58 protein-coding genes (2 of these 58 cut by a window edge) are annotated in these 55,853 nt (G+C 56.5%); 30 read left to right on the top strand and 28 right to left on the bottom strand.

The genetic code is table 11. The features are described 5' to 3' along the window. Positions 1 to 279, bottom strand: the 5' portion of a protein-coding gene (locus tag J1C54_RS07115; protein WP_229146092.1) for a hypothetical protein. It extends 150 nt beyond the left edge of the window; 279 of the gene's 429 nt are visible here — the first part of the coding sequence; the start codon lies at positions 277 to 279; its stop codon lies beyond the left edge, outside the window. Positions 280 to 512: 233 nt separating this feature from the next. On the opposite strand from J1C54_RS07115, the gene J1C54_RS07110 reads away from it, so the two are divergent. Then, complete coding sequence (locus J1C54_RS07110) at positions 513 to 893, top strand: hypothetical protein (RefSeq protein ID WP_229146091.1); 381 nt, start codon at positions 513 to 515, stop codon at positions 891 to 893. A 1-nt stretch (position 894) separates the two neighbouring features. On the opposite strand, the gene J1C54_RS07105 is transcribed toward J1C54_RS07110, so the two are convergent. The 3 genes from J1C54_RS07105 to J1C54_RS07095 all read right to left on the bottom strand — a co-directional run bounded on the left by J1C54_RS07105 (position 895) and on the right by J1C54_RS07095 (position 3,010). Further along, the gene (locus J1C54_RS07105) at positions 895 to 1,083 is read right to left on the bottom strand and encodes a hypothetical protein (RefSeq protein WP_229146090.1); all 189 of its coding nucleotides are present in this window, start codon (positions 1,081 to 1,083) and stop codon (positions 895 to 897) included. 168 nt (positions 1,084 to 1,251) lie between these two features. Further along, a complete protein-coding gene (locus J1C54_RS07100; protein ID WP_229146089.1) occupies positions 1,252 to 2,079 on the bottom strand; it encodes an NAD(P)-dependent oxidoreductase in 828 nt (275 codons plus the stop codon). A gap of 91 nt (positions 2,080 to 2,170) precedes the next feature. Further along, complete coding sequence (locus J1C54_RS07095) at positions 2,171 to 3,010, bottom strand: metal-dependent hydrolase (protein WP_229146088.1); 840 nt, start codon at positions 3,008 to 3,010, stop codon at positions 2,171 to 2,173. A gap of 128 nt (positions 3,011 to 3,138) precedes the next feature. Here J1C54_RS07095 and J1C54_RS07090 point away from each other — a divergent pair, with 128 nt between their 5' ends. From J1C54_RS07090 to J1C54_RS07070, 5 genes are read left to right on the top strand one after another with little or no spacing between them, the layout of a single operon-like run. Continuing rightward, a complete protein-coding gene (locus J1C54_RS07090; RefSeq protein WP_229146087.1) occupies positions 3,139 to 4,152 on the top strand; it encodes an AraC family transcriptional regulator in 1,014 nt (337 codons plus the stop codon). Positions 4,153 to 4,205: 53 nt separating this feature from the next. Next, positions 4,206 to 5,006: an SDR family oxidoreductase gene (locus J1C54_RS07085; protein WP_229146086.1), complete on the top strand. Its 801-nt coding sequence runs from the start codon at positions 4,206 to 4,208 to the stop codon at positions 5,004 to 5,006. Next, positions 4,999 to 5,412, top strand: coding sequence for an HIT family protein (locus J1C54_RS07080; RefSeq protein ID WP_229146085.1), 414 nt, complete (start codon positions 4,999 to 5,001; stop codon positions 5,410 to 5,412). The genes J1C54_RS07085 and J1C54_RS07080 overlap by 8 nt, the downstream gene beginning before the upstream one ends. Continuing rightward, positions 5,405 to 5,590, top strand: coding sequence for a CPXCG motif-containing cysteine-rich protein (locus J1C54_RS07075; protein ID WP_229146084.1), 186 nt, complete (start codon positions 5,405 to 5,407; stop codon positions 5,588 to 5,590). Before J1C54_RS07080 ends, J1C54_RS07075 begins: the two co-directional genes overlap by 8 nt. Before the next feature lie 9 nt (positions 5,591 to 5,599). Beyond that, positions 5,600 to 6,376: an enoyl-CoA hydratase gene (locus J1C54_RS07070; protein WP_229146083.1), complete on the top strand. Its 777-nt coding sequence runs from the start codon at positions 5,600 to 5,602 to the stop codon at positions 6,374 to 6,376. On the opposite strand, the gene J1C54_RS07065 is transcribed toward J1C54_RS07070, so the two are convergent. Then, entirely contained in the window at positions 6,360 to 7,538 is a 1,179-nt protein-coding gene (locus tag J1C54_RS07065; RefSeq protein WP_229146082.1) for a sulfotransferase, read from the bottom strand. The two genes, J1C54_RS07070 and J1C54_RS07065, sit on opposite strands and share 17 nt — an antisense overlap. A gap of 52 nt (positions 7,539 to 7,590) precedes the next feature. Continuing rightward, positions 7,591 to 8,472, bottom strand: a complete 882-nt coding sequence (locus J1C54_RS07060) for a fatty acid desaturase (RefSeq protein WP_229146081.1) — start codon at positions 8,470 to 8,472, stop codon at positions 7,591 to 7,593. Between the two features lie 54 nt (positions 8,473 to 8,526). Here J1C54_RS07060 and J1C54_RS07055 point away from each other — a divergent pair, with 54 nt between their 5' ends. The 3 genes from J1C54_RS07055 (at position 8,527) to J1C54_RS07045 (ending at position 11,120) form a co-directional block, all read left to right on the top strand. Next, positions 8,527 to 9,144 (top strand): TetR/AcrR family transcriptional regulator, encoded by a 618-nt coding sequence (locus J1C54_RS07055; RefSeq protein WP_229146080.1) that lies wholly within the window; start codon positions 8,527 to 8,529, stop codon positions 9,142 to 9,144. Between the two features lie 69 nt (positions 9,145 to 9,213). Beyond that, positions 9,214 to 10,383, top strand: a complete 1,170-nt coding sequence (locus tag J1C54_RS07050) for a glycosyltransferase (protein ID WP_229146079.1) — start codon at positions 9,214 to 9,216, stop codon at positions 10,381 to 10,383. Then, positions 10,383 to 11,120, top strand: a complete 738-nt coding sequence (locus J1C54_RS07045; protein ID WP_229146078.1) for a DUF2334 domain-containing protein — start codon at positions 10,383 to 10,385, stop codon at positions 11,118 to 11,120. Before J1C54_RS07050 ends, J1C54_RS07045 begins: the two co-directional genes overlap by 1 nt. Before the next feature lie 37 nt (positions 11,121 to 11,157). On the opposite strand, the gene J1C54_RS07040 is transcribed toward J1C54_RS07045, so the two are convergent. The 3 genes from J1C54_RS07040 to J1C54_RS07030 are packed head-to-tail and all read right to left on the bottom strand — an operon-like array spanning position 11,158 to position 13,338. Continuing rightward, complete coding sequence (locus tag J1C54_RS07040; RefSeq protein WP_229146077.1) at positions 11,158 to 11,748, bottom strand: DUF2238 domain-containing protein; 591 nt, start codon at positions 11,746 to 11,748, stop codon at positions 11,158 to 11,160. Beyond that, positions 11,745 to 12,332: a YajG family lipoprotein gene (locus tag J1C54_RS07035; protein WP_229146076.1), complete on the bottom strand. Its 588-nt coding sequence runs from the start codon at positions 12,330 to 12,332 to the stop codon at positions 11,745 to 11,747. Before J1C54_RS07035 ends, J1C54_RS07040 begins: the two co-directional genes overlap by 4 nt. Positions 12,333 to 12,363: 31 nt before the next feature. After that, positions 12,364 to 13,338, bottom strand: coding sequence for a polyprenyl synthetase family protein (locus J1C54_RS07030; RefSeq protein ID WP_229146075.1), 975 nt, complete (start codon positions 13,336 to 13,338; stop codon positions 12,364 to 12,366). Between the two features lie 185 nt (positions 13,339 to 13,523). Between J1C54_RS07030 and rplU the strand changes: the two genes are divergently transcribed. From rplU to proB, 4 genes are all read left to right on the top strand, one after another. Next, a complete protein-coding gene (gene rplU, locus J1C54_RS07025) occupies positions 13,524 to 13,835 on the top strand; it encodes a 50S ribosomal protein L21 (RefSeq protein WP_229146074.1) in 312 nt (103 codons plus the stop codon). Between the two features lie 27 nt (positions 13,836 to 13,862). Next, positions 13,863 to 14,123: a 50S ribosomal protein L27 gene (rpmA, locus tag J1C54_RS07020; RefSeq protein WP_229146073.1), complete on the top strand. Its 261-nt coding sequence runs from the start codon at positions 13,863 to 13,865 to the stop codon at positions 14,121 to 14,123. Between the two features lie 88 nt (positions 14,124 to 14,211). Continuing rightward, a complete protein-coding gene (gene cgtA / locus J1C54_RS07015; RefSeq protein ID WP_229146072.1) occupies positions 14,212 to 15,390 on the top strand; it encodes an Obg family GTPase CgtA in 1,179 nt (392 codons plus the stop codon). Positions 15,391 to 15,404: 14 nt separating this feature from the next. Beyond that, entirely contained in the window at positions 15,405 to 16,511 is a 1,107-nt protein-coding gene (proB, locus tag J1C54_RS07010; protein ID WP_229146071.1) for a glutamate 5-kinase, read from the top strand. A gap of 137 nt (positions 16,512 to 16,648) precedes the next feature. On the opposite strand, the gene rpsT is transcribed toward proB, so the two are convergent. After that, positions 16,649 to 16,924, bottom strand: a complete 276-nt coding sequence (gene rpsT, locus J1C54_RS07005) for a 30S ribosomal protein S20 (protein ID WP_229146070.1) — start codon at positions 16,922 to 16,924, stop codon at positions 16,649 to 16,651. Positions 16,925 to 17,127: 203 nt separating this feature from the next. Between rpsT and murJ the strand changes: the two genes are divergently transcribed. From murJ to J1C54_RS06950, 11 genes are all read left to right on the top strand, one after another. Then, positions 17,128 to 18,702, top strand: a complete 1,575-nt coding sequence (gene murJ / locus J1C54_RS07000; protein WP_229146069.1) for a murein biosynthesis integral membrane protein MurJ — start codon at positions 17,128 to 17,130, stop codon at positions 18,700 to 18,702. A gap of 28 nt (positions 18,703 to 18,730) precedes the next feature. Beyond that, the gene (gene ribF, locus J1C54_RS06995; protein WP_229146068.1) at positions 18,731 to 19,660 is read left to right on the top strand and encodes a bifunctional riboflavin kinase/FAD synthetase; all 930 of its coding nucleotides are present in this window, start codon (positions 18,731 to 18,733) and stop codon (positions 19,658 to 19,660) included. Positions 19,661 to 19,673: 13 nt separating this feature from the next. Beyond that, the gene (ileS, locus tag J1C54_RS06990) at positions 19,674 to 22,487 is read left to right on the top strand and encodes an isoleucine--tRNA ligase (protein ID WP_229146067.1); all 2,814 of its coding nucleotides are present in this window, start codon (positions 19,674 to 19,676) and stop codon (positions 22,485 to 22,487) included. Further along, on the top strand, positions 22,480 to 22,998 hold the full coding sequence (lspA, locus tag J1C54_RS06985) for a signal peptidase II (RefSeq protein WP_229146066.1): 519 nt from the start codon (positions 22,480 to 22,482) through the stop codon (positions 22,996 to 22,998). Before ileS ends, lspA begins: the two co-directional genes overlap by 8 nt. Continuing rightward, positions 22,995 to 23,468, top strand: a complete 474-nt coding sequence (fkpB, locus tag J1C54_RS06980) for an FKBP-type peptidyl-prolyl cis-trans isomerase (protein ID WP_229146065.1) — start codon at positions 22,995 to 22,997, stop codon at positions 23,466 to 23,468. Before lspA ends, fkpB begins: the two co-directional genes overlap by 4 nt. 13 nt (positions 23,469 to 23,481) lie before the next feature. Further along, complete coding sequence (ispH, locus tag J1C54_RS06975) at positions 23,482 to 24,429, top strand: 4-hydroxy-3-methylbut-2-enyl diphosphate reductase (RefSeq protein ID WP_229146064.1); 948 nt, start codon at positions 23,482 to 23,484, stop codon at positions 24,427 to 24,429. 217 nt (positions 24,430 to 24,646) lie between these two features. After that, positions 24,647 to 25,141: a GspH/FimT family pseudopilin gene (locus J1C54_RS06970; RefSeq protein WP_229146063.1), complete on the top strand. Its 495-nt coding sequence runs from the start codon at positions 24,647 to 24,649 to the stop codon at positions 25,139 to 25,141. Continuing rightward, complete coding sequence (gene pilV, locus J1C54_RS06965; protein WP_229146062.1) at positions 25,141 to 25,674, top strand: type IV pilus modification protein PilV; 534 nt, start codon at positions 25,141 to 25,143, stop codon at positions 25,672 to 25,674. Before J1C54_RS06970 ends, pilV begins: the two co-directional genes overlap by 1 nt. After that, positions 25,671 to 26,381 carry a PilW family protein gene (locus tag J1C54_RS06960; RefSeq protein ID WP_229146061.1) on the top strand — a complete coding sequence of 237 codons (711 nt, stop codon included), beginning with the start codon at positions 25,671 to 25,673 and terminating at the stop codon, positions 26,379 to 26,381. Before pilV ends, J1C54_RS06960 begins: the two co-directional genes overlap by 4 nt. Beyond that, a complete protein-coding gene (locus J1C54_RS06955; RefSeq protein WP_229146060.1) occupies positions 26,378 to 26,923 on the top strand; it encodes a pilus assembly PilX N-terminal domain-containing protein in 546 nt (181 codons plus the stop codon). Before J1C54_RS06960 ends, J1C54_RS06955 begins: the two co-directional genes overlap by 4 nt. Positions 26,924 to 26,931: 8 nt before the next feature. After that, positions 26,932 to 30,420 (top strand): PilC/PilY family type IV pilus protein, encoded by a 3,489-nt coding sequence (locus J1C54_RS06950; protein WP_229146059.1) that lies wholly within the window; start codon positions 26,932 to 26,934, stop codon positions 30,418 to 30,420. 57 nt (positions 30,421 to 30,477) lie between these two features. Here the strand turns inward: J1C54_RS06950 and J1C54_RS06945 are convergent, their stop codons facing one another. Next, the gene (locus tag J1C54_RS06945; protein WP_229146058.1) at positions 30,478 to 30,966 is read right to left on the bottom strand and encodes a GspH/FimT family pseudopilin; all 489 of its coding nucleotides are present in this window, start codon (positions 30,964 to 30,966) and stop codon (positions 30,478 to 30,480) included. 182 nt (positions 30,967 to 31,148) lie between these two features. On the opposite strand from J1C54_RS06945, the gene J1C54_RS06935 reads away from it, so the two are divergent. Beyond that, positions 31,149 to 31,565: a type IV pilin protein gene (locus J1C54_RS06935; protein WP_304504403.1), complete on the top strand. Its 417-nt coding sequence runs from the start codon at positions 31,149 to 31,151 to the stop codon at positions 31,563 to 31,565. Between the two features lie 52 nt (positions 31,566 to 31,617). Continuing rightward, positions 31,618 to 32,694, top strand: coding sequence for an FAD-dependent oxidoreductase (locus J1C54_RS06930; RefSeq protein WP_229146057.1), 1,077 nt, complete (start codon positions 31,618 to 31,620; stop codon positions 32,692 to 32,694). On the opposite strand, the gene J1C54_RS06925 is transcribed toward J1C54_RS06930, so the two are convergent. Genes J1C54_RS06925 through J1C54_RS06915 form a run of 3 tightly spaced genes read right to left on the bottom strand, consistent with a single transcriptional unit; the run spans position 32,658 to position 35,862 of the window. After that, positions 32,658 to 34,043: a sigma-54 dependent transcriptional regulator gene (locus J1C54_RS06925; protein ID WP_229146056.1), complete on the bottom strand. Its 1,386-nt coding sequence runs from the start codon at positions 34,041 to 34,043 to the stop codon at positions 32,658 to 32,660. The genes J1C54_RS06930 and J1C54_RS06925 overlap by 37 nt on opposite strands. Positions 34,044 to 34,052: 9 nt before the next feature. Then, positions 34,053 to 35,621 carry a nitrogen regulation protein NR(II) gene (locus J1C54_RS06920; RefSeq protein WP_229146055.1) on the bottom strand — a complete coding sequence of 523 codons (1,569 nt, stop codon included), beginning with the start codon at positions 35,619 to 35,621 and terminating at the stop codon, positions 34,053 to 34,055. Continuing rightward, positions 35,614 to 35,862, bottom strand: coding sequence for a PP0621 family protein (locus tag J1C54_RS06915; RefSeq protein ID WP_229146054.1), 249 nt, complete (start codon positions 35,860 to 35,862; stop codon positions 35,614 to 35,616). Before J1C54_RS06915 ends, J1C54_RS06920 begins: the two co-directional genes overlap by 8 nt. A gap of 86 nt (positions 35,863 to 35,948) precedes the next feature. Here J1C54_RS06915 and J1C54_RS06910 point away from each other — a divergent pair, with 86 nt between their 5' ends. Beyond that, positions 35,949 to 37,574, top strand: coding sequence for an NAD+ synthase (locus J1C54_RS06910; RefSeq protein WP_229146053.1), 1,626 nt, complete (start codon positions 35,949 to 35,951; stop codon positions 37,572 to 37,574). Here the strand turns inward: J1C54_RS06910 and J1C54_RS06905 are convergent, their stop codons facing one another. The 5 genes from J1C54_RS06905 to leuS form a co-directional block, all read right to left on the bottom strand. Further along, positions 37,575 to 38,429 carry a class I SAM-dependent methyltransferase gene (locus tag J1C54_RS06905; protein WP_229146052.1) on the bottom strand — a complete coding sequence of 285 codons (855 nt, stop codon included), beginning with the start codon at positions 38,427 to 38,429 and terminating at the stop codon, positions 37,575 to 37,577. It lies immediately after the preceding gene. 79 nt (positions 38,430 to 38,508) lie between these two features. After that, a complete protein-coding gene (locus J1C54_RS06900) occupies positions 38,509 to 39,333 on the bottom strand; it encodes a hypothetical protein (RefSeq protein ID WP_229146051.1) in 825 nt (274 codons plus the stop codon). Between the two features lie 49 nt (positions 39,334 to 39,382). Further along, the gene (gene holA, locus J1C54_RS06895; RefSeq protein WP_229146050.1) at positions 39,383 to 40,387 is read right to left on the bottom strand and encodes a DNA polymerase III subunit delta; all 1,005 of its coding nucleotides are present in this window, start codon (positions 40,385 to 40,387) and stop codon (positions 39,383 to 39,385) included. A 5-nt stretch (positions 40,388 to 40,392) separates the two neighbouring features. Continuing rightward, positions 40,393 to 40,890, bottom strand: coding sequence for an LPS assembly lipoprotein LptE (gene lptE, locus J1C54_RS06890; RefSeq protein WP_229146049.1), 498 nt, complete (start codon positions 40,888 to 40,890; stop codon positions 40,393 to 40,395). Further along, positions 40,890 to 43,337, bottom strand: coding sequence for a leucine--tRNA ligase (leuS, locus tag J1C54_RS06885; RefSeq protein ID WP_229146206.1), 2,448 nt, complete (start codon positions 43,335 to 43,337; stop codon positions 40,890 to 40,892). Before leuS ends, lptE begins: the two co-directional genes overlap by 1 nt. 93 nt (positions 43,338 to 43,430) lie before the next feature. Here leuS and J1C54_RS06880 point away from each other — a divergent pair, with 93 nt between their 5' ends. Then, entirely contained in the window at positions 43,431 to 44,033 is a 603-nt protein-coding gene (locus J1C54_RS06880) for a YdcF family protein (RefSeq protein ID WP_229146048.1), read from the top strand. On the opposite strand, the gene J1C54_RS06875 is transcribed toward J1C54_RS06880, so the two are convergent. The 4 genes from J1C54_RS06875 to lnt all read right to left on the bottom strand — a co-directional run bounded on the left by J1C54_RS06875 (position 44,030) and on the right by lnt (position 48,679). Further along, on the bottom strand, positions 44,030 to 45,757 hold the full coding sequence (locus J1C54_RS06875) for a SulP family inorganic anion transporter (protein WP_229146047.1): 1,728 nt from the start codon (positions 45,755 to 45,757) through the stop codon (positions 44,030 to 44,032). The two genes, J1C54_RS06880 and J1C54_RS06875, sit on opposite strands and share 4 nt — an antisense overlap. Beyond that, the gene (locus J1C54_RS06870) at positions 45,750 to 46,184 is read right to left on the bottom strand and encodes a TIGR01244 family sulfur transferase (protein WP_229146046.1); all 435 of its coding nucleotides are present in this window, start codon (positions 46,182 to 46,184) and stop codon (positions 45,750 to 45,752) included. Before J1C54_RS06870 ends, J1C54_RS06875 begins: the two co-directional genes overlap by 8 nt. Positions 46,185 to 46,216: 32 nt before the next feature. Further along, complete coding sequence (locus J1C54_RS06865; protein WP_229146045.1) at positions 46,217 to 47,092, bottom strand: MBL fold metallo-hydrolase; 876 nt, start codon at positions 47,090 to 47,092, stop codon at positions 46,217 to 46,219. A 123-nt stretch (positions 47,093 to 47,215) separates the two neighbouring features. Further along, a complete protein-coding gene (gene lnt / locus J1C54_RS06860; protein WP_229146044.1) occupies positions 47,216 to 48,679 on the bottom strand; it encodes an apolipoprotein N-acyltransferase in 1,464 nt (487 codons plus the stop codon). Between the two features lie 101 nt (positions 48,680 to 48,780). Between lnt and J1C54_RS06855 the strand changes: the two genes are divergently transcribed. Beyond that, positions 48,781 to 50,205, top strand: coding sequence for a lipopolysaccharide assembly protein LapB (locus J1C54_RS06855; RefSeq protein WP_229146043.1), 1,425 nt, complete (start codon positions 48,781 to 48,783; stop codon positions 50,203 to 50,205). Positions 50,206 to 50,225: 20 nt separating this feature from the next. On the opposite strand, the gene J1C54_RS06850 is transcribed toward J1C54_RS06855, so the two are convergent. The 5 genes from J1C54_RS06850 to miaB all read right to left on the bottom strand — a co-directional run bounded on the left by J1C54_RS06850 (position 50,226) and on the right by miaB (position 55,444). Beyond that, positions 50,226 to 51,671 carry a rhomboid family intramembrane serine protease gene (locus tag J1C54_RS06850; protein WP_229146042.1) on the bottom strand — a complete coding sequence of 482 codons (1,446 nt, stop codon included), beginning with the start codon at positions 51,669 to 51,671 and terminating at the stop codon, positions 50,226 to 50,228. Further along, entirely contained in the window at positions 51,634 to 52,521 is an 888-nt protein-coding gene (locus tag J1C54_RS06845; RefSeq protein ID WP_229146041.1) for an HlyC/CorC family transporter, read from the bottom strand. Before J1C54_RS06845 ends, J1C54_RS06850 begins: the two co-directional genes overlap by 38 nt. 25 nt (positions 52,522 to 52,546) lie before the next feature. Continuing rightward, on the bottom strand, positions 52,547 to 53,032 hold the full coding sequence (gene ybeY / locus J1C54_RS06840; RefSeq protein WP_229146040.1) for an rRNA maturation RNase YbeY: 486 nt from the start codon (positions 53,030 to 53,032) through the stop codon (positions 52,547 to 52,549). Next, positions 53,010 to 53,990 (bottom strand): PhoH family protein, encoded by a 981-nt coding sequence (locus J1C54_RS06835; RefSeq protein ID WP_229146039.1) that lies wholly within the window; start codon positions 53,988 to 53,990, stop codon positions 53,010 to 53,012. The genes ybeY and J1C54_RS06835 overlap by 23 nt, the downstream gene beginning before the upstream one ends. 86 nt (positions 53,991 to 54,076) lie before the next feature. Next, positions 54,077 to 55,444, bottom strand: a complete 1,368-nt coding sequence (miaB, locus tag J1C54_RS06830) for a tRNA (N6-isopentenyl adenosine(37)-C2)-methylthiotransferase MiaB (protein WP_229146038.1) — start codon at positions 55,442 to 55,444, stop codon at positions 54,077 to 54,079. A 113-nt stretch (positions 55,445 to 55,557) separates the two neighbouring features. Here miaB and J1C54_RS06825 point away from each other — a divergent pair, with 113 nt between their 5' ends. Next, positions 55,558 to 55,853, top strand: the 5' portion of a protein-coding gene (locus tag J1C54_RS06825) for an SCO family protein (RefSeq protein WP_229146037.1). The gene runs 295 nt beyond the window's last position; 296 of the gene's 591 nt are visible here — the first part of the coding sequence; its start codon is at positions 55,558 to 55,560; the stop codon falls past the right edge of the window.

Genomic DNA, 55,853 nt, shown 5'->3' with positions numbered 1-55,853 from the left:
GCGCTCATACAGAGCCTTGCGCTTCTCAGGAGCAGCTTCGAGCAGCTCGCGAGCGGCAGCCAGAGCGCCACGGCTAGCCAGCACGGCCTTGGGCTTGCTGTCTGCAGCTTCGCCGAACTCAGCGGTGCCACGGGCAACATATTCTTCAAGAAGCTCGTTCGAGGTGGCTTCGGCCTTGGTCACTGCGCCCAGACCGGCCAGGTAAAGCTTGTTGCCCAGTTCGCGGGCTCGGTTGACCAGGTTTTCCTGCTGTGCGCGGATATCTTTCAGTTCGCCCATGATGGCTCCCTCGTAAACGGTTGAAAAAATTGGCTGCGGTTGCAGTGCAGGCAGAATAGGGGCGATAGCGGCGTGGGCCGGCTTTGCCTGTCAGACAATTGGGCACGCCAGAAAAAATGTTAAAGGGCTCACTAGTGTGAAGCGGGTCAACTTTACCAGGTCGGCTAGTGCACGGTATGGGGGTTGGCTAATGATTTATGCTTACCCCAAGCTTGGCCTAAGGTGGTGCTGCGATGATTGATAAACATATTTCTGATGTGCCCGCGCGAATCTGGGAAGAGGGGCGTCCACCAAAGCTGCGGATTTGGGAGGCGGAGTTCAATGTGGCCAGCTGGATCAAGGTGATGGGCGCCACAGGCGAGGTGAGCCTGCTGATGCGTTATGACGACGAGTCCGGTGAGCATGATTGCCTGATCGATCGATCTTCGGTCACAGGCGAGTCCAGCAACCTTATGTCTGGACTTGTGCGGATGCGCTTTACCGGCAAAGTAGGCAGGGTTCAGGTGTTGGTACGCCTGTCAGACCCGTCCATGCGTTTTCAGGTCGATGAGCTGTTTGTGCAGCGTCGGGGCAATGCCCTGCGACGTGAGGATAAGCTGATTTCCAACTACTGAATCAAACGCTGGCGCTACGTCGGGCCAGCTTCAACACCGTGCCTTTATCGTGCTGGCGCTCAGGCTCATCCTGAGGGGTCAGACCGATTAGCGACTCAGGCCAGTGATCGAACACCAACCCGGTCATACGATTTAGTGCTTCTACGGCGCGCTGCGGTGACTTGCTGCCTAGCTTGATAACATTGCTCATGCGCTTCACCTGCTCAGATTCGTTTGTCTGAACAAGTGAAGCGAGATCCGTGCCAAAGCCTGCCTGGTAAATTATTGTTTTAAAACAATTGGTTGGCAGGCCATTGTGCTACCCTGAGCAATTCGGCTGGCGGTGTGGGGCGCAGCCTGACATTTTTTGTCAGGCGAATTACAGGAAGAAGTCTGGCATCAGCTGGTCTTCCCGTAGACTGGAATCGACCTGATAGGCGCGGAAATCCGTTACCCCTTCACTGCGTAGCAGGTCCTCATCAATAAAAAAGTTGCCCGAGCAACTGCGGGCGTCCCGGCACAGGATGGCATGGGCAGCATCCGCCATGATGGTCGGCTGGCGGGCATGGGTGACTTCTGCGATGCCACCAAGCTGGTTCTTCACCGCTGCAGTATTGATTACGGTTTTCGGCCACAGGGCATTGAAGGCTACTTTGCCTTTGAACTCTTCCGCCATGCCCAGCACACACAGGCTCATGCCGTACTTGGCCATGGTGTAGGCCACATGGCGGCCGAACCACATCGGGCTCATATTCAGAGGCGGTGCCAGATTCAGTACATGGGGATTAGCTGCTTTTTTCAGATGTGGCAGGCATAGCCGGCTGGTCATGAAGGTGCCGCGGGTATTGATCTGGTGCATCAGATCGTATTTTTTCATGTCCGTGCTTTCGGTGCCTGTCAGGGAAATGGCGCTGGCATTGTTGATCAGAATATCGATGCCGCCGAAGGTTGCCACGGCGCTCTCCACTGCCGCAGCCACCTGGCTCTCTTCGCGCACGTCGCCGACGCACACCAATGCCTTGCCACCTGCCTTCTCAATATCCTCAGCGGCGCTGTACAGAGTGCCGGGCAGCTTAGGGTGTGGTTCGGTGGTTTTCGCAAACAGCACGATGTTGGCGCCGTCGCGGGCGGCGCGTTCACCGATGGCCTTGCCAATGCCGCGACTGGCGCCGGTGATAAACAGTGTTTTGCCGGACAGATTAGTCATTGGGAAGTCCTCTCTCGGGGCGGGAGAGGCAACGCTATCAAGGTGATTGGCGAACGGCACTGACGAAAAAGATCAGTGCCGTTCACGGATGTCAGTTACGAGCGATAACTCGATCCTGCAGTTCATCTTGAAATGGCGCGATCAATGCCCGGTTGTCGTGCTGCCAGGGGTGGAAGCCAGGGCGGAAATAGTCCAGATACTCAGGGATCAGTCGGCGCAGCGGCCCCGGGTTGCCGACCAACCACCAGCCACCGCGCAGCATGCGCATCAGGCCGCCATTGCCTTCGCTTTTCAGGTAGGCATGGGTGATTGCGGTGATACGCATCCAGAACAGCATGGTGATCTGAACCATCATCAATACCCGGTTCCAGTAGCCACCGCCGGTGGCCTGATAGACATCATAGGCCACCGCCTTGTGCTCGGTTTCCTCCACCGCATGCCAGCTGAACAGGGCGCGGATCTCCGGGTGCAAAGCTTCAGAGATTTCTGGCCGGGTAAGGAACTGATTGGCCATGATTGCAGTGAAGTGCTCCAAAGCCAGCGTCATTGCCAGCTGCTGACGCGGCCCGAGGCGCTGGCGGGCCATGTTAAGGCCTTCCTGAACGCGCTTTAGCACCGGGGCGATGGGGTAACCCTTTTCCTCTAACCATTCATTGAAAGCTTCGTGTTCCTGACCGTGATGGGCCTCCTGACCGATAAACTTACGCACCTCGCTGATCAGGTTAGGGTCGGAGAGCTCTTTCTGGTAGTGCCGCACCGAGTCAATGAAAAAGCGCTCGCCATCTGGAAATACGGTGGACATGGCCGCGTAGAAGGCACTTAGAAAGGGGTCGTCCGCAAAAAAATGCTTTGGCACGCTGGCGCTGATTTTCAGGCCAAGTCGACGCACCTGTATGGCCGGCCGGGAAAGCACTGCAGCATGAGCGGTCATAAGAAATCTCCCTGATATGTGACATTAGGGCCAGTTTGCCTTGCAGGAGGCAATGGGCCGAGGTTATCTTGTGTCATTAGCCGGTCATTTTGCGCCATGTGTTGGCGCCGACTTAGAGAGTTCATCGCATGACCATTCTGAAAATGAATCCGGACGAGTACTCCGTCTCCACTGAGTACGCGCCGTTATTGTTAGCCACGGTTGAGCGTTACGGGGTGAAGGCGGCGGACCTGTTGCCCGATGATGCCAGCGAGTCGGATTTTCGTGATCCGTCTGCACGACTTCCATTACAGGATTTTGTTGATGTAATAAGGCGCGCCATGAAGCTGACCGGAGCGCCCTGGCTTGGTTGGGATTTTGGCGCCACTCTGACGCTGTCATCCCATGGCTTTCTTGGCTACGCCGCAATGAGTAGTGAAACACTGCGTGATGCGGTGGAGCTGGCAGTAAAGTTTTTCCGCACTCGTACCACTATCGTTGACCTGCAGCTTAAGGTGGAGGGGGATACGGCGATACTGGAGCTGGATGAGCTGGTGGCACTGAATGACCTGCAGCCATTTGTGGTGGAGAGCCTGTTCAGTAGTTTTCACTTTATGGGGCTGAAGCTACTGGGTGAAGTGCCCATGGACGGCGAGCTACGTTTTGCTTTTCCTGAGCCGGATTATTATGCGCGCATGAAGCCGCTGATCCCGGTGCCAGTGCTATTTGACTGTGCATATAACCAAATGCGTTTTCCCGCATCGCGGTTGGAGCAGAGGCTACGTTTCGCCGACCCTCGTCTGGCAAGAATGGCGGAGGCTCAGTGCGAACAAGAGATGGCGAATATCAAGTCGCCACCAAAGCTGCTCAACCAGGTGCGACGGATAATTCTGGCGCAGTCAGGTCGCTTTCCTTCCGTGGATGAGGCCGCTTCCGACCTGCACATGTCATCGCGGACCTTGAAGCGCAAGCTGCAGCAGTTGGGTACCAGCTATCAGAAAATTCTCGACGACCTGCGCAAGGGGCTGGCCGTTGAATACCTGACGCAGACGGAAATCACCGTCGACGATATTGCAGTACAGCTGGGTTATTCCGATGCATCCAATTTTGCCCGTGCGTTTCGCCGCTGGACCGGTCGTAGTCCTTCCGACTATCGCCGTTGAATTGGCATCACTGAACGGACAGTGCCACCAGGGTGCTGGCAAGGAGATAGATAATGCATAGTTTGTATCTTCCCCGGGACATGCTGGCCGGCGAAACGGCCTTGGTCACCGGTGCCGGTAGTGGAATTAATCAGGGTATTGCCCGCATGCTTGCCGCTCATGGTGCTCGCGTGGTGATGGTCGGTCGGCGGCTTGAGAAGCTTGATGAAACCCGGGAGATGATTGAAAAGGCCGGTGGAGAGGCAATCGGCTTTTCTGCAGATGTTCGCGATGCAGAGGCGATGAATGAAGCTGCGCAACAAGGTGCTGACCATTTTGGTGCATACGAAATAGTAGTTGCCGGCGCCGCTGGTAATTTTCTCGCCCCGGCGGAGGCCATTAGTAGTAACGGTTTTAGTGCGGTGGTGGATATTGATTTGAAGGGAACATTTCACACCTTCAAGGCAGCCTTCCCGCACCTGGCTGGCAGCAACGTAAAGATGCTCGCCATTACGGCGCCGCAGTCGCAGATGCCCATGCCTTATCAGGCTCATGTCTGTGCTGCAAAAGCCGCCGTTGACATGCTGGTAAAGACCCTTGCTATCGAGTGGGGCAAGCGCGGTGTGCGAGTTAATGCGCTGTCACCGGGTTATGTCGCCGGCACGGTTGGCGGCGACCTGCTGGCAGCAGACAAGGGCGATGAGATTCGCACCCGGCTGCCGCTTGGCCGGTTCTCCATGGTGGACGAAATGGCCCAGATGGCCATGCTGATGGTTAGCCCGTTAACGGGATATATGACCGGGCAGGTGGTTGCTCTGGATGGTGGTGTGTCATTGCTGGGTGGGTCCGCAATGCTGGATATCGTTAGTGGCTGAGTTGCATCCACGCCTGCTGGCGGATACCCGGTCCCTTGGTGAGACGACGTTTTGCTGGATTCGTTGGATGAACGACCAGCGCTTTGCCTGGCTGGTGTTGGTGCCAAAGCACGATAATATTCGCGAGTGGTATGAACTTGATGCTGACGAGCAGCATGAGTTGCTTGATCTGGTGAATCGCTGTGCGCTGCACCTGCAGTCCCTGACCGGTGCGCTGAAAATGAATATCGGTGCTCTTGGCAACCTGGTGCCGCAGTTACACATTCATATCATCGCCCGGCAGCAAGGTGATCCCTGCTGGCCTGGTCCCGTGTGGGGCAATGGAGCGGTTGTGCCGTGGCCTGAGAGTGGCCAGCCACACTGGATTAAACCATTGCGCGAACGGTTGAGTTACCGCTGTGCTTGAGAGCATATTTTGTGGCTGCCCCTACTGTGGCGAGTCGATCGAATTGTTAATCGATTGCTCCGTATCAGAGCAGTGCTATATCGAAGACTGCAGTGTCTGCTGTAGTCCCATTAACGTCAGTGTCTGTGTCGGGGATGACGGGATGCCGCAGGTATTTGTGGGCACTGATCGAGACTGAGAGAGAGTAATGACAGAGTGTAAAGAAATCGTTGTCAGTGAGAGTGGTGGCGTGTTGGAAGTTTCCATCCAGCGGCCCGATCGCAAGAATGCACTGACCCACGCTATGTATACCGCAATCAACAAGGCATTTGACCGTGCTGAGGCTGATCCTTTAATCCGCGCACTGCTGATTACCGGTACTCAGGAGTGTTTTACCGCCGGTAACGATATGGTGGATTTTTTACAGAACCCGCCACTTGGTGAAGATGCGCCAGTAATGATTTTGCTGGCTAAGCTGGCGGTTTTCCCCAAGCCGTTAATTGCTGCCGTTAATGGTCCTGCAGTGGGTGTTGGTACCACACTGCTGTTGCACTGTGACCTGGTTTATGTGGGCGAATCCGCCAGGTTGCAGATGCCGTTTACTTCGCTGGGCCTGTGCCCGGAGGCGGGCTCCAGTTACCTTTTGCCGTTATTGATTGGGCATCAGCGCGCTGCCGAGCTGCTCATGCTGGGTGAAACTATTGATGCTGACCGTGCTTGTCAGTTGGGCATTGCTAATGCCCGTTTATCCGATGACGAGTATTTTCCACATGCTCGCCAGCAAGCTGCGAGGATTGCTGCGCAGCCGGCAGCAGCAGTGCGTTTAACCAAGCAGCTGATGCGTGCGCCATTTGACGAGCGGTTGCGCAGCCATATGGCCATTGAGGGGGATGCTTTTGCCAAGCGTTTGGTATCGCCGGAGGCTCGAGAAGCGATGCAGGCATTTATGCAAAAGCGTAAGCCTGACTTTAGTCAGTTCGACTGAAACCATTTTGACAAGGGCGGTCGGCTAGCTGAAAGTAATCCATCGGTTGATGAAATCTTCTCTCGATGTCAGCGGCATCAATTCCCAGTTTTTTTGCTGTATATTGATGCCCGCTGCGATGGCTTCCGGCTTTATCATCCTCACTTTCAAGCCAGCGTCGATATGGCTCGCCCATGTGCCAGCCAAAATTCTTGTATAGCCAGCCGATTGATGTCATCGGCGCGCTGGCAAGTTGATTCATCCTGATGATCTGAATTTCCTTCTCGGTCCACTGTTGATGGCGCTGCATTAGTATGTCGTAGTAATGCAGCAGCATGTCGGTTAACCCATCTCGCCACCAGTTCAGGTCTGGCTTCCCGGAAAATATTTTTGTACCGGGCAGTATGGAGCTGATCTGTGAGGGTAAGGCCTGCTGGGGAGAACGAATGCAAGCGATAAAGCGGCTGTCGGGGAACTCGTCCTTCAGGCTTTCCATCCAGGGAGTAAAAGAGGGATTCTTTGACAGGAAAGTTTTGTCCGCGCCATGAACATAAAGATGTCGCTGGATCAGTTGACGGTACACGCTGGTTAAGTGTCTGCGCTGTTTTTGATCTACGGCTGTGTCCAGATGGGCCAGTTTCCACAGGGACGCGTCACCCAAAGGCAGGATCAGTAAGAAGCAGCCCAAATGGGGAGCCATCGCTAAATAGTCCTCCTCTGGGTCAAGTAGTCCGGTTTTGTGAATGCCATCCAGGCCACCAAGTGCTGCACGTTCGAGAAAATGCAGCAGACGGGAAAATGGCCTGCCTAATTTACCATCGAGGTGAGCAAAAGCGATCCAGAAACGGCGTTGCAAAATGGAAGGGGCGAATATCAGCTCCCATAGTGCGGTGGTGGTAAATCGTTCGTCGTCCGCTGCCAGTAATCGATGTAGAAATGTTGTGCCGCTGCGTGGGATGCCAACAACAAATACGGGCTGATAAATCTCAATATTTTCGAACTCAGGAAATAGCAGGGTGTCGAGCCACAGGGACAGGCGGTTGATCAGGGCTATTGTCAGAAATGCCGGCCAGAACAGTAGCATTATTGCTACACGCTGCAGAGAGAACTGTCGGTAGGCGCTGTGTCTATCGGGGAAGAAACTGCGCCAGAACAGGTGCCAGAACGAGAGCCTGTTGGTCACGATATAGTCCCATGCCGATCATCAAGGATGACAAGCATGGGACTAAAACAAGTCAAGCAGATGACACTTCGTTTTTGATCCGATCCGGCTGCAGGGACAGGGACCCCACCGTGGACGGGTTATGACTTTCATGGAATTTCTGCCGGGCATTCCACAGGCGACGGTAACGATAGAACGGCACCGTCGGGTAAAGGTGGTGAACCAGATGGTAGTTCTGCCATGCCATCAGTGGGGTCATCAGCCAGTCCAGGCCGCGACGCATATGAGTAGCCTGATAGGGGGCATCATTGTGGGCGATGTCATGGGGATAATGGGGCAGGTACATAAACACGAGCGCGATTGTCCACGCCATCATCCTTGACGGGATCAGCCACAGGAAGATTACTTCCATCGGATAGAACCAGCCGACAGCCAAGGCAAGGGTCCACACCATGATGGTGTCACGTAACGGATGGCCAACGTACATCTTGGCGAACCGCTCCTTGTTGCGCAGGTAGTAGATTAGATAGTTAAAGTCCCAGAAGAACCAGATCCACAGCGCGGGCAGGGGGGCGGTCATGGTGAAGTGATCCGGATCCTTCTCCGGTTCATTGGCAAAGCGATGGTGCATCATGTGTCCGACACGGAGCATCTGGCCATCAGAGAAGGGCACGATCGGCAGCAGGATCAAGTAGACGAAGAACTGGTTGATCTTGTCGTTGGTGCTCATTGCATGATGGATTGCGTCATGGATGGGGCTGAACAGGAAGTACATGGCGATACTGTTGGCCACACAGCCCGCCCACAGTGGCATCTGCTCCGTCAGCACCAGTGCCCAGCTGGAAAAAATCACCGTATGGCAGGCCAGCAGAAGGATCACCGTTGGCCAGGCGATGTAAGGGCGCTTCTTCAGAGCATTGAATAGCTCCATATTGTCGGTTGGCAGGCTTGCCATTGGGGTCGCTCCGGGACAAAGTAAACACCCTATTTATGGCAAAGAGTGGCGGCTGTGACACGCGACACCAATGGCGAACTGTCAAGTAGTCCTGCCCAAAACGCGGATGAGCGTACTCGCATGCTGATCCGGCAGGGCTTTATCCGGCTGGCCGCAGCCCACGGCTACCGTGGGGTGAAGATGGCGGAGGTGGCGGCAGAGGCGGGTATGTCGAGGCAAAACCTGTACCGCTACTACCGTAATCGGGAAGAGCTTTACCGGGCCACGCTGGACGAGCTGTTCGACGGTTTCTGGCAGCAGGCGGAGCCGCTTTTCCAGAATTTCGACGATAGTCTGTCCGAGCAAATCAATCTGATGGCCATGGTGGTGGCCAGGCAGCACCCGGATATCCTGCGCCTGCTGGCAGACCCGGCCCAATCGGATCTGAGCCTGTCCCTGCTGCGTCGTTATTTTGCTCGCGTGCTGGGAGCGCTGCTGCGCCAGCGAGGTGTTCAGCCGGTGGATCGTCAGCAGGTGGAGATTGTTGTCAGCATGGTGTCTGGAGCTTCCCTGGCGGGGCTGCGCCAGTGGATTGCCGGCGACATGCAGGTGGCGGCACCGGAGATGGCCAGAATCATGAGTCATGTATTTAATGGTCGTCTGGTGGAGTTGGTTGATGGCTCATTGCGGTGAGTATAGCTGCTAACAATTTGACCCATCGCTGTCATATTTTCGGAACATGGCCGGGCCACACTGGCGGCCATGAAAACCAGCGAACTTCGAATTCTGTTTGTTGTGGATGCCATTCAGGGACGCAATGGTGTCGGCACCTATTTTCAGGACCTGGTGGCCCATCTTGAGACGCGGGTTGCGCAGGTTGAACTGGTGTCGCCGCGACTGGATGAGCCGCATCCATGTCAGGGTTTGTCCCTGCCGATGCCTGGCGATCCCACGCAACGTTTATTCTTGCCAAGAATGCGCTGGTTGACCCAGCGGATCATGACCATGAAGCCCCACGTTATTGTCATTCCTGGCCCAGGAGTTTTTTCTTTCGCAGCCAGCTGGATTGCAGCCCGTCTTGGTATTCCTGTGTGCGTAACCCATCAGACCGATTATCACAGTCTGGTCAATCTTTACTGGCGTGGCTGGTTCGCTGGTGTCGCCCGCCGTGCTCTCGGATGGCTTAATCGCTGGATGTTTCGGCGTGCAGCATCGGTGGCAACGATTAGCGAGCCGATGATGAGTCAGCTGCGTGAACTGGGTATTTTCAGTCCTCATCTGGTTGGCACGCCGCTAGCGCCGCAGTTTATTCAAACGCCGATAACTGAGCCCGCTGGACAGGTTAGGCATGTGCTGTTTGTCGGCCGGTTGGCGGCGGAGAAAAATCTGGATCAGTTTCTGGCATTGTCGAAGGCACGGCCGGACCTGCAGTTTTCTATAGTTGGTGATGGGCCCTTGCGGGCCATGGTTGAGCGTCATGTGCGCCAGCAAAGCAATCTCAGCTTCCATGGTTGGTGCTCGCGCGAAACTGTGGTCCAGCAAGTGGATAAACATGATTTGCTAATCTTGCCATCTTCCGTAGAGGCTTTCGGCACGGTTGCGCTGGAGGCTATGGCGCGGCGTCGATTGGTAATGGTGACGCCGGCCTGCGGCATTAACGATTGGCCGGAACTGGCTGGCGGTCTTTTCGTGATGCATGCCCATGAGTCACCATTGCTGGCGTTGCGGCGGCTTGAGCAGATGCCGCGGGAAGCACGGCGGCAGATGATGCTGGAAGGAGAGCGGGCGGCGCGGGAAATAAACGAGCAGAGCCTTGGCCAATGGTCGCAGGTGCTGCGAATTGCTGCCCGTCAGGCGGCCCATTTGCCTCGTCCTCTGCCATCGCCAACCTTTGCCTTGTTGCGCCGTCTGGCGGCCACTGCTGAGATCTGATGCGCGCTCTATTGTCTATCCATGATGTGATGCCGGAGACACGGCCTGCGATCAGCGCCATGTTGACTCAGCTTTTTGTGTCCGTGCCTGAGTTGCAGCCGCAACATATCACCCTGCTGGTAGTGCCCGGTCGGCATTGGTGTGTGGATGATTTGGCATGGTTGCGGCGCCTGGCTGCGGCGGGTCACCCATTGGCGGGCCATGGTTGGGATCATCGGGCAAGAAAAAGCCGCTCTTTATTTCATCACTTGCACAGTTTGATGCTGTCCCGCGATGCGGCGGAGCACCTGTCCCGTCCCTCCCATGAGCTGATGTCACTGATACTGCGCTGTCATGCCTGGTTTGCCGAGCATGATTTACCGCTGGGGCCGCTGTATGTGCCTCCGGCCTGGGCGGTTGGTCGGCTCAACAGGACGGCGCAGCAGGCACTACCGTTTGCCTTGATGGAAACGCTAAGCGGTGTGGTTCGTTTGACCGATCAATTTCATCAGCGCTTGCCTTTGACGGGCTACGAAGCGGATAACGCCATGCGAACGATGTTTCTTTCTGCAAGCAATCAGTTCAATTTGGCGTTGGCCAGGCGCACGGGCAGCGTGTTGCGAGTCGGCTTGCACCCGTTTGATCTGCAAAACCATCTTGCCGAGAGATTGATATGCCATCTGCAGCAGGTGACGCAGTTCTGCGACTATTCCCAGCTGCTTCAAGTCGAAGCTGGAACGTCCACGATCCCGGCATAATCAGCGGTTGCTTTCAGAGCCGTAATCCATGGCCAGCTTAAAGGTGGGCAATCTGTCGGTCATGCCACTTTCCCAGCGCCAGCAGTGCTGCAATGGCGCCGAGCAGGGCCATGAACATATCCGACTGGGTGTCCCAGACATAACCCTGTGTGCCGAGGAAAGATTCGGCGGCTTCTTCGCTAAGCAAAGCAACCCACCATTCAATCAGTTCATAGGCAGCGCTGATGCCGAGCACGCTGAGCACGATCAAGGCGAAGCGCCAGCCAGCACTGCTAACTATTTTCAGGCGAATAAATAGCTCTCTGGCTACCATGGCTGGTACAAAGCCCTGAGCCAGATGGCCGAGCTTGTCGTAGTTATTGCGTGACCAACCGAACAGGTCGGATAGCCAGTCCCCGGCAGGCACCAGCGCATAGGTATATTTGCCACCTATCATCAAAATGATGCAGTGAATCAATATCAGGGTGTAAATCATTGGGGTGAAGGCAAAGCGCCTGCCAGTGCCAACTAAAATGGCCCAAGCCATCAGCGCCGGTGCGACCTCCAGTGCCCAGGTGGTCTGGTCAAAGGGCTGCCAGCCAGACCAGATAAGGGTCAGCCAGAACAGCCCTTGCCAGGTCAGGGTCATGGGGCGGTAACGCTGCCGCTAAGGAAAGTCAGCAGTTTGTCATCCGCCAGTAGCTGGCGCAGGGCGCGATCAAGCACTTCGTTGAGCATCATCATGTTGCGCTTGGCGGATGGTGTCAGTGGTTGTTCGTAGGTGTTGCCGGCACGATATACGCCACGGAATTCATCACCCTGATTGTTGCGTGCTACGGCATGTATTTCGGCCTTTACGTCTACCCGGTTGACCACCGATCCTTCCTCCGGGATATAGCTGAACTCAACAACGCGAACTTCCAGTGCGCTGGCGCCGTCAGCCGGGTTATAAGCATTGAAGCCCTGCTGTTGCAGGCCCTGACGAACCGCCAGGGTGATCGCCCCGGTCATGTCATTGCTGGCGCGCAGCAGGCTGGTTTCACCATATACGCCACCGCGGGTACCGAATTCCGGGCTGCTGCGCTGGTCCGAGGTGGACACGCTGACGGCCTGATTGTTGCCGGCATTGCGGGTTACCACCTCGGGCTTCGGCACGATATCGATCATCTGCGGGCTCAGGGCGCAGGCGGACAGGGTGCTGGCGAGCAGGGCGGCACTGATCAGGCGAATCATGGGTGGGGCTCCTTGGTCATTCGGGTGGTCATCAGAAATGACGGTTAACGGCCTCGCGGGCCAGTGCTTCAAGCGACTCACGGTAGGCAGAGGCGGGAAGTCTGACAAGTGCGGCCAAGGCTAGTTCGGTTTGCTCGCGGGCTTTGGCCATGGTGTATTCAAGACTGCCGCTGTCGCGCACCACGGCAAGAATTTCGTCGAGTTTATCGAGGCCACCTTTGAGAATGGCGTCACGGATCATTGATGCCTGCGCCGGGGTGCCCTGACGCATGGCATGAATTAATGGCAGGGTCGGCTTGCCCTCGGCAAGATCATCGCCCACATTTTTGCCCAGCTCGTCCGCATCACCCACATAATCAAGGACATCGTCCACCAGCTGGAAAGCAATGCCCAGATGGCGGCCGTAGGCTGCCAGATTGTCGCGTAGCTCCGGCTGCTGCTTGCCGAGCGCCAGTACCGCGCCAGTTTCCGCGGCGGATTCGAACATTTTCGCGGTTTTATGGTGGATCACGCGCATATAGCGCTCTTCGCTGGTTGCCGGGTCGCGGCAGTTGATCAGTTGCAGCACTTCGCCTTCGGAAATGATGTTGGTGCTGTCGGCAAGGATGTCCATCAGGGTCAGGTCGCCGACCTCAACCACCAGCTGGAAGGCCCGTGAGATCAGGAAGTCGCCCACTAATACGCTGGCAGCATTACCCCACACCGCGTTTACCGTTGGTCGGCCGCGGCGCAGGCTGGATTCATCCACCACATCGTCATGTAGCAGGGTGGCGGTATGCAGAAACTCGATGATAGCCGCCACGTGGATATGCTTGTCAGCGGTGTAACCACAGGCGCGGGCTGACAGTATGGCCACCAGTGGCCGCAGACGCTTGCCGCCGGAGCCAACGATATACTCGCCGACTTCCCTGATCATCGGCACATTAGTGTTCAGGCGATCGCTGATAAAGCGGTTAACCGAGGCGAAATCGTCGGCTACAACGGCGTAGATATCTTTGAATTCCATGGGGGCATCCGGATTAAGTGCGGCAATGCTAGCAGGGGTGGGAGGCGCGTCAAGGTGAAAGGGCGCTACCGTTGCCTTTCGGGGTGCAGATGGCCTACAATCCGCGCCCCTGAACTCAATCCGTCGCCGTGGCTCGTCAAGTGACCCGTAAGGTCCGCCGCCGGGGGCTATGTAAGGAAAGTGTTATGTACGCAGTAATCAAGACCGGTGGTAAGCAATACCGTGTCGAGCAGGGCGATGTCCTGCGCATTGAAAAGCTTGAAGTAGGCACTGGCGAAAACGTTGATTTTGACGAGGTTCTGCTGGTGGCTGATGGTGACAACATCAACGTGGGTCAGCCCCGTGTTGCTGGCGCCAAGGTAACCGCCGAGGTGGTTTCCCAGGGCCGTCACGACAAAATTCGCATCGTGAAGTTTCGTCGCCGTAAGCACTACCGTCGCCAAGCTGGCCATCGCCAGTGGTTTACGGAAGTTAAAATTACTGGCATCAAAGCCTGATCGGCGATCCGACGGAGGATATGAACAATGGCACATAAGAAGGCAGCGGGCTCCAGCCGTAACGGCCGCGATTCAGAAAGTAAACGCCTTGGCGTAAAGCGCTTTGGTGGCCAGCTGGTGAATGCCGGTGAAATCATCGTGCGTCAGCGCGGCACCCAGTTCCACACAGGCGTGAATACCGGCCTCGGCCGTGACCACACCATCTTCGCTACCGCCACTGGCCGAGTGAAGTTTGAAGTGAAGGGACCAAACAACCGTAAGTTCGTTACCATCGAACCGGTTGCCTGACACCTGGTTGAAGAAAGTGAAAAGCCCCGTCAGGTAATCCTGACGGGGCTTTTTCGTATCAGACAGTTCCATTGGGCGGAAGTGAGTTATGAAGTTCGTAGATGAGGCAGTCATTGAAGTGCACGCCGGAAAAGGCGGCGATGGCTGTGTCAGCTTCCGTCGCGAGAAGTCGATCGAGTACGGCGGTCCGGACGGTGGGGATGGCGGTTCCGGTGGATCTGTTTTTGTTGAGGCCGACAGTAACCTGAATACTCTGGTGGACTACCGTTATGACCGGATTTTCCGGGCACGTAGCGGTGAGGCCGGCCATGGCCGGCAATGCTCTGGCAAGTCATCCGAGGATATTTTGTTGCGCGTGCCGGTTGGCACAACGGTTGTCGAAACAGATACCGATGAAGTGCTGGCGGATCTGACCAGGGATGGTGAGCGCGTCATGGTTGCCAAGGGTGGTCGTGGTGGTCTAGGCAACACCCATTTCAAAAGCAGCACTAACCGCGCGCCGCGTAAGGCCACCAAGGGCACGCCGGGCGAGTCACGGAATTTGCGCCTGGAGCTGAAGGTGCTCGCCGATGTGGGGCTGTTGGGTTTGCCCAATGCGGGCAAAAGCACGCTGATTCGCTCCGTGTCTGCGGCCAAGCCGAAAGTGGCGGACTACCCCTTTACCACCCTGGTGCCCAATCTGGGGGTGGTCAAAGTCGACAAGTACCGCAGTTTCGTTATGGCGGACATTCCTGGTCTGATCGAAGGTGCGGCGGAAGGGGCTGGTCTGGGCATTCGTTTTCTCAAGCATCTTGCCCGCACCCGACTGTTGCTGCATGTGGTTGATATTGCCCCGCCGGATGAAAGCGATCCGGTAGCTGCTATTACCGGCATCGCCCATGAGCTGGAAAAGTTCTCTCCGGCGCTGGCTGAGCAGGAGCGCTGGCTGGTGCTGAACAAGTGCGACCTGGTGCTGGAAGAAGAGATTGATGAAGTGGCTGGCGATATCACTTCGCGTCTTGATTGGAGTGGCCCGGTATTCCGTATTTCTGCGGCCACCGGTGAGGGCTGCCAGGATCTCATCTATGCGCTGATGAATGCCATTGAAGAGCGGCGCCAGCGGGAGCTGGAAGATGGTGATTATGCTGAGCAGCAGCGGCGCCTGCGCGAGCGCCTTGAGGAAGAGGCCCGCGAGAAAGTACAGGAACTTAAGAATCAGCGTCGTTTAGCCCGTGAACAAGGTGAACTCGACGACGATTACGACGTCGAAATCATCTACGAGCGCTGATAAACGGAGTGGTTATGGAGCGTCGCGGACGCTGGGTAATCAAAATTGGCAGTGCCCTGCTGACCAACAATGGTCAGGGACTGGATCGGGCGTTGATGCAGTTGTGGGTCGACCGGATGGCCGATCTGCGTCAGCGTGGCATCGAGGTGGTGGTGGTGTCTTCCGGCGCGGTTGCTGAGGGCATATCCCGGCTTGGTTGGAAAAGCCGGCCGGAGTCTGTGCATGAATTACAGGCTGCCGCAGCGGTAGGGCAGATGGGCCTGGTACAGGCTTGGGAAACCTGCTTTCAGACCCATGGCATGCATACCGCTCAAATTCTGCTGACCCATGATGATCTGTCTGATCGCAAGCGTTACCTGAATGCCCGCTCCACCCTGATGACCTTGCTTGGCCTTGGGGTGATTCCAGTGATCAATGAAAACGACAGCGTGGTCACTGACGAAATTCGTTTTGGTGACAACGATACGCTGGCGGCGTTGGTGGCCAATCTGGCCGTGGCAGAGCGTCTGGTAATTCTGACGGATCAGGACGGTTTGTATGAGCGTGATCCTCGCTCTGATCCTTCCGCGCCAATGATTCGTGAGGCGCTGGCCTCGGATCCACATCTTCAGCTAGTGGCTGGCGGCTCGGTCAGTGGTTTGGGTCGTGGTGGCATGATCACCAAGGTTCGTGCCGCTGAGTTGGCTGCCCGTTCTGGCGCAAGCACCCATATTTGCTCTGGTCGCAGCCCCGATGTGCTGACGGCCCTTGCCGAGGGTGCAGCGCCTGGAACCACCCTACTGCCGGATACTTCAGTGTTTAATGCGCGCAAGCAGTGGTTGGCTGGCCACCTGCAGATGCGAGGGCGTCTGGTGCTGGATGCCGGTGCGGTCTTGCGCTTGCAGGAGTCTGGCTCGAGTCTGCTGCCAGTCGGCGTGGTGGATGTCTTCGGTGAGTTTTCTCGTGGCGAGATGGTTTCTTGCGAGGATGAGAGTGGCAAGCGTATTGCCTGTGGGTTGGTCAACTACGATGCGGAAGAGGCGTTGCTGATTCGGCGGCGCAAAAGCAGCGAGATTCAGGACGTGCTTGGTTACGTCAGTGAGCCTGAGTTGATTCATCGGGATAACATGGTTGTTTTCTGATTCTTTCGGGCTTGGCAGTGAACGTCGCCGGCTCGAGGGGCGGGACGTTCACTGCCCAACTCCAAACAACCCAAAAAGCAGCCATAAAAAAACCGGCCATAAGGCCGGCTTTTTATTCCCGATCAGGGCAACAACAATCAGGCGGCAGCCTGACCCATTGCCTTGATCTTCGCGTTCAGGCGGCTCTTGTGACGAGCAGCTTTGTTCACGTGGAATTTACCTTTGCGGGTGGCCTTGTCCAGGACCGATACAGCCGTAGAGAATGCTTGCTGAGCAGACTGCTGGTCACCGGAAGCAATGGCCGCGTTTACCTTCTTCAGGTAGGTCCGCACCATGGAGCGCATTGCTGCATTGTGCTGACGACGCTTCTCCGCCTGACGAGCACGCTTACGCGCTTGCGGTGAGTTGGCCAAGGTCTTGCTCCTATATATCTGGTTAAAGCCGGGCGGCTTCTGGGTTTATCGTTGCGGGAGGGATTCGGGAAATCCGGGCCCCTGCCCGAAAGGCCCGCAACTATGCCGTCGGGTCTGGCTCTTGTCAAGGCAGAAATAGGCCTGCTGGCGGTGAATCCGTCCATCCGCTAACCTTCGCCGATTATCGGTCAGATCAGGTCAGCATGACGGAGCAGCAGGGCGCACAGAACAAAAAAGGCGGGCTGATGGCGTCTACTGTGGTGGTCAGCAGCATGACCATGCTTTCGCGCGTCCTCGGCCTGATCCGTGATGTGGTGCTGGCCCGTTATCTGGGCGTCTCAGCTGGCACAGATGCCTTCTTCGTCGCTTTTCGTATTCCCAATTTTCTGCGCCGGTTGTTTGCCGAAGGAGCCTTCAATCAGGCTTTTGTGCCGGTGCTGTCTGAATATCGTACCAATGGCACTCAGGCTGCCGTTCAGCTGCTGATTAACCGGGTGGCCGGAACTCTGGGCATGACACTGGGGTTGGTGTCGGTGGTTGGGGTGGTTGGTGCTCCGTTGCTGATTACCCTGTTTGCGCCGGGCTTTGGCGATGACCCGGCCAAACGGGCGTTGGCCGTGGAAATGCTGCGCCTGACTTTTCCCTATCTATTCTTTATTGCCCTGACCGCCTTTTCCGGAGCGATCCTGAATACTTGGGGGCGCTTCGCGGTGCCCGCCTTTACCCCGGTGCTGCTGAATATTTCCCTGATCGGCAGCGCCCTGTTTCTGACTCCGTTGTTTAGCGATCAACGCATGGCCGTGGCGCTGGCCTGGGGGGTGTTGATTGCCGGTATGGCGCAATTGTTGTTCCAGTTGCCATTTCTGACTCGTCTCGGGCTGATGCCCAAGCCGCAGGTTTCTTGGCGGGATCCTGGAGTGAAACGCATTCTGGCATTGATGGCGCCGGCCATTTTCGGTGTCTCAGTCAGCCAGATAAATTTGCTTCTGGATACGGTGCTGGCGTCGTTGCTGGAAACCGGTTCGGTCACTTGGCTGTATTACTCTGATCGACTGGTGGAGCTGCCCCTGGGTATTTTCGCTATCGCCATTGGCACGGTAATTCTGCCCAGTCTGTCCAAGAAGCATGCCGCAGCGTCTACGGAGGAGTTTTCCCGGACGCTGGATTGGGCCATCCGCATGGTATTGCTGCTCGGCCTGCCTGCCGGCCTGGCCTTGCTGGTGATGGCCAAGCCGTTATTGTCGGCGTTGTTCCAGTACGGCGAGTTTGGCGCCTTCGATGTTCATCAGGCGTCCCTGTCGTTGCAGGCTTACAGCGCCGGGGTGGTGGCCTTTATGCTGATAAAGGTGCTGGCGCCCGGCTACTTCGCCCGTCAGGACACTAAAACTCCGGTGCGTATCGGCATTATTGCCATGGTCGCCAATATGGTGTTTAACCTGCTGCTGGTCTGGCATCTACGCCATGTGGGTCTGGCAATGGCGACGGCGCTATCTGCCTGGCTTAACGCGGCACTGCTGTATCGCGGTCTTGTCTCAGCGGGAGTTTATCGACCATCGCCAGGCTGGACTGCGTTCTTTGTTCGTCTGCTGGGCGGTGCGGCGGCAATGGTGGCCGTGGTGTGGTGGCTAAACGGGCACAGCGACCTGTGGCACACGGGGCTGGCCTGGCAGCGCGGCAGCTTTATTGTCGCTGTGGTGGCCGCTGGCGCGCTGGCTTATTTCCTTGGTCTTGGATTACTCGGTTTGAGACCTCGTCACCTCCGGCGCGGGCCCGTATAATCCAGCGCTTCAATGTATTGAGACGCTGATGGAACTGATCCGGGGAATGCACAATTTGCGCCCCGCCCACCGGGGCGGCGTTGCCACTATCGGCAACTTTGACGGTGTGCATACTGGTCATCGGCGGATTCTTGATCAGGTGATTGCTGAGGCACGGCGCAGCAAGGTGCTGTCAACGGTGATTCTGTTTGAGCCGCAGCCGGCTGAGTTTTTTACCCCGGAAAAAGCACCGCCACGGCTAATGACCCTGCGCGACAAAGTACGTGCATTGCGTCAGGCGGGAGTCGATCAGGTGCTGTGCTGCCGATTTAATCAACGTTTCCGCAGTCAGAGTGCTGCGGAGTTTGTCGACAACCTGTTGGTACGGGGGCTGGGTATCCAGTCTCTGGTGGTGGGCGATGATTTCCGCTTCGGCGCTGACCGCTGCGGGGATTTTGCCTATTTGCAGCAGGCCGGCGCGTTGCACGGTTTTACCGTTAGTGATACGCCGACCTTTGAAGTTGTCGGTGAGCGAGTCTCCAGTACCCGTGTCCGTACGGTACTGCAGCAGGGTGATTTGCAGCAGGCCGCGCAACTGCTCGGCCACCCTTACACCATTAGTGGGCGGGTACGGCATGGTGACAAGCGGGGCCGTCAGATTGGCGTGCCAACTGCCAATTTGGCCATGCGCCGGGTCCAGTCCCCGGTGGCAGGCGTGTATGCGGTGCGAGTCAACGGTGCTGGGCTTAAAGGTGCACAGGGAGTTGCCAATGTTGGCACCCGGCCAACGGTGAACGGCGTAGATAATAGACTGGAAGTACATCTGCTCGATTTTTCTGGCGATCTGTATGGTCGCTATCTGGAAGTGGAGTTTCTCCACTTTCTGCGTAAAGAGAAAAAATTTGACGGACTGGAGTCGCTCAGTGCGGCGATCCATGCCGATATCGATAACGCGAAAGCGTTTTTCAGCCAATCATGACGGACTGTTATTCATGACCGATTACAAGGCTACGCTGAATCTTCCCGAAACCGGCTTTCCCATGAAGGCCGGCTTGGCCCAGCAGGAACCGAAACGCCTGGACGACTGGAAGGCGAAAAACCTGTACCAGAAGATTCGTCAGCAGGCTGCAGGACGGCCCAGATTTGTGCTGCATGACGGCCCTCCGTATGCCAATGGCAATATTCATATTGGCCATGCCGTGAACAAAATCATCAAGGATATGATCGTCAAGTCGCGAGGTTTGAGCGGGTTTGATGCCCCCTATGTGCCGGGCTGGGATTGTCATGGTTTGCCGATTGAGCACAAGGTTGAGCAGAAAATCGGTAAAGCCGGCCAGAAAGTCGACGCTAAAACTTTTCGCGATGAATGCCGCAAGTATGCGGCCAGTCAGGTAGAAGGGCAGAAAGCGGACTTTATTCGCCTTGGTGTATTTGGCGATTGGGATAATCCCTATCTGACCATGAACTTCGATTTCGAAGCCAATATTATTCGCGCGCTCGGCAAGATCGTTGAGAACGGTCATTTAACCAAGGGTTTCAAGCCGGTGCATTGGTGTCTCGATTGCGCCTCGGCTTTGGCGGAAGCGGAGGTCGAGTATCAGGACAAGACCTCCCATGCCATCGATGTTGGTTTTCCTGTTGCCCATGCGTCCGACTTTGCCGTGCGCAGTGGCATCACAGCGGACAATGCCGAAATCGTGATCTGGACCACCACACCATGGACCATTCCCGCCAATATGGCGGTGGCATTAAATGGCCAGCTGGACTACGTGGTTGTTAGTGGCGAGCGTGATGGCGTGCAAAAGCAACTGGTGGTTGCTGAAGCGTTGGCAGACGATGTGCTGGCCCGAGCCAAGCTGGAAAATGTTTCAAGATCCGCCGTGTTTACAGGTGAAAAACTTGAGGGGCTTCTGCTGGACCACCCACTGTATGATCGACAGGTGCCAGTTATTCTTGGTGATCATGTCACCACGGATGCGGGCACCGGTTGTGTGCATACGGCGCCAGGACATGGCCAGGATGACTTTATAGTTGGTCAGAAGTATGGCCTGGAAGTATTCAATCCAGTACAGGACAACGGCCTATTTATCGCCGACCTTGGTGTGGTTGGTGGCATGCATGTCAGCAAGGCTAATGAGCCGGTAATTGATGCGCTTGCTGGGGCAGGTCGTCTGGTTGCCCACGAAAAAATTCAGCACAGCTATCCACATTGCTGGCGCCATAAAACCCCGCTGATTTTTCGCGCCACGGCGCAATGGTTTATCAGTATGGATGCCGCTGGCCTGCACAAGCGCGCTGTTGAGACTATCGATGAAGTGCAGTGGTTGCCGGAGTGGGGCAAGGCCCGTATTGAAGGCATGATGAAAGATCGCCCGGACTGGTGTATTTCCCGTCAGCGCACCTGGGGTGTGCCCATCGCCCTGTTTGTTGATCGTCAAACCGCAGAGCTTCACCCGCAGACGCCTCGGCTTATTGAAGAAGTAGCCAAACGCGTTGAGCAGGGCGGGATTAATGCTTGGTTTGAAATGGACGCCAGTGAGCTGCTCGGCGCTGATGCGGAGCGTTACAGCAAGGTCACCGATACTCTGGATGTCTGGTTTGATTCTGGTGTTACCCATTTTGCCGTGCTAGACCAGAACCCGGCACTGGGTTGTCCGGCGGACCTGTATCTTGAAGGTTCCGATCAGCATCGTGGCTGGTTTCAGTCATCGCTGCTGACCAGTCTCGGGGTGCGCGACGCAGCGCCTTATCGCACTGTTCTGACGCACGGCTTTACCGTCGATGAGCAGGGCCGCAAAATGTCAAAGTCGCTCGGCAATGTTATTGCGCCACAGGAAGTGACCAATGATCTGGGTGCCGATATTCTGCGTTTATGGGTTGCGGCTACGGATTATCGTGGCGAGATGAGTGTGTCGAAGAACATTCTGGCGCAGATGGCGGACAGCTATCGACGTATTCGTAATACCGCACGATTCTTGCTCGCAAATTTGAATGGCTTTGTGCCCACAGAGAATGCGGTGGCTAACGAGGATATGTTGGCGCTGGATCGTTGGGTGGTTGACCGTGCCGCCAGATTGCAGCAAGAAATCGTCGGTTTGTACGAGACCTATCAGTTTCATCAGATCTATCAGAAAGTGCATCACTTTTGCTCCATTGATCTGGGCGGTTTCTATCTCGATATCATCAAGGATCGCCAGTACACCTGTCAGGCGGACTCTCTGGCGCGGCGCTCCTGTCAGACCGCTTTATGGCACATCAGTGAAGCGCTGGCACGCTGGGTGGCGCCAATCCTGTCCTTCACTGCCGAAGAAATCTGGCAGCACCTGCCCGGTGAGCGCAGTGAATCTGTGTTCCTTGAGCAATGGTACGGTGATCTGGCGGAGTTGCCGATGAATGCGGAGCTGGGCCGTGACTTCTGGCAGCAGGTTTTGCTGGTCAAGCAAGCCATAAACAAGGCCATTGAAGATGCCCGCAACCAGAAAGTGGTGAAAGCCAATCTGGCAGCGGATGCAGTGCTCTATGCTGATGACTCACTCACTGCTCTGCTTAATCGCCTTGGAGATGAGCTGCGTTTTGTCACCATTACATCAACGGCAGCGCTTAAGCCCTTAAGTGCGGCGCCGGCAGATCTCACCGCTTCTCTGGTGTCTGGTCTGAAAATCAGCATCAGCGCTTCTGGGTATACAAAGTGCGCACGTTGCTGGCACCACCGTGAGGATGTTGGTCAGCATGCAGCTCATCCTGAACTGTGTGGCCGCTGTATTGATAACGTCGATGGAGATGGGGAAGTGCGTCATTATGCGTGACACCGTGGGTGAGCCTAAATCCGGTAATGGTTTGCAATATCGTAATCTGCTTTGGCTGTGGCTCAGTGCTGTAGTGTTGGCTATTGATCTGTGGACCAAGTCGCTGGCAGAAAATGCACTGCAGCTTTATCAGCGCATTGAAGTGTTGCCGTTTTTCAATTTTACCCTTGCCTATAACAGCGGTGCTGCATTCAGCTTTCTGGCAGAAGCGGGCGGTTGGCAGCGCTGGTTCTTTACCCTGGTTGCGGTGGTTGCTTCCGTGGTGATCGTTGGCTGGCTATTAAAGCTGCGTGGCGAGCGCATGGTGGCCATTGCCCTGGCGTTGATTCTTGGTGGTGCGCTGGGCAACCTGTGGGACCGGGTGACTCTGGGTCATGTGGTCGACTTTCTCGATTTCCATTGGGCCGGCTATCACTTTCCGGCTTTCAATGTCGCTGACAGCGCCATCACAGTGGGTGCCGTATTACTGATCGTCGATATGTTTTTGGGCCGCAATAAGAGTGCTTCATGACTGACCAGCTTAGGGCCGGGCCGGATACCCGGGTGACACTGCATTTTGCGGTGCGCTTGATGGACGGCACCGAAATGGATTCCACGTTTTCCGGCCAGCCAGCTTCTTTTGTCTGGGGTGATGAATCATTGTTGCCAGGCTTTGAGCGCGCGCTGCTAGGCCTCAAGGCGGGCGACAAGCGCAGTGTTTATATAGAGGCGGACAAAGGTTTTGGCGCCTATAACCCGGACAACATTCAGCAGTTTCGTCAGGATGAGTTTGCTGAGGGAATGACGCTGGAGGCTGGCGTGGTGGTCAGCTTTCGTGATGCTTCCGGTGCCGAGCTGCCGGGAGTCATCAGTCAGATCGAAGATAACTGGGTGACGGTGGATTTCAATCATCCGTTAGCCGGCCGGGATCTTACTTTTGAAGTCGAGATTCTTACCGTAGAGCGCGATGTGCCGGAGCAGCCGGTAACGATCCGTTTGTAATAGGGGTAACGCCATGGAAATCCGTCTCGCCAACCCCCGCGGCTTCTGTGCTGGAGTCGATCGTGCAATAGAGATTGTTAATCGGGCCCTGACTGCCTTTGGGCCCCCGGTCTATGTGCGCCATGAGGTCGTGCATAACAAATTTGTGGTGGATGACCTGCGCCAGCGTGGTGCGGTGTTCGTCGACGAGCTGCACGAGGTGCCGGAAGATGCGATTGTCATCTTCTCCGCCCATGGTGTGGCCCGGGCGGTGCAGGATGAGGCTGGTCAGCGCCAGCTGCAGGTATTCGATGCCACTTGCCCGTTGGTTACCAAGGTGCACATGGAGGTGATGAGGTACGCCCGCGAAGGTCGCGAAGCGATTCTGATCGGCCACCAGGGCCACCCGGAGGTAGAGGGCACCATGGGGCAGTACGATCGCAGCTTTGGCGGCGAGATGTATCTGGTGGAGGACGAGGGCGATGTTGCCAGTCTGCAGGTTAGAGACCCGGAAAAGCTCGCTTTCGTCACTCAGACGACCCTGTCGGTAGATGACACCGCAAGGATTATCGACGCACTTCGCAGCAAGTTCCCCGCCATATTGGGTCCAAAGCGCGAAGATATCTGCTATGCCACCACTAATCGTCAGGATGCGGTGCGCCAGTTGGCGCTGGAATGTGATCGGGTTCTGGTGGTGGGTTCGCCGAACAGCTCCAACTCCAATCGGTTGGCCGAGCTGGCCCAGCGCTGCGGCACCCCGGCGCTGCTGATTGATGGCCCTGAAGAGATCGATCCGGAATGGCTGGTTGACTGCCGCCGCATAGGCGTCACCGCGGGCGCTAGCGCCCCGGAGGAGCTGGTGCGCCGGGTGGTGGCCCGACTGCGTGAACTGGGCGGCCATGAGCCGGAGGAGCTGGTTGGCCGCGAAGAAAACATCCGCTTCTCCCTGCCTCGCGGTCTGCGCGATATCACTTCCGGCTAAGCTGCCGCCGCCGGCCAGATTGCAAACCGCCAACTGCGTCACAATCCTTTGTTATTAGTCAGGATTCTTGTCTGTTCAGGGCGACCGTTCAGGTAGGCGCTCTGCCCGCTTGTCTGCCATGAATGGCACTTCTCTGCAGAACCGCTAGCCTGCACTCATGGTAATCCTTAGTGGGCACACCACTGTAGTCAGGATGTCGCATAGTCGGGAGGCAGAATTGAACGGAAAGATGCGCAAACAACAGGGAGTAACAGTGCTCGAGTTGATGTTCGGGGTGGCGATCCTCGGCATCATGCTGGCATTCGCTGTTCCCTCCTTTCAGGCGTCCCAGGCGAATTCACGTCTGCGTGCCAGCACATCAGACTTGGTGGCGGCGGTTAATACCGCACGCAATCAGGCAGTTAATCTGCGCATTGATGTGCGTATTCAGGCCCTTGCAGGTGGCTGGGCCAGCGGTTGGCAGGTGCAGTATCTGTATCCCGCAGTGATTCCGGTTAGCGAGCGCAGTGAGCGCGATACTTCCTTTCCCCAGAGCGGCGACGTGAATATCACCAAGACCGGCGGAGCCAGTGCTCTGGAAATGGTTTTTCAGGCCAATGGATTAATGGCCGGCGGGGGCACCCGGTTTGATTTGTGTAGCAGCTCTGGCCGGGCCCGGGTGCTTCAGGTATCGCCGTTCGGTCGAGTCACTAATACGGATGGGACCTGCTGATGAAAGTCACCGCACGGAAAATGCTTAAGGCCCAGCAAGGGGTCGGCATGATTGAGATTCTTGTGGCTATTCTGGTGGTCGCTGTGGGTGTGCTTGGTTATGCCGGCATGCAGATGTTTGCTCTGCGCGGGGCGGAAACGGCCAGCTACCGAACGCAGGCAACGCTGGTGGCCAAGGATGCGCTGGAGCGCCTGCTGGTTAACTCGGCAACCGCGGCGGGCGATATTTACTTCGATGTCACGAGTTGGCCCGCTACGTCGGCTGCGTCAGGTGGCAATTTTCCTACGGCCTGTATGGGCGCTGCGGCATGTACGCCGGATGTTCAGGCTGCGGCTGATATTGCACAGCTTTCCTGGATCGTCAGCAACACTCTGCCGCTGGGCATGATAGCGGCCCGGGATGGTTGTACAGGTGTCGGCACCCCGAGTTGTGTGGTGGTCAGTTGGCAGGGCGCTGCTCCGGCGGACTGTTTCGTAGGTGACGTGATCAGCACGTCTGAGCCATGCGTGGTTATGGAGGCTCGTCGGCCATGAAAAAAACCATGTACGGCTTCAGTATTGTTGAGTTGATGGTGTCGCTGGTATTGGGCTCCATGCTCACTCTGGCTGCGGTCCAGTTATTCGGTGTTAACCAGCGTACTTTTATCACCCAGCAGTCCCTGGCGCGGGTGTTGGATGACGGCCAGTTGGCGCTGCGTTTTCTGTCTGATGACATTCGTCGGGCCGGCTATAGTGGCGCGACGGTGGCCAATGACGACGGTATTATTTTTGGTGGCACTGGCAGCGTCGACGGGAATCCTTTCGATCGCATTCAGGTGAGTTACGTTGGCACTCAAGATTGCCAGGGCTCGGTCAGTGCAGTGCCCGTTGCCTTGACCAATATCTACTTTGTCAACGCCGCCGGTGAGCTGCGCTGTGATGGCAGTCTCGGTGGCGGTGATGTGGTGCTACTCGATGGTGTCGAGGGGTTCCGCGTGCAGTATGGCGTCGATACGGTGCAGGACGAGGTGGCAGGGCCCTTTGCCTATGTCGGCGCTGGTGCCGCTGCCGGTCTCGCTCGTCCTGTGGTCGCTATACGTCTGGGGTTGTTGCTGGGCTCGAATAGTCCGGCCCTGCCACAGAATGCAACTCGTTCCTGGCAGCTTTACGATCGCCAGATTAATACCGGTGCCGATAACGTTACCCGCCGTGTATTTTTCACCACGGTGATGCTTCGCAATCTGAATTGGGAAACCCTATGAAGACGATCAATCAACAGCAAGGCATGGCGTTGATGGCAGCTCTTCTGGTGCTGCTGGTGATTTCCATTATTGGTGTGACTGCCATGCGCTCCAGCGCCTTTTCCGCCAAGGTGGCTACCGGTGTGCAACTGGATGCCATTGCCTTTGAAGCGGCCGAGTCAGCCATAGCAGAAACCCTGTTTAGCATTTCCGAGTTCAATGATACTGCTAGCGGTGCCGATTACGACCAGGTTGTTAACTTGTTCAATGGCAACACTCTGGTCTGGTGTATTACCGAAGGAGGCAGAACAACCACTGCGTGTACCGATACCTCCCGCTTTGACTCCCGCGGTTTGGTCAGAGCTGAAGCTCGGGCCGCTTCCACCGGATATTCGGCTACCTCGGGAAACCAGATTAGTAGTGCTGGCGGTGGTGGTGTGTTGATCGCAGATTTTGAGTTAACGATTCAAGGTAACAGTACGTTGGTAGGTTACGGTTTGAGTAACCGGCATGTTCAGCAGGCTCTCCGTCGGGGCATGGTCCCCGGCAGTGAAATCCAGTGAGGTGGGGTATGAAAACAATACGCGAGTTAGGAAAGGCTTCACTGATTGCTTTGGCGGTGTTGTTATCGCCAACGGCAGTCTATGCGGATGACACAGAAATCTTCTTCTCTGCTGCTCAGGCCGATAACGACCAGAACAAACCCATTGCCAATGTATTCATCATGCTGGATACGTCGGGCAGTATGCGTTGGTGCGAGAACTCTGTGAGTGGCAATGGTGGCTACGACGCCGGCTGGTGTTCGGATTACACCAAGCGCCGTATCAATGTGTTGCAAAGCGCTCTGAAAGACATGCTTGAGGATGTACCCGATGGTGTGCGCCTTGGCTTGGGCCGGTTCAACTACCGGATCAATGATATCTGGGATAAATATGATGGCGTAGGTCAGCAGGGTGGCCGCGTACTGGTGCCGGTAACGGATGTTACGGAAGGTTCCAGAGCCGTGATGCTGGAAGAAATCGCCAAGCTCAATGACGCGGGCAACAACACACGCGGCGACTTTCCGGGAGCTCAGCCTGCGGGGGATACGCCCACCGGCCGCGCCTATGCTGAAGCTACTCGCTACATGATGGGTATGGAGCCCCGCTACGGCACCGCGCAGAATGGAGCCAGGACTTCCATCTGTCTGGAGGAAGACACCCGTGAGGTGGGTTGCCGTGATGTGCTGATCGGCAAGGAAGATCCGGAGGAAGTGGCTTTCTGTGATGTCAACGATGGCTTGTGCACCAGCGAGATCGCAGACGAGGAAAAAATTGTCGACTGGTGCGATACCAATCGTGACGCCTGTCGTGTGGAACGGGGTAACTGGACTACTCTGCCTAGCGGAGACACCTGTGATTTGGATGATTCACAGAACTGCCGCCGTTTTTCTGAGTGGGAAAATCTGCCCTTCGGTGACACCTGTAACACCTGGTACAGCGACTGCCGCCGCTGGAGTGACTGGGAAGAGACAATCACCATCTACAGTGGTGCTGACCGGCGGAACTGCCCAGAAGTGAACGATAGCAATTTCTACCGGGACAGAGTCCGTGTCCGAATCGGACGGACAAGAACAAATCAGTGCTGGGAGGGGCGTCGTTACTATCAGCAGGCAAAGTATACCTATCAGGCCCGTGAAACGACCTACTTCGAACGAGAGGAAACCTACTTCCAGTGGGAGCCGATCTATGAAGAGCAATGTGATCTGGAGACCTTCTGCGTCAAAGAAGAACCGATTATTAGCGGTGGCAAGTACGTCTCTCCGATCAATGTAAACAACCAGTGCGAGAGCAACCACGTTATTCTGTTTACTGACGGGTCGCCCAGTAGCAATGACCAGCCAGGTAACCAGGGCTTTGTGGATTGTGGAAGCAATAACTCCTATAACTGCCAGGTTAAGGTGTCGAACTATCTTTACAGCGATAACAACGCCAAAAAGACCAAGGTGAAGACTTACAACATTGGTCTTTACATGGGTGGTAATCGCTCGGACATGGAGAGGGTCTCCACGGATGGCGAAGATGGCACTATTAACGCTGATGACAGTGATCAGTTGGTTAAGGCGTTCTCCGATATCGTTAACCTGATTGCCGATAATTCCCGTTCATTCTCCGCGCCAGGTGTGGCGGTGAACCAGATGAACCGCCTTGAGCATTTGGACCAGCTATATTACGCGGTGTTTGAGCCGAAGAAGTCCAGTTACTGGGAAGGCAACCTGAAGCGCTATCGCGTGGTTGATGATCAGATCCGCGCTACCAATGGCCCGGCGGTTGATCAGGCTACCGGTTTCTTCTCGGAAAACTCCAAGAGCTTCTGGAGTTCCACCATTGATGGCGCGGATGTGCGCAAGGGTGGAGCTCGGGAGAAAGTCGCGAACCGTCGCCTGTTCTACACCGATGAATTCGGTGCCATGCAGCAGCTTGATTGGCTCAACGACAATACCCCGACCTTCTATGGCCTGCCTTCCTCTGCCACTGAGGAGCAGGTGACCGAACTCAAGGACATGCTGAAGGTCTCCTGGGGTGACCCGCTGCACAGTGAGCCAGTGCTGGTGAACTATGGTGGTAGCAGTGACAACAACGGCATTTTCGTCTCCGGTAACGATGGCATGTTGCGCGCCATCAGCTCGCAGACGGGCCAGGAAGTGTGGGCCTTCATGCCGAATGAAATGATTCGCAAGGCGAACAAGTTCACCACCAACCGTCCTGGACTGGCTTTCAACAATGATCGTCAGATCTATGGCATGGATGGAAGCTGGACCGCATGGCGCCGTCCGGGTGCAAGCCCGTCCTCTGCGCCTAGCAAGGTGTATATCTATGGTGGCATGCGTCGTGGCGGTACCAGTTACTACGCATTGGATGCCACCGGCACTTCGCCGAAAATGCTTTGGCAGATTAATCGTGGTGATACTGGTTTCGAACGTCTTGGCCAGACCTGGTCCCAGCCGACTCTGACTCAGGTCAAGGTGGGTGGCGTCAAGCGTGCGGCGCTGGTGTTCGGTGGCGGCTATGATCCGGCTGGTCATGATGGTAAGCAGGATGCTGCTCGAAGTGCGGGCGATAGCATGGGTAATGCAATCTATGTTGTCGATGCGCTGACCGGTCAGTTGCTGTGGTCTGCCGGGGCGAATGGTGCGACTACCTCTGTGGCCTCCATGAAGTGGAGCGTACCGTCAACCATTTCGGTGGTGGATGGTAACTTTGATGGCGTAGCAGACTTCTTCTACTTCGCTGATCTAGGCGGCCAGGTGTTCCGTGTCGATCTGGATGATGCCAACGTGACTGCTTCCAAGGTGCGTCGTCTTGCTGATCTGTCCGGCACTGGTGTAGCCAATAACCGTCGCTTCTACTACGCACCGTCAATCAGCTATGTGCGTTCGGAAGACGGTACCCAGGAGAGCCTCTACATCTCTATTGGTTCCGGCTACCGGACTCATCCGCTGTCGGAGAAGACGGACGACTACTTCTTTGTGATCCGCGACGATGGCGTACAGCGTGACTCATCGAACAAGTTCGCCGGTTCTGCGCCGACCTCACTGATAACTGCTGCGACGCTTGATACTTTGAGTAGTAGTGGTGCGGCAGATCCAGACAAGGTGGGCTGGAAGTTGCCGCTGGTTGGTGATGGAGAGAAGTCCCTGTCAGCTTCGGTGGTGTTCAATAACCGTATCTTCTTCACCACCTATGAGCCTTCAGCTGACGATAGCTCTCTGGATGGCAATGACTGCGCGGTGAGAATCGGTACTACCTACCTCTATGTGGTGGATCTGGTCAGTGGTCAGGGTGCCTCCCTGACTAATGACGGTGAGCTCGGCGGCGATCGCCGTAAAGAGCTTGCTCAGGATGTGCCGCCACCAAGCCCGACCTTGCTGTCGGATGGTGAGAAAGTGCTGGTGATTATCGGTACTGAGGTGGCCGGTGATGAGTCGCTGGGCAATACCGGGGTGCGCCGCGGTAGCTGGTACCAGCTGCAGCCGAGTGAGGCCGATAAGGTGCCTGACCCGAACGCCACAGCACCGTGATGTGAAGAGCAATAAAAGCCGGGCCTCAGGGCCCGGTTTTTATTGGTACGGTAATAGTTAAATCTGTCCGCACTCCTGATCTGGTTCCGCCTTTTCGATACGTGCATGGCTTGACCAGCTCATGATGATTTTTCTCGCCGCATGGCTATTACAAATAAAAAAATGGCCATTTTGATAATGGGTCCTGCCATCGGGGCGGAATATCAAGGCATTGCCGCGGAAACGGCGCCAGCGCACGCTAACGCCTTCAGGCAGCTGTAGCCGGGTAAGGAGTCGCTCCGGGCTTTGTGCGTTATCTGTGCGGTAAAGGCCTAGAAGATCCGTATGGTCGAAGTCATTGCAGCCCTGCCGGGCGTCACACAGCATGACCTCGCCGATACTCAGAGCCTCACTGCGGCCCAGCTGCATCAGGCCGATAATGCGATTAGTGCTGTGCACAACCCGCTGCTGTTGAATCATCCGGTCAAAGGCCGGGGCGGCGATAAGCGAGCTTATGCTGATGATGGCCAGGGCGCAGATCAGCTCAATCAGGGTGATGCCTTTCATGGCGGCCTCCATGGCTCTTCCAGAAAGGCTCAATGTAGAGGGTTGTCTGTTGGCAGGAAGTCGGTGGCCAGCGGGCAGGCTTGTCAGACAAACAATGTGGTGTCTGTCAGTGTGCGGACCTGCTGCCAGTTGGCCGCCTGATTGAGGTATGCTTGGATTAAGTAAATCTAATGAGGTGCTCTATGCAAAGTGAACGGCGAATGGGGCAGGCAGGTTTTACCCTGATTGAGCTTATGATCGTGATGGCTATCGTCGGCATTATTGCTGCCGTGGCTTACCCGGCCTACACCCGGCAGGTTCAGGCTACTAACCAACAGCGTGCCCAGGGAGAACTGATGTCATTGATGGCTGGTGCCGAGGCCTACCGGGCGCAGCGCTTCAGCTATCAGGGCTATACTGTGCCAGCAACCATGCCTTTAGCAGACCGCTATACTTTTAGTGCCACTATCTCCGCTAATAATCAGGAGATTGTTCTGCTTGCGGTACCCAAGGGGCCGCAGGCCGGTACCGGCGCTATTGGTATTGATCATCAGGGGCAGACCTGTCTGGACAAGGCCAACGACACAACCTGTGCACCGGGCAGCAACCCCTGGAAGTAATCTTTTTTATCGGGGTGTAGTAGGGTTTATCGGGGCAGGGTTGGAGTAGTTTGTGTCGCGTGTGGTAGTTGTCGGCGCGGGTGTCGCTGGTCTGTTGTCGGCCTTGGAGCTGAGCGACCGAGGCTGGCAGGTATCCCTGCTTGATGCGGGTCCAGCCCGCCCGTCCGCCTCCTGGGCTGGCGGTGGCATTTTATCGCCCCTGTTTCCCTGGCGTTATCCCTCCTCTTTGTTGCCTTTGACTGGCAATGTCCGGCGTGATTACGCCACATGGCAGCAACGTATTATTCAAGCCGGGGGGAGGGACCCGGAGCTGCTGGGTGGTGGCATGGTGGTGCTGGTTGATGGGGCTGAGCAGCGTCAGGCCAGCGACTGGGCGGCATCGAACAACATTGCTCTGCAGGCGGATGCTGCGGCGAGCTGGTTTCCATGGTTAGAGCAGTCAGCAATATGCTTGCCCGACGTTGCCCGGATACGTAATCCGCGCTTGCTTAAGGGGCTGGCCATGCTGGTCCAGAAAAGCTCTATTCGTTGGTTACAGGGCCATGTGGAAGCGGTTGCCAGCTCTCCATCTGGTGTGCGTCTGGAAGCCAGTTGTGGCGTGCTGGAGGCCGATCATGCGCTTATTACTGCGGGGGCATGGAGTCACAAGTTATTGCCTGAGCTGGTGTCGCTAACCTATCCGGTAAAGGGTCAGATGTTACTGTACCAAGCACCGCAAGCTTTTCCCGAGAAAGTGCTGCTGACTGAGCAGGGCTACCTGATTCCCCGTTCAGGCGGCCTGCTGCTGGCCGGATCTACCGTGGAGCCGGATCAATGGGATGGGCGCCCCACCGAGCGTGCATGCAAGCAGCTTGCGGAGACGGTTGCGCAGCTGTGGCCAGTGTTGCAGAAGGAGCAACCGCTGGCACAGTGGAGCGGGATTCGCCCGGGGTGCAAGCGCCCTGTGCCGATTATCGGTCAGGTGCCGGACAGCCATGATCGACTGTGGGTGAATACCGGACACTTTCGTAATGGTCTGGTCTGTGGGCCCGCCAGTGCAAGATTAGTGGCTGAGCTAATCAGTGGCGAGACGCCCTTTTGTAATCCTGCCCCTTACTCGGTTTCGTCTTCTTCATCGTCACCGCCCTGATCCAGCGATAACTTCTGCAGTCGGTAACGTAGTGAGCGGAAGGTCATGCCAAGTTTTTTCGCCGCTGCAGTGCGGTTCCAGTGGGTTGCTTCCAGAGCGCGCAGCAGCTCGGTGCGTTCCACCTCCTGCAAAAAATCCTCCAGCGGCATGCCCGCTGGGCGGCTTGGCAGGGCACCGCCTGGCTGGCCAATTTCGTTGATATCGGCTTCTGGCAGTTGCAGGTGAGAGCTGCCAATCTGCTGACCGTCAGATAGTGTGAGGGCCCGCTCAAGAATATTTTCCAGCTCGCGGACATTGCCGGGGAAAGGGTAGTTCTTTAATGCCTGCCAGGCATCGTCAGTGATTTGTGGTAGCGGCAGATTCCACAGCTGACATAGTCGTCCCAGAATATGGTTCGCCAGCGCTGGTATGTCGCAGGCTCTTTCACGTAGCGAAGGAACCCGAGTTTCAATAACGTTCAGTCGATAGTATAGATCCTGTCGGAAGCGATCTTCCGCAACTTCGCGGGCAAGGCTTTTGTGGGTGGCGCTGAGTAGCCTGACATTGACGGGAAATTCACGTGACTCGCCGATTGGCCGAACAGATTTTTCCTGAATGGCACGTAGCAACTTGACCTGCATATGCAAGGGCAGGTCGGCAACTTCATCCAGAAACAGGGTGCCGCCGTCTGCTTCCCGAAAAAGCCCTTTGCGGTCCTCGTAGGCGCCAGTAAAGCTGCCTTTACGGTGACCAAAGAACTCGCTTTCCATCAGTTCGGAAGGAATGGCGCCGCAGTTAACCGCAACAAAAGGTTTTTCCCGGCGCGAGCCAACGCCATGAATCAAACGGGCAACTCGCTCCTTGCCGCTGCCTGATTCGCCGGCAATGTAGATTGGCGCCTGACTGCGCGACAACTTGCCGATCTGTTCGCGCAACGCCTGCATGATCGGGTGATCACCGATCAGCTGCTCTACGGATTCCTCTGCCGGCCCCTGGCGGCGGATATCCAGACCGTCATCAATAAGTTGACGCAGCCGGTCCAGGGTGACGGGTTTGGCAATAAAGTCAAAGGCCCCTTCCTTCATGGCTTGAGTGGCAGTTTCCATGCTGCCGTGGGCAGTAATCATGGCGATGGGCATGTCCGGATAGCGCCGACTGGCATGACGCACCAGATCAATGCCGTTGCCATCGGGCAGATTCATGTCGGTCAGGCAGAGGTCGAAGGAAGATTCAGACATTACGCGAAATGCATCTTCCAGTGTGCCGACGGCTTCCGCCTCCAGCTTCATTCTTCCTAGGGTAATCACCAGTAGTTCGCGAAGGTCTGCCTCGTCGTCGACAACCAGAACGCGTTGAGTGCCTTGAGTCATGTTGTCCCTTTATTGAAATACTCTGTCCGGATGGGCGAAGGTTATCATAAAGCTGGCGCCGATCACGGTGTCGACCAAATCAAGTTGGGCTTGATTGGATTCACACAATTCGCGGCAGACAAATAGGCCTAACCCAGTGCCCTGATGAGAGGTAGTGAAGAATGGCTCAAACAGGTTAGGGCGGACTCCTTCAGGTATGCCTGGGCCGTCATCAGAGACTTTTAACCAGGGTAAGCCGGAGTCTTTCTGGACTCCGGCGCTGAGCTCCACGCAGGCGTCTTCGCCACCATGGCGGAAAGCGTTGCCGATCAGGTTGTCGATGATCTGCTCAAGCTGCCCGGGGTCAAAGCGGATATTCAAGTTGGCGGGAATACTGGCGCGGATTTGTTGATCCGACTTGCCGCGCTGATGCCACTGCTTGCAGATGCGACCGATGAATTCAGATAACACAATCCGTTCTGCGGCGCTGCTCTGTCGCCGCGACAGATTCAGTACATCGTTGATGATGCCGTTCATGCGGGCGACATTGGCGGAAACGATATCCAGCAGCCGTCGATCACCATCCTCCAGTTGCGCCTCTGCCAACAGGCCAGTGGCATGGCTGATGGCAGAAAGGGGATTGCGGATTTCATGGGCGATGGTGGCGGACATGCGGCCCAGAGATGCCAGCTTCAACTGCTGTGCTTCTTGGGCAAGCTTGCGTTGATCTTCCAGAAAGGCAAGCGTCAGTGGCTGAACTTCATTCTCAAGCATGGCGAACCGTACCAGCACGGTGGCGCCGCCGGGTATCAGCTGGACCGCAGGCCTATGCTGCATGGGGTTGCTGTGCCACTGGCGCAGCATAGAAATCAGGGCCGGTGGCAGCAAGCTGTTGATAAGTGTGCCCGAGCCAGACACCATCAGTGCTTCAGCGGCCTTGTTGGCCCGCACAATGCGCTGACTGCGATCGAATACGATAATGCCGGTACGCATGCGCTGAATGATTTGCCAGTTCAGCTCCTCCAGCTGTTCAATTGCCTTATGGCGGGTTTCTGCCAGCGCCTCGCTTAGTGCCAGCCTCTGGGCAATCAGATGAATAATGATGGCGGTGACAAAGAAGGCGAAACCAAGCATGGCGGATTCAGTCAGGTGCCATGGATTGCCACGATTAAGCTGAATGGAAAACCAGAACTGCTCGAACATCACAGTCATGCTGGCCAGGGCCGCCACCAATAACCCGCCTCGGCCCGGAAGCAGAATACTGGCAGAGGCAACGGTGACCATCAGCAAGACAGACAGCGTGCTTTTGGTGCCGCCGCTGGCGTGGATCAGTAATGTCAGCAGCACGATATCGGCGACGATGGGCAGCAATGATGACCAGTTAGGGAAGCGCCGACGCAGGGGCGACATCAATGCGGCGGAAATCAGGGTGATTATCAGATAAATCACCGCCGTGAAGATAAACAGCGCCGGCTGCCCCGTGTCCGTCATGACGCTGCTGGGAGCCAGATAAAACACCACCACCAGAATCACTGCCAGTACCACTCTATAGGCAGCATAGACCCGGGCAGGGGTCCAAAAGATATAGCGGTCAGTCATGGTGCTTTTCCAGCCACTGCTGGCGATGATCTTCGCTGCAGAAGTGGCGCTCCTCCAGGCGTACTGTCTGGGCTTCCGGGGTGTGCACCTGACACCAGTCACAGCGCACCATTTTCTGGCTCTGTGGAGTCTGGTCCTGTGGCGCAGCACCCTCCCGCGTTGCCCCCAGCAGGGTCTGGCGAACTACCCGCCAGACCAGCCAGATCAGGGCAGCAACAAGTAATAACCGTATTAGTCCCATTAAGCGCCTCCTCAGGTAACGCAGACCATGCGAGTTACAGAGTACAATCGCTACCACGGCAAGGAAATGACAAATGGAGTATCGGCATGCGAGTGGTCATCGCCCAGCGTAATTTTCATGTGGGAGACATCGAGGGCAATAGCCAGCGGGTCATTGCTGCCTGTGAGGAAGCACGGCGTCTACTGGGCGCCGATCTGGTGATTTTTCCGGAACTGTGTCTTACCGGCTATCCGCCGGAGGATCTGTTGCTGCGGCCAAGTCTGAATACTCGTATTGAAGAAGCCCTGGGGCATATCGCCTCAGCGGTCAGTGTGCCGTTGGTGCTTGGCTATCCCGCCGTGCGTAATGGTCGGCGTTATAACGTGGCAGGGTTGCTGCGTCCCGGAGAGCTTCGTCCGCAGCAAGAGTATTTCAAGCAGTGTTTGCCGAACTACCGGGTGTTCGACGAAAAGCGCTATTTTCACACCGGTGATCAGCCGATGTTGATTGAAGTCGGCGGCCTGCAGATTGGTTTAACGGTGTGTGAGGATATTTGGCACACCGGCCCGGCGGCGGCGGCCCGTGACGCCGGTGCTCAGCTTTTGATCAATATTAACGCCTCACCTTTTCGTCGCGATAAGCATGATGAACGGGTTGAGCAGGTCAGTGCCCGTGCCCGGGAAACCAACTTGCCGGTTATTTATTGCAATCTGGTTGGTGGTCAGGATGAGCTGGTTTTTGATGGTGGCTCTTTTGCAGTCAATGCGGATGGCAGCGTAGCTGTGCAAGGAGGGTTCTTCAGCGAAGCTTTGGTGCCCGTGGATGTTCAGGCTGCAGTGCAGGGTGTGGAACTGCAGGGCGAGCAGCTCTCTGTGCCCGATCAGCTCGACAGCGTCTATCAAGCGCTGGTGCTGGCGACGCGAGATTACATTGAAAAGAATGGTTTCCGTGGAGCGCTTCTTGGGCTGTCCGGTGGGATTGATTCGGCGCTGACGCTGATGGTGGCCGTGGATGCCCTTGGTGCAGATCGAGTCAACGCGGTGATGATGCCGTTTCGCTATACCTCGGAAATGAGTCTTGAAGATGCCGCCCGGCAAGCAAAGAATCTTGGCGTCGGCTATCAGGTGCTGGAGATCGAGTCGGCGGTGGATGCATTTATGGATATTCTGCGCGAGCCATTCTCCGGCTTGCCGGCGGATGCCACGGAAGAAAACCTTCAGGCTCGATGCCGGGGTGTATTACTGATGGCGTTATCCAACAAAACCGGACAATTAGTGCTGACTACCGGTAACAAGAGTGAAGTTGCCGTCGGTTACTCGACCCTTTATGGGGATATGGCTGGTGGTTTCGATGTCCTGAAAGATGTACCGAAAACCTGGGTTTATCGACTTTCTGAATATCGTAACCAGAAAGCTGGCACAGACATTATTCCACGACGGGTTATTGAGCGGCCACCCTCGGCAGAGTTGGCGCCGGATCAGAAGGATCAGGACTCACTTCCAGATTATGATCTGCTCGACACTGTTCTGGAGCTGTACGTTGAGCAGGATTACAGCGCTGAAGCGGTGATTCGAGCTGGTTATGACCGCGACACGGTGTACCGCATTGTGCGCATGGTGGATCGCAATGAGTATAAGCGCCGTCAGTCGCCGACCGGGCCACGGGTAACTCGCCGGGCCTTTGGCAAGGACCGGCGTTATCCGATTACCAATGGTTGGCGGCCAGGAGACTGATCAGGTTCTGGCTTCTATAACGCGGACAAATGGATTGCCCCGGCTGCGTGGAATCGGCAGGCGATCGTAGTAGTCCTTCGGGTTGTGCACGGTGGTTTGCTTGAAGCCGCAGCTGAGGAAACACTCGGTTGCTTCCTCGTCGCTGCCGAAATGGAAGCTGACTTCACTGCGTGAGGCAGCGCCCAGCATGCCGCCCAGAGTTTTCATGGTGCGGTGCAGCGGGTGGTCGTGAAACAGTGGATAGTTGTCAGTCAGGTAAGTGCCGCCGGCAAAGCTGGATAGCAGCGTTTGCAGGCGTTGCCAGAATGGACTGATGGACTCCAGTGAGAAGTAGTTTACCAACCCCTCGGTTATTACCAGCAATGGCTTGCTACGGTCGAAACATTTCTCCGCAATAGTCTCCATCGCATCAATGCCATCCACAGAAAAAATATTCAGCGGCACTACCCGGTGATGATCATTCAGGCAATGTTGCGAAGACAGTAGCCGGTGTTTGCGCGCGGCCATATCGGGCAGGTCTGCCTCCACATAAGTCAGATCCGGATATTGCTGGCGAAATCGATAACCGCGTGGAGATAAACCACAGGCGATTTCCAGAATTTGACTAACGCCGCGCTGCTCAATGGCTTCGCGCACCAACTCATCAATCAGGTGATGGCGCTGTAGCAGAAAGGTGCGGATATTGCCGCCAGCCATTTTGCCGCCCACATACTCGAAAGGCGCCAGAGCATGATAGAAAAAGCTACCGCGGCGGGTGTGAAACGCCGGTGCAGACAATCCATTGGCATACCAGACGTGACCGGTGTAAAGGGCGGTAAAGCTGATCGATGAAGTATCCTGACTGCGTGACGCCATGGTTTACCTGTCTTAGTGAAAGCAAAAACTGGATGATGGGCTCAGTGGCCAACCGCTGCCGGGTCTGGCCGGGCCAAAATTATTCACCGTTGCCGTCTTCATGGGCTGCTCGTAGCTCCAGCAGAATAAGTCTTGCATCGACATCCGCTTCAGCCTGAACGGCTGCATCAAACTCAGCCTGACTGCTGTTTTCCGCAATATTGCGCAGGGCTTCCATATCAAACTCCGGTGCTGGCTGATCCATGGGGATATCCTGAACGGAGGCGACCATGGCGCGTAGTTCATGCATGGCCTTGCGAATATCCGGATCGCTGACACTGGCCAGTGCCGCGCTGAATTCTTCATCGCTGCCTTCCCCGGCAATGGCGAACAAGGCCTCAAGCTTTTCCTGTTCCTGTGAAGACATGGGAGCGGAAGTATCCGCTGGCCAGAAAATGAACATGGCTGCCACCACCAGTGCGGCTGCCGCACCGGCAGCCAGTGGCCACCAATTGCGCCGTCCTGACTGTTGCGGAGCTTGCGCTACTTCCGCTGCCACGCTGTCCGACTGGGGCTGCTCAGCTGGCTGCTCCGGCTCCCCGGAGAACGACTGCATCACGGTGGCAAAGCTCAGATCCTGCTCGGCGGGCATCTCCGGGAAGTCAGTGAAGTCTGGCACGCCCTCGCCGGTCAGATCGGGTAGAGGTGGGTCAACTTCCACTCTGGCACCCGCTTTTTCCAGTGCAGCCAGATATTTGCGGGCAGCGGCCTCATCAAGGCTTTTTTTGATGGTGACCGGGTTGCCGCTGAATAGTCCGTCCAGGCGCTCAGCATCTTCAATACGAAAGAGCTTTCCCAGATTCTCTCGAACAGTGGCGCTGTCCTGACCAGCCTGAATCTGTCCCCGGAAGATAATTTTGTGCATGGCGAGCTCCTTTTGCCTGATCTATGCAGGAAGTTACCACAGTTTTTGCCTACATCAGCTCGAAGATCGCAGGTAGTGGCTGGCCGGCCAGTTTTAGAGTGAGAGCCGTATTGCCGCTACGCGGGTCACCTGGACGCATACCCTTGATGCTTTGGTCAACCCGAGCAGCCAGAGCGAGAGCTGCGCCAATGGCGGGAAGTCCCAAATGAATGGCGTGGCGTTCTGCTTCGGCGGCTTTTTGCTGGGGCAGTCTTTGGCTGCTGCCGTGGCCGCTGACAAAGGCTTCGTAAATGCGCGCCTCTCTGGCCAGCGCCCAAAGAATCTGTGCTTCGTCCGTGCCTTCGGCGCGCAGCCCATCAAGGATTCGTAGAGCTCGGCCAGGGTCGCGACTTAATGCATCGGTAAGATCGAAAATGGAATAACGACTACAGTCGCCAACGCTCTGCTGTAGCTCGCCGACACTAACGGACTGGTCGGGAAATAATAGCGCCAGTTTGTCGATCTCCTGCGCACAGGCAAGCAAGTTGCCCTCGCTCAGTTCGCTGAGCAAGGCGATGGCGTCACGGTCTGCTTGCAGCCCTCGCTGCTTACAGCGCTGCTCAATCCATCCTGGCAGGCGGCCGGCATCAATCGGCCAGATATCGGTGATGCCGCCCACTTTATCGACGGCGCTTACCCATTTGCTGCCAACGTCCCGCCTGCGATCAAGCTTGCTGGCGGTGATCAGCAGCATAATATCGTCCGGCGGATTATTCAGCAGCTGACAGATCACGGCGCTGCCGTCTTTGTCGGGCCGTTTTTCCCCCAGACGTAGTTCAATCAGCTTCCGGCCACCGAACAGGCCCATGCTCTGGGTTTCATTGCGCAGCTCATGCCAGTCAAACCGATCTACGACAGTAAAGATTTGTCGATCATCAAAGCCTTGCTCCCGTGCGCGCTGACGCAACAGGTCAGCACATTCGCCAAGCTGAAATGGCTCATCACCGGCGATCAGATAGGCGGGTAGCAATGATTGTTGTAGATGTTTGCCTAGCTGTTCGGCGCGAATTTGCATGGCGGTTAAAGGCCTTCGTTGGCGGCGGGCAGGCTTAGCAAATTACTTTCTGCGGTGAGTTGTCGCATCAGCAACTCAGCAGCATCACGACGCATAATTTCGCGAGTCAGCTGCTCCTCATCGCTGGTGGCCAGTGCATTGGTCGGGTCCACCTGATAAACCCTGGTGAGGACTACTTGACGACGTGTGGTGAGGGGTGGTCCGGCTGCATCGATTAGCTGCCATTGAAGTTCATAGCGTAGTTCAATGCCCGCAGAACGGCCCTGGGCATCTACCACAACTGTTCTTTTCCACCAGCGTTCCTGGCTCAGTTGCATCGTGATGGGGGCGGCATCAGTAACCATTACATCGCGCTTCAGCAGCGCCGACTCAATATCATAGCGAGTTCGTGCTTCGGCGCCGCGCAAGGTCAAAGTATCGAGCAGCAGTGGTGCTACTTCGCCGCGAAACTGCCAGCCGCATGCGGACAGGGTCAGACTGAGAAGCACCACTAGTATCTTCATTAGCTCGCCACAATATTGATCAGCTTACCCGGAACGACAATAACCTTGCGTACTGTCAGGCCATCCAGAAAACGCTGCACGTTGGGGGCCGACATGGCATGTTTTTCAATGCCGTCACGGTCGAGGCTTGCCGGTACATCAAGCTTTGCCCGCACCTTGCCATTAACTTGCACCACCAGCTCAATGGAGTCTTTTACCAGCGCGCTTTCATCAATTGCTGGCCAGGGTTGTTGTACCACCGCGTCCTGATGTCCCAGTGCCAACCACAGGGTATGGCTTATATGGGGCACCATTGGTGCCAGCAGCAGTACTGCCGAGTCCAGTGCCTCCTGACGTACAGCGCGGTCCTGCTCGCTAGAGGCTTCGAAACGACTGATCTCATTGCACAGCTCCATGACTGCGGCAATGGCCGTGTTGAAAGTCAGTCGCCGACTCATGTCGTCGCTGACCTTGGCGATGGTTTCATGGGTTTTGCGACGCAGAGAGCGAGCATCATCGCTTAGTGCTGATGTGTCCAGTGCAGCAACAGACCCTTGCTCAATATGCTCGGCAACCAGTCGCCATAGTCGCTTGAGAAAACGATTGGCACCTTCGACACCGGCATCGTTCCACTCAAGGGATTGCTCCGGGGGTGCGGCAAACATGATGAACAGGCGCACAGTGTCAGCGCCGTACTGTTCAATGAGCTCCTGAGGATCGACAGTATTGCCTTTCGACTTGGACATCTTGGAACCGTCTTTTAGCACCATGCCTTGACACAGCAGACGCTTGAACGGCTCGTCACTATTGACCAGGCCAGCATCGCGTAGCAGCTTATGAAAAAAGCGCGAGTAAAGCAGATGCAGGATGGCGTGCTCGATACCACCGATATATTGATCCACCGGTAGCCAATAGTTGGCTTTGGCTGGATCAAGCATGGCGTTGTCACTGTCCGGGCTGCAGTAGCGGGCGTAGTACCAGCTCGATTCCATAAAGGTGTCGAAGGTGTCAGTTTCCCGCGTTGCAGGCGCGCCATTGAAGGTGGTTTTTGCCCACGCCGGATCTGCCTTGATCGGGCTGGTTACGCCGTTCATAACAACGTCTTCTGGTAGCAGCACCGGCAGCTCGTCTTCCGGTGCTGGCACCAGTTCACCATTCGACAGGTTGATCATCGGAATGGGTGCGCCCCAGTAGCGCTGACGGGACACGCCCCAGTCGCGCAGGCGATAGTTGACCTTGCGCTCGCCAAGACCGTGCTCGCTGAGCCAGCTGGCAATGGCATCAAAAGCTTGCTGTGAAGTCAGCGTGTCAAATTGCCCGGAGTTGAGCAGTGCCCCTTTTTCCGTAAAGGCCTGCTGCTCTAGATCGATGGCCTCTCCATTGAGCGGCGTAATAACCTGTTGAATGGGAAGCTGATATTTTTTGGCAAACTCGTAGTCCCGTTGATCATGGGCCGGGACCGCCATCACTGCGCCGGTTCCGTAATGCATCAAGACGAAGTTGGCCACCCATACTGGCACTGGGTTGCCGGTAATCGGGTGTTTCGCATACACACCGGTGAAGATGCCTTTCTTCTCCATGGTGGCGATATCAGCTTCGGCCACTTTCGACTGCAGGCATTCGTTAACAAACTGAGCAACGTGCGCATTTTCTTCGGCCGCTTTTCTGGCCAGTGGGTGCGCAGCAGCCACAGCCAGATAACTCACCCCCATGACGGTATCCGGGCGTGTGGTATAAACCCGCAGCGGAGAGTCATTTTGCAAAGCAAAATCCATCTCAACGCCCTCAGAGCGACCGATCCAGTTTCGCTGCATGGTCTTGACCTGCTCCGGCCAGCCATCCAGCTGATCAAGGTCGTTGAGCAGTTCTTCCGCATAGTCGGTAATCTTGATAAACCACTGCGGTATTTCCTTCTGCTCCACCCGTGTGTCGCAGCGCCAGCAGCAGCCATCAATAACCTGTTCGTTGGCCAGCACGGTCTGGTCATGGGGGCACCAGTTCACCGTGGACAGTTTTCGGTACACAAGGCCTTTTTGGTACAGCTGGGTAAAGAACCATTGCTCCCAGCGGTAGTATTCCGGCCGGCAGGTGGCGACTTCCCGATCCCAGTCATAACCGAAACCAAGACGCTTGAGCTGGCCCTTCATATAGTCGATATTTTCGTAGGTCCACTTGGCCGGCGGCACGCCGTGTTTCAGGGCGGCGTTTTCTGCGGGCAGGCCGAATGCATCCCAGCCCATTGGCTGCAGTACATTCTTGCCCTGCATGCGCTGGTAGCGACTAACCACATCTCCGATGGTGTAGTTACGTACGTGCCCCATGTGCAGCCGACCGCTAGGGTAGGGGAACATGGACAGGCAGTAGTATTTCTCCCTGGACGGGTCTTCAATGGCCTTGAAGGTCTGGTGGGTTTCCCAGTACTTCTGGGCTTCCTGTTCGATCTGCTCGGGACGATACTGTGTATCCATCGGAATGCGTGGCCAACTGACAAGAATAAGAAGGGGCATAGGATACATGACCAGTCTCTTAGCAGACAGGGCTCAGATGGCGGCGGCAAGCAGATGAATCTTGGAGCTGTGCTGGTGCTGGTGCTGGTTGCCGGGACGCTGCCGGCGATCGTGCGGCAGCTCTACCCGCCTTTGCCTTTACGCAGCCACAGTGAAGCTACGCCCCGTTGCGTTGTGGTATTGGGTGGTGGCCTGGTGGGCCGCGGCCGGCAGCGCCGTTCCTCTCGTATGGGCTTGCGCCGCTTGGCCCGCGCTTTGCAGGAGTCACGCCAGCGGCAGTTGCCCTTGCTGATTAGTGGTGGTGGCCGGCCACCGACGGAGGGGCAGGTTAGCGAGGCCAGATTGCTGGCGGATGCCAGTGAGGGATTTGGGCTGACCATCTGGCTTGAGGAGCGCAGTCGTAATACTCGCGAGAACGCTCGTAATAGTGCTGCACTACTGCAGCGCAAGGGAATTGATCAGGTGTTGCTGGTTACCGACCGGGCTCATATGACCCGCGCCATGCTTTCGTTTCAGCGCGCCGGCATCGAGGTGATAGCGGCGCCGGTGGACAGGTTGCCGTCCCCGGCATGGATGCCTTCTGCCGGGGCGTTACTACTGTTGCCGGAAATCTGGTACGAGTGGCTGGCGCTATTGTGGTATGAAATCCGCGGCTAGAGTGTGGTCTCTGGATCCAGCTCCGCCAGTGCCGAGTAGTGACTCAGATAGATATTGCCACTCAGGTGCTCGACAAAATCCACCTTGTTAAGCGCATCCATCACCGGCCCCTTGATCTCGGAAAGGTGCAGCATGATGCCGGCGTCCTGCAGTCGCTGGCTAAGCGCTTCCAGACTTTCCAGGGCGCTGGCATCAATCAGATTGACGGCAGAGCATTGCAGCACCACATGTCGTGTCTGCGGGTTCTGCAAGGCTGACTTGTAGATCGAGTCCTCCAGAAAACGGGCATTGGCAAAGTACAGCGATTCATCAACTCGCACGGATAGCACAGTGGGGCTGGTGATCACCTTATGACGATTAACATTGCGAAAATGCTCGGTGCCAGGAACCTGACCCACTACCGCAATATGTGGTGAGCTGGTACGCCACAGGAACAATAGCAGGGAAGTCGCCACGCCCATCACCACGCCGGCTTCAACACCGATGGTGAACACGCCAAGCATGGTCAGCATCATGGCGCTGAAATCGATACGCGAATATTGCCAAGTGCGACGGATGATGCCGAAGTCCACCAGCGATAGCACCGCGACGATAATGGTGGCGGCAAGAGTGGCGTTGGGCAGGAAGGTAAACCAGCCGGTCAGGAACAGGGTGGTCAGGCCAATGCCGATGGCAGTAAAAATCCCGGCCATGGGGGTAACGGCGCCTGCATCAAAGTTGACCACGGAGCGGGCGAAGCCACCGGTAACCGGAAAGCCACCCGAAAGTGCCGAGCCAATATTGGCCGCGCCCAGACCGGCTAGTTCGTGATTTGGATTGATTTGCTGGCGACGTCGGGCCGCCAGTGTCTGGGCAACGGATACGGATTCAACAAAGCCGATCAAGCTGATCAGAAAGGCGGGCACCAACAGTGCCTGCCACAGTCCGGCATCAAACTGTGGTACGCCCAGTTCAGGCAGGCCTCCAGGTACATGGCCAACGACGCGAACCCCCTGCTGATCCAGATTCAGGCGTGCTACCACCACGGTGGACAGAATCACTGCCAGAGCCGGGCCGGCGCGGGCCAGTAAATCAACTGCCAGTGGTGGCAGTTTCAGTTTTTGCAGCAGCGGTTTGAGTTTTTTCCTCGCCCAGAACAAAAAGGCCAGTGCGCTCAGACCAATAAGCAAAGTGGGAATGTGCGTGGCAGCTACCTGGGGGGCAAGCTGCGAGAAAATCTCGATCAGTGTATGGCCACCGGCGGAGATGCCGAGAATATGTTTGAGCTGGCTGGTGGCAATCAGGATGCCCGAAGCAGTAATAAACCCTGCGATTACCGGGTGGGATAGCAGGTTGGCAATCCAGCCTAAGCGTAGCACTGCCATGGCGGACAGCATGACGCCGGATAGCACCGCAAGAATCACTGCGGCAGCAAGGTACTGGTCGGTGCCGGGCTCGGCCACCTTGCTGACCGCGGCAGCGGTCATCAAGGAGGCTACGGCCACCGGCCCCACCGCAAGAGTCCTGCTGGAGCCAAACAGGGCGTAGCCGAGCAGAGGCAACATGCTGGCGTACAGACCTACCTCCGCAGGCAGGCCGGCGAGCATGGCATAGGCGAGGCTCTGGGGGATCAGCATGACGGTGACAATCAGGGCAGCCATGGCGTCGGAAATTACATCCGTACGCCGGTAGGTGCTGAGCCATTCCAGAGCGGGTAGCAGACGCCGCAGACGCAGATCAGCCATGCTGGTCCTGCCAGCGGGAGATAAGCTGTGGCAGCAGGCCATTGATGTCATAGCCTGCTTCAGCGGCACGATTAACGATGCTCTCCGGTGCCTGTTTGCCGGCCTCCGACAGGGCCCATAGAACGGTGCAGCGAGTGCCGGTACGACAGTAGGCGAACACCGGCTTTTTTGCACCTTCAATCAGCCGGCTGAACTCTTCAATTTCCTTGTCACCGATCATGCCGCCAACCACTGGCTGATGAAAATAGTCCATCCCCAGGGCATTTGCCTGCTGCGCCATTAGCTGCGCTTGTGGCTGATCCATAGCTTCACCGTCGGGGCGATTGTTAATCACGGTTTTGTAACCGGCTGCGGCAATCGCTTGCAAATCCTCAGGGCGAATCTGCGGGCCCACGGTCAGAGTTGAACTCAGTTGCGGATATTCCATTCTTGCCTCTCCGAATAGGGTGGTGGCGCCGTTCAGCTGCGCCCCAACACGTTAACCGGAATCTTCAGATACTGGATACCATTGTCTTCCGCCGGCGGCATGCGCCCAGCGCGCATATTGACCTGTACGGATGGCAGAATCAGGCGTGGCATGTCCAGATCAGCATCGCGCCTGGTGCGCATGGCGACGAATTCGTTTTCGCTGATACCCTGATGGATATGGATGTTTTGCTGCTTTTGCGCGCCGACGGTGGTTTCCCAGACGTATTCAGTGCGCCCGGCAGGCAGGTAGTCATGGCATAGAAACATACGTGTCTGTTCGGGCAGGGCGAAAATCTTTTGTACGGACTGGTACAGCACAGCGGCGTCGCCTCCGGGGAAGTCACAGCGTGCGGTGCCGTAATCCGGCATAAACAGGGTATCGCCAACAAAGGCCGCATCACCAATCAGGTAGGTCATACAGGCCGGCGTATGCCCCGGGGTATGCATGGCATGTGCCTCAATCTCGCCGAGCTTGAATGTGTCGCCATCATCGAACAGCTGGTTGAATTGGCTGCCGTCGCGCTGGAACTCACTGCCCGCGTTAAATACTTTACCGAAGGTGTCCTGAACCGTGCGGATGTGGCTACCGATGGCCAGCCTGCCGCCCACCTTGTCCTGCAGGTAGGGCGCGGCAGACAGATGATCCGCATGGACATGGGTTTCCAGCAGCCACTGCACGCTTAGTCCCTGCTGTTTGATGTAGTCGATGATCTGGTCAGCGGAGCCGGTATCGGTGGTGCCAGCATTGGGGTTGTAGTCCAGCACCGAGTCGACGATGGCGCATTGTTTGGTGGCCGGATCACTGACCACATAGCTGACCGTAAAGGTATCGGGATCGAAAAAAGCTTTCACATCTGGCTTCTGCATGGCAGATCTCCCTGTGCATTACGATGCCGACTTTATACCCCTATGGGTATACGAAAGCAATTGAGGAATGTTAATGATGCCAAAGAGTATAGCTATCGCAGGCGCTGTATTCAGAGGAGATACTCAATCGCTGGTGCTGCCCATCGGACGCCGCCTTCTGCCGAATGCCAGCATTGCCATGGCGAGCAATAACACCGGGGATGGGCCGCTATGCATAAACGGTGTAGTACCACGGACCGTGCGCACCTCCGTTTCCAGCAGGGCACGCTGGAATTGTGGCAAGCGCTCAGCCACCGTGCCATCTGGACGGATTGTGGCGCTGATCCCGTTGTTAGTAGCGCGCAGTAGCCAGCGCCCGGTTTCCAGCGAGCGCATGCGGGTCATCTGAAAATGCTGGTGCGGACCGGCAGAGGTGCCAAACCAGGCATCATTACTGATGGTCAGCAGCACATCGCTATTGTGGCTGCGTTGCGCGACCAGGGAGGGGTAGAGAATTTCATAACAGATAAATGGCGACACGGTCAGGCCCAGCGCGCTCAGGTTGGCCTGATCCGGGCGGCCGCGGGAGAAGCTTGATGCGGGCAGGTCGAAAAAGGGGATCAGGCCGCGGATCTGGCTCTGCAGCGGGACATATTCGCCAAAGGGCACCAGCTTCTGTTTGTGATACAGGCCTTCTCCGCCGCCCAGTACGGTGACGCTGTTGTAATAAACCGCGCCGTCACTGCCCCATTCGCGCCACGGGATACCGCTAATAAGGGCGCCCTGCTGGTCTGCCATTATGTTGCCCTGCTGGCGCAGAAAAGTACCGGCATCCTGATAAAATTCGGTGATTGCCGCTTCCGGCCAGATCAGCAATCGGCCCGGGCTGACCTGGGCGGTCAGATCAGCATAGATCTGACGGGTGGCGGCTTGCTGAGTCAGCTGCCAGCGCACATCCTGAGGCACATTGCCCTGGGCAAGAGCGACCGGTATCGGGTCGCCATATTGCTCGGTGAAGGAGGTCGGCACCAGGGCTAGCACCCAGCCTGCCACGGCTAGCAGTAGTAGCGCCGGTTCCCGACGGGCGCGTCGTTTGGCTAGCTCGGTGAGCCAGACAGCGCTGGCCACGGTAATCAGTGATACCAGCCATACCCCACCCCAAGGCGCCAGCTCTGCGAGCGGCGTATCGATCATGGCGTAACCGGGGTATAGCCATGGGAAACCAGTCAACAGCCAGCTGCGTAGCCAATCGAGCAGCAGCCAGCCACCGACAAACACCAGTGCCCGTCGGCCCAGTTGCACGGTAAGCCAGCCCAAAGCCATGGGAAACAGGGCCATCACGGTGGCAAACAGGCCTGTCATCGGCACAGCCAGCCACATAGGGGTGCTGCCATATTGGTGCATGGAGACATGTAGCCAGCTGATGCCGACACCGAAACTGCCGAGGCCGAACAGCAAGCCGCGTAGCGCACCCTGCCGTGCGGTGGCGCCATTCAGGCTCCACCAGAACAGGCCGATGGACAGCAATACCAGCGGCCACCAATCCCAGGGAGAGAAGGAAAATGGGTAGAGCAGACCGGCTATCAGGGCTAACAGCAGCTTATCCATTGAGAAGTACACCGGATTGCTTTAAGAATTAAGGCTTAATAAGGTCACCTGTGGAATAAGGGTGACAATATAGCTGGGGCTGGCGGACCGGGGAGAGAATAATGAAACAGACCTGTAAGTACCATCCCGGCGAACAGGCCACGTGGTACGACAATGATGATGGCATCCTGTTCTGCGATACCTGTGTCGCCTCGGATGACACCGCCGACGGTGGCCGCGCCCGTTCGCTGTTGACCAATAAGCCCCTGCGGCAAGTGGGGCGGCGCATTGCTCAGGACCCGTTCTGGGAAATCCTGTCGCATTTTATTGAGTACCCTCTGGTGAAAAACTCTGCCGTGGTGCTGGCGGCGGTATCGGTTCTGATGGCCGTGGTGCCCGGAGGGCTGACGGGGCTGGCTATCGCTGCGGCTATTGGCTTGCTGTTCGGCATTTACGGCGCAGACGTGATGCAGCAAAGCGCCGACGGCATGATGAAGGCGCCGGACTATCAGGCCATGTTGAAGCCAGAGCATTGGCCCATGGGTGTCCAGCTGTGGTTGGTATTTGCTGCCGGCGGTGCTGCCAGCGGATATGCCTATATAACCTACGGCATGCTGCAGGGCAGCCTGATGACTCTGGCAATCTGGTTCCTGTTGCCGGCTTTGCTGATTCAGGTATTTCTGCAGGGCAATGTGTTGAGCGCGTTGTTTACCCCTCAGCGCTGGCTGGCAACGTTACTGGCGTTGGGTCTCGAATATCCGGCTATGGCTGCGGTGATGTTTTTCCTGCACACCGCCAGCGCCATTTTTATCAGTATTGCCTACGATCTACTTCCGGGATTTCTGTCCTGGCCCGTGGCCGCTTTGATTATCGGTTGGTTGTGGCTGGTTACCATTCATCTGAGCGGTTATCTGATCTGTCGCCACCAAAAGAATCTTGGCTATGAGTCACAGTCGTTGAGTGAAGGGGCCCAGCGCCGTCGGCGCAGCCGCCGGCCGGAAGAGGAGCGTCGGCAAGCAGTCATGATTCGCGAGGGGCGTTTTGACAAGCTGGTTAACATGTACAAAGCCAAGCTGGAAAAACATAAGGACTCACTGCAATTCAATGAGCAGTACGAACGTCTGTTGGATGCGCTGGGGCGACGGCAGGAGCAGCTGGAGTTCGCTGACAATTACCTTAAGGTGCTGCTAAACAACAAACACCCCACCCGGGCCATAGACCTGTTACGGCGCTGCCGCGAAATTGACCCGGCATTCAAGCCCAATACGGTGCAGATGACTTGGGAAATGGCACAGCTTTATGCCGAGCAGGGGCAGCCCAAGGTGGCGGTGAATTTGTTGCTGGATATTCACAAGCGGGCGCCCACTTGGCCGGGCATTCCGGAGGCATATCTATTCCTTGCCCGACTGTTGGCCACGGAGTTCAAGTTGCCTGCCAAGGCCGAGCAATATATCCGGTTTGTGGAAACACGCTACCGGGCGGACAACCGGATTCGTGAAATCGCAGGCCAATGTCGCTCAGAGCTTGGTCTGGCAGGCGCCGGTTAGCAGCCGGCGCTCCAGTGAACCTAGACGGATTCTTCGGTAAGTCTGACGGCAAGCATTTTCAAGTGGTTGCTGCGCGCTTGATTACTATTGCTTAACGCTTGCGCCAGTAGTGACAGTGATTTGCCAAGCATCGGGTGTCTGTCGCCCTGTTTCTCGATAACCGTTGCCAGTCGATCGGCCTCCTTTGTTTCGCCCAGCTTGCTCAAATTGGCGATCAATCGCACTCGGGTTTCCAGTGGTATCTGCTCATCGCTGTCCAAGCGCTTCACATAGTCTCGATAAATATTATATTGCTGGCGCAGCAGCCCTTCATCGCTGATGTCTGCGTCCAGTACTTGCCGGGCGGTTTGATGAAAGCTATCCGATTCCGGTGTCAGTTTGCGGATCTGATACAGCCCGGTCAGCGGCAGGAACTGATTTGGATCCATCTGCATGGCCGCTTCGAACTGCTGTTCTGCATCGCGAAATGCCATGGCCGACATTGATGCCCAGGCCGAGGTCAGTTTTTGACGGAGCTGCCGCTCGCTGTCATCTGTTTCATCAACTTGCTGTTCTGCGCCACGCACTTCCGCCTGACGCGCCAGATGAACCAGGCCGGCACCTGCCAATAGGGCGCCTATCTGTGCCACCCATACATGAGCTGCGGAGCCGCCGGACAGGGTTTCATAAACCGGCAGGATAAAAAACAAAGGCGTAATTACAGCGGCGGGCAAAGCAGTGCTACGTATTTTTTTCTGACGTGGATCGAACCATAGAAAATCCAGCTTGCGTAACCCGAATAGCCCCACATACATGCCAATGAGTCCCGCGGCCATTGGCGTGCTACCGGTTAGGGGAAGATACCGGGAGGACAGGAAGGCAACATAGATGAGTCCGCTCACTACTCCGGTGACGATCCACAGCACCGCAGTTTTGCCATGGCCAAGTTCCTTTTCTACAGGCCAGGCGAAGGGCATGGCAACCAGCAGTGCCACCATCCAGATCCACAGATTTTCATGTAGAAAATGCCAGGTAAGGTAGGTGGATGGGCGTGGTGCCGAGGGGTTGAGCCCTGCTTTCACGCCGGGTAGCTCACTGGACCGTTCGCGGAATGCGTCGCGCATTCCACGCCACTTTTCCATCTGCTGATAGTCCCAATACTGGTCGCCGCGCAGTTGGTTTTCAGCTTCAAAGGCCGGGTCAAAGGCCATTGCCCGGAAAACTGTAATGCTGTCCCCATTGCCGCGAGCTTGTTCCAGCGTCTCGGCTTTGCTGATCTGCCCGCTAATACGCAGCCAGGAAATATAGTTTTCCCACTCCAGCTCAAACAGGCCGCTTTGCTGATACCAGTCTGCCATGTCCTGCTGACGCTCCAGTTCATCATGCTGAAGTGTCAGGTGGATAAGCAGGTAGGCAATAAAAAACCCCAGACAAACCCATGGTGCGGATTTAAGGCCGGTCGTCTCCGTTGCGGGCTTCGGTATCATTGGTGCTCCCCACTGGCGTCACGTGCAATAGTCTTATTGTTCTGCTGTCGGCGCTTAGCACGGTGAAACAGAATCCACCGAACTCTACCGATTCGTCCCGCGCAGGCAGCCGGCCGAATCGCTGCAGTACCAGTCCACCGATGGTATCGAACTCTTCCTCGCTGAGTTTGCTGTGGAAGTGCTCGTTAAAATCTTCAATCGGCATCAAAGCCTTGATGGTGAACTCACCATCACCGAGCTCCTTGATCAGGTAATCATCTTCGTCTATATCGTGCTCGTCCTCAATCTCTCCGACGATCTGTTCCAGCACATCCTCGATGGTTACCAGGCCCGCTACGCCGCCGTACTCGTTAACCACAATGGCCATGTGATTGCGACTGATGCGGAAGTCTCGCAACAGGGAGTCGAGTCTTTTCGATTCCGGGATGATCAAAGCCTGGCGCAGATGATCCTTAATGTTGAAACGCTCCATTTTCGCCGGGTCCAGAGCAAGAGGAAGCAGGTCCTTGGCTAGCAAAATGCCGAGTACTTCGTCAGGGTCATCGCCGATTACCGGGAAGCGTGAGTGGGCGCAGTCGATAATTGAAGGCAGGAATTCTCGTGGTTCGCTGCTAGCCCGGATCACCACCATCTGAGTGCGCGGAATCATTACATCACGCACCTTCATGTCCGCCATCTCCAAAGCGCCCTCAACAATGCCGAGGGTGTCGCTATCAACCACTTCGCGGTCGCGAGCAGAGCGCATTAGCTCGACCAGATCTAATCGGCTGGTTGGCGAGCTGCCAAAGAACTCGGAGATCCGGTCCAGCCAACTTCGGCCGGTACTACTGTCGGGAACCTCGTCTGGCATAACAACTCCTGTGATTCAGATAATTTCAGGTGAAATAGGGATTGGCGTAGCCCAGTTCGCTGAGCACGCGGACTTCCAGAGCTTCCATGATATCGGCACCAGCGTCATCAACGTGATCGTGGCCCAGCAGGTGTAGTACGCCGTGGACGACCATATGAGCCCAGTGGGCTTCGCTGGCTTTGCCCTGCTCTTGTGCCTCGCGTGCCACTACCGGAGCGCAGATGGCGATATCCCCAATAATGCCTTCACCCAGCTCTGCTCGCATCTCTTCCGGCATCCCTTCGGGGGGCTCGAAAGGAAACGACAGCACATTGGTGGGGTAGTCCTTGCCGCGGTAGTCGTGATTGAGTGATTGGCTTTCGCTCTCATCGATAATGCGGATGGCGATTTCGCCAACGGCGCCGCCAGCCAGTCTGGCTGCGGTCTGGGCCCAGAGCTGCACCATGCCCGCCGCTGGCAGGCCTGCAGTCGGCAGGTCCGTTTGCAGGTCAACGGCTGGAATCGGTGTCATTTTCGTGGCGCTCATAGGCCTCAACAATACGCTGTACCAGTGGGTGGCGAACCACATCGCGGCTGTCAAATCGGGTGACGCCGATGTCCTTTTCCCCTTCCAGCACTGTCAATGCATGATTCAGGCCTGATTTGATGTGTTTGGGCAAATCCACCTGAGTCATGTCGCCGGTAATCACTGCCCGTGAGCCAAAGCCAATCCGTGTCAGAAACATCTTCATCTGTTCCGGGGTGGTGTTTTGGCTCTCATCCAGGATGACAAAGCTGCCGTTCAGGGTGCGGCCGCGCATATAGGCCAGCGGCGCCACTTCAATGACATTGCGCTCCATCAGTTTGGCTACCTTGTCGAAGCCAACCATCTCGTAAAGGGCATCGTACAGAGGGCGCAGGTATGGGTCGATTTTCTCGGCCAGGTCGCCGGGCAGAAAGCCCAGTTTTTCGCCCGCTTCCACGGCAGGGCGCACCAGCATGATGCGCTGGATTTCATTTCTTTCCAGAGCTTCCACAGCGCAGGCCACGGCCAGCCAGGTCTTGCCAGTACCGGCCGGGCCGACACCAAAATTGATGTCGTGGCGGCGGATCTTACGCACATATTCGCGCTGATGCTCGCCACGCAGCTTGATCTTGGCACGCTGGGTGCGGATAACCAGATCGTCTGCGGGCAGGTCGGCGGTATTGTCCTCGGCGCCTGATTCCTGCAGATAAAGGTGCACAGTCTCCGGGGTCAGGTCCTTGCCGCCGGTGGTCTGCTCATAAAGGCGCCTGAGCACCTGCTGGCCGACACGCAGAGCGGGCTCTTCCCCCTGCAAATGAAACTCGTTGCCGCGGTTGCTGATATCGATGCCAAGCCGTCCGGAGATATGTTTGATGTGCTCGTCAAGGCGGCCACAGAGGCTGGACAGACGGCGCGAGTCATAGGGTTCAAGGCTTACGGTGCGGATTGCGGATTGAGTCTTCAAGCGGTGTCTTGGGCCCCCTGGGCGGCGATCAATGTTTGAGGATAACGCTATACCGGCAGCTGGCAAAACCATACCGCCGGGCGGTGTCAGACAAGCGCTGAGTGGGCCAGCGGCTGACGCTGGTCTGCCAGCACCACATCGGTGCCGCGCAGGGAGTTGGGCATGGCATCGCTGATGGTCAGTTCGACAAAATGGCCGATCCAGTCATCCGGGGCGCGGAAGTTGACCACCCGATTGTTCTCGGTGCGGCCGCGCAGCTCCCCTGGATCCTTTTTTGACACGCCTTCCACCAGTACCCGCTGGCGGCTACCCACCATGCGTCGGCTGATTTCCTGGGCATTCTGCAAAATGCGTTGCTGGAGCAGGGCAAGGCGCTGCTTTTTCTCCTCCATCGGCACATCGTCCGGCAGGTCTGCGGCCGGGGTGCCAGGGCGAGCGCTGTAGATAAAACTAAACGAAGTATCAAAGCCGATATCGGCAATCAGGTTCATGGTCGCTTCAAAGTCTGTATCGGTTTCACCGGGAAAGCCGATTATGAAGTCCGAACTGAATGAAATATCAGGGCGGATTTTCCTTAGCCGGCGCAGCTTGGACTTATACTCCAGCGCGGTATGGTTGCGCTTCATCATGGCCAGAATCCGGTCAGAGCCGGATTGCACTGGCAGGTGCAGGTGGCTGACAAGCTCAGGAACTTCCTCGTACACCGCAATAAGGCTGTCGGAAAACTCCACCGGGTGACTGGTGGTGTAGCGGATGCGGCCGATACCGTCGATCTTGCTGATCAATACGATCAGCTCCGCCAGATCACAGATGCCACCTTCTCCATCATCACCGCGGTAGGCGTTGACGTTCTGACCAAGCAAATTAACTTCGCGCACACCCAGATCGGCCAGGTGGCGGACTTCTGCAAGCACATCCGCCAGCGGCCGGCTAACCTCCTCGCCGCGGGTATAGGGCACGACACAGAAAGTACAGTACTTGGAGCAGCCTTCCATGATCGAGACAAAGGCGGTGGGACCGTCCACGGAGGGCTCTGGCAGGGAGTCGAATTTCTCGATTTCCGGGAAGCTGACGTCGATGGCAAAGCCCTTGTCAGAGCGCGCTTCGTTAATCAGATTGGGCAGCCGGTGCAGGGTCTGTGGGCCGAATACCACGTCCACATAAGGAGCCCGCTCACGGATTGCCTCGCCTTCCTGAGAGGCAACGCAGCCACCGACACCGATGATCAGCTCCGGCTTGTTGGCCTTCAGCTGCTTCCAGCGACCCAGTTCGCTGAACACTTTTTCCTGAGCCTTTTCACGGATCGAACAGGTGTTCAGCAGCAGTACATCCGCATCTTCCGGCCGGTCAGTCAGTTCCAGGCCATGGCTGGAATCGAGCAAGTCCGCCATGCGCGACGAGTCGTACTCATTCATCTGGCAACCATGGGTCTGGATGTAGAGTTTTTGTACCACTGTATTCTCCATAGCCAATTTGTTCGCCATAAGGGGAACCGACCCGCCAAAGCTTGGACAAAAGGGGGCGGGATTATACCCTGTGCCCCCTGTTTCGCGAACCGGAGAGACCGATGAATGTTGCCGTTGGGCGGATTACCGCTATTTTCACCCTGTTCGCCTTGTCATTGTTGTTGCCAGCCTGCTCAGAGCCGCGTACTGAACTTCCCGTGAATACTCGTCTGGGAGGCGATTTCAGCATGGTGGACCAGGACGGCAAGCCATTCGGCCCTGCGGACCTGCAGGGTAAGCTGAGCCTGATGTTTTTCGGCTTCACCCAGTGCCCCGATATCTGCCCGGCGACTTTGGCACGAACCGTAGGTGTCTGGAAGGAATTGACTGAGCGGCAGAGAGAGCAGGTGCAGGTCGT

Origin of the sequence: Alcanivorax sp. 1008 (genome assembly GCF_020667895.1) — a bacterium.
Taxonomy (GTDB): Bacteria; Pseudomonadota; Gammaproteobacteria; order Pseudomonadales; family Alcanivoracaceae; genus PGZG01.
Note: the sequence above shows the minus strand (reverse complement) of the source record. Positions and strands in the feature narration are given on the sequence as shown.

Bases quoted from the DNA above. Each gene is read 5' to 3' on its own strand.
- J1C54_RS07110 (WP_229146091.1), top strand. From the start codon at position 513: ATGATTGATAAACATATTTCTGATGTGCCCGCGCGAATCTGGGAAGAG.
- J1C54_RS07105 (WP_229146090.1), bottom strand. From the start codon at position 1,083: ATGAGCAATGTTATCAAGCTAGGCAGCAAGTCACCGCAGCGCGCCGTA.
- J1C54_RS07100 (WP_229146089.1), bottom strand. From the start codon at position 2,079: ATGACTAATCTGTCCGGCAAAACACTGTTTATCACCGGCGCCAGTCGC.
- J1C54_RS07095 (WP_229146088.1), bottom strand. From the start codon at position 3,010: ATGACCGCTCATGCTGCAGTGCTTTCCCGGCCGGCCATACAGGTGCGT.
- J1C54_RS07090 (WP_229146087.1), top strand. From the start codon at position 3,139: ATGACCATTCTGAAAATGAATCCGGACGAGTACTCCGTCTCCACTGAG.
- J1C54_RS07085 (WP_229146086.1), top strand. From the start codon at position 4,206: ATGCATAGTTTGTATCTTCCCCGGGACATGCTGGCCGGCGAAACGGCC.
- J1C54_RS07070 (WP_229146083.1), top strand. From the start codon at position 5,600: ATGACAGAGTGTAAAGAAATCGTTGTCAGTGAGAGTGGTGGCGTGTTG.
- J1C54_RS07060 (WP_229146081.1), bottom strand. From the start codon at position 8,472: ATGGCAAGCCTGCCAACCGACAATATGGAGCTATTCAATGCTCTGAAG.
- J1C54_RS07050 (WP_229146079.1), top strand. From the start codon at position 9,214: ATGAAAACCAGCGAACTTCGAATTCTGTTTGTTGTGGATGCCATTCAG.
- J1C54_RS07045 (WP_229146078.1), top strand. From the start codon at position 10,383: ATGCGCGCTCTATTGTCTATCCATGATGTGATGCCGGAGACACGGCCT.
- J1C54_RS07040 (WP_229146077.1), bottom strand. From the start codon at position 11,748: ATGACCCTGACCTGGCAAGGGCTGTTCTGGCTGACCCTTATCTGGTCT.
- J1C54_RS07035 (WP_229146076.1), bottom strand. From the start codon at position 12,332: ATGATTCGCCTGATCAGTGCCGCCCTGCTCGCCAGCACCCTGTCCGCC.
- J1C54_RS07030 (WP_229146075.1), bottom strand. From the start codon at position 13,338: ATGGAATTCAAAGATATCTACGCCGTTGTAGCCGACGATTTCGCCTCG.
- rplU (WP_229146074.1), top strand. From the start codon at position 13,524: ATGTACGCAGTAATCAAGACCGGTGGTAAGCAATACCGTGTCGAGCAG.
- rpmA (WP_229146073.1), top strand. From the start codon at position 13,863: ATGGCACATAAGAAGGCAGCGGGCTCCAGCCGTAACGGCCGCGATTCA.
- cgtA (WP_229146072.1), top strand. From the start codon at position 14,212: ATGAAGTTCGTAGATGAGGCAGTCATTGAAGTGCACGCCGGAAAAGGC.
- proB (WP_229146071.1), top strand. From the start codon at position 15,405: ATGGAGCGTCGCGGACGCTGGGTAATCAAAATTGGCAGTGCCCTGCTG.
- murJ (WP_229146069.1), top strand. From the start codon at position 17,128: ATGACGGAGCAGCAGGGCGCACAGAACAAAAAAGGCGGGCTGATGGCG.
- ribF (WP_229146068.1), top strand. From the start codon at position 18,731: ATGGAACTGATCCGGGGAATGCACAATTTGCGCCCCGCCCACCGGGGC.
- ileS (WP_229146067.1), top strand. From the start codon at position 19,674: ATGACCGATTACAAGGCTACGCTGAATCTTCCCGAAACCGGCTTTCCC.
- lspA (WP_229146066.1), top strand. From the start codon at position 22,480: ATGCGTGACACCGTGGGTGAGCCTAAATCCGGTAATGGTTTGCAATAT.
- fkpB (WP_229146065.1), top strand. From the start codon at position 22,995: ATGACTGACCAGCTTAGGGCCGGGCCGGATACCCGGGTGACACTGCAT.
- ispH (WP_229146064.1), top strand. From the start codon at position 23,482: ATGGAAATCCGTCTCGCCAACCCCCGCGGCTTCTGTGCTGGAGTCGAT.
- pilV (WP_229146062.1), top strand. From the start codon at position 25,141: ATGAAAGTCACCGCACGGAAAATGCTTAAGGCCCAGCAAGGGGTCGGC.
- J1C54_RS06960 (WP_229146061.1), top strand. From the start codon at position 25,671: ATGAAAAAAACCATGTACGGCTTCAGTATTGTTGAGTTGATGGTGTCG.
- J1C54_RS06955 (WP_229146060.1), top strand. From the start codon at position 26,378: ATGAAGACGATCAATCAACAGCAAGGCATGGCGTTGATGGCAGCTCTT.
- J1C54_RS06950 (WP_229146059.1), top strand. From the start codon at position 26,932: ATGAAAACAATACGCGAGTTAGGAAAGGCTTCACTGATTGCTTTGGCG.
- J1C54_RS06945 (WP_229146058.1), bottom strand. From the start codon at position 30,966: ATGAAAGGCATCACCCTGATTGAGCTGATCTGCGCCCTGGCCATCATC.
- J1C54_RS06935 (WP_304504403.1), top strand. From the start codon at position 31,149: ATGCAAAGTGAACGGCGAATGGGGCAGGCAGGTTTTACCCTGATTGAG.
- J1C54_RS06925 (WP_229146056.1), bottom strand. From the start codon at position 34,043: ATGACTCAAGGCACTCAACGCGTTCTGGTTGTCGACGACGAGGCAGAC.
- J1C54_RS06920 (WP_229146055.1), bottom strand. From the start codon at position 35,621: ATGACTGACCGCTATATCTTTTGGACCCCTGCCCGGGTCTATGCTGCC.
- J1C54_RS06915 (WP_229146054.1), bottom strand. From the start codon at position 35,862: ATGGGACTAATACGGTTATTACTTGTTGCTGCCCTGATCTGGCTGGTC.
- J1C54_RS06910 (WP_229146053.1), top strand. From the start codon at position 35,949: ATGCGAGTGGTCATCGCCCAGCGTAATTTTCATGTGGGAGACATCGAG.
- J1C54_RS06905 (WP_229146052.1), bottom strand. From the start codon at position 38,429: ATGGCGTCACGCAGTCAGGATACTTCATCGATCAGCTTTACCGCCCTT.
- J1C54_RS06900 (WP_229146051.1), bottom strand. From the start codon at position 39,333: ATGCACAAAATTATCTTCCGGGGACAGATTCAGGCTGGTCAGGACAGC.
- holA (WP_229146050.1), bottom strand. From the start codon at position 40,387: ATGCAAATTCGCGCCGAACAGCTAGGCAAACATCTACAACAATCATTG.
- lptE (WP_229146049.1), bottom strand. From the start codon at position 40,890: ATGAAGATACTAGTGGTGCTTCTCAGTCTGACCCTGTCCGCATGCGGC.
- leuS (WP_229146206.1), bottom strand. From the start codon at position 43,337: ATGGATACACAGTATCGTCCCGAGCAGATCGAACAGGAAGCCCAGAAG.
- J1C54_RS06880 (WP_229146048.1), top strand. From the start codon at position 43,431: ATGAATCTTGGAGCTGTGCTGGTGCTGGTGCTGGTTGCCGGGACGCTG.
- J1C54_RS06875 (WP_229146047.1), bottom strand. From the start codon at position 45,757: ATGGCTGATCTGCGTCTGCGGCGTCTGCTACCCGCTCTGGAATGGCTC.
- J1C54_RS06870 (WP_229146046.1), bottom strand. From the start codon at position 46,184: ATGGAATATCCGCAACTGAGTTCAACTCTGACCGTGGGCCCGCAGATT.
- J1C54_RS06865 (WP_229146045.1), bottom strand. From the start codon at position 47,092: ATGCAGAAGCCAGATGTGAAAGCTTTTTTCGATCCCGATACCTTTACG.
- lnt (WP_229146044.1), bottom strand. From the start codon at position 48,679: ATGGATAAGCTGCTGTTAGCCCTGATAGCCGGTCTGCTCTACCCATTT.
- J1C54_RS06855 (WP_229146043.1), top strand. From the start codon at position 48,781: ATGAAACAGACCTGTAAGTACCATCCCGGCGAACAGGCCACGTGGTAC.
- J1C54_RS06850 (WP_229146042.1), bottom strand. From the start codon at position 51,671: ATGATACCGAAGCCCGCAACGGAGACGACCGGCCTTAAATCCGCACCA.
- J1C54_RS06845 (WP_229146041.1), bottom strand. From the start codon at position 52,521: ATGCCAGACGAGGTTCCCGACAGTAGTACCGGCCGAAGTTGGCTGGAC.
- ybeY (WP_229146040.1), bottom strand. From the start codon at position 53,032: ATGACACCGATTCCAGCCGTTGACCTGCAAACGGACCTGCCGACTGCA.